Here is a 54,761-nt window from a genome sequence, read left to right on the forward strand (position 1 = left end):
ATGCCGGCATCCTGGCCGGGCAGGGTGACCTTGCTGGCCAGAACCGCCTCGCCCCGCTCGATGGTGCGCATCACAAACCGTTCCTCGCCGGTTTCGGGGAAGAGATCGGCGATCTCGGTGATCTTCATGCCGTCGCGGCGCGGGTGCACGCCGGGCTGAGGGTTTTCGCGCAGCCGGTCCTGGGTCTCTTCGTCGAGCTCGTCCCAGGGCTTGTGATAGGGCACGGCGCCACCGCGTTGCAGAAAGGTGCCTTCCGGCACCGAGGCACGGGGAAACTTGACCACGCGCACCGCGTCCTTGTCCAGCTTGTCGCCGTAGTTCATCCGCTTGGTCGCGACAAAGACCTCGACCGTGGCGATGCCTTCGGCGCCCTTGGCCTTGGCCAGCGCGACACGATAGGAATTCACATAGCCGTTTGCCAGATAAACCGCGAATCCGGCCAATGCGATGCCGAGAATCAGCACAAATCCGAATACCACCCGCATATCCTGCCCTCTCCTTTGAAGCGTCCCGGTCTTATGCCGGGAGAATGTGGTGAAACTAAGCCCGGCAGCGGGCGTCCTGGGGGCGCGCCGGCCTTTCCCGGCCGCGGCAGCCGGCGCAGATCACGCCCGGCACGTACATGCGAAAGCCGGCCCAGGGATCGGGCCGGCCGTCGAAACTTGGTCCTGCGTTCTGTCAGGTGTCAGAAATCGTTCTGGCCGCCGATCGCGCCGCCAATTGCGGTGGACAGGGTATTGGTGTTGCCCTCGATCGTCACATAGGCCACCGAGGCCAGCCCGACGATCGCGGCGGTCAGAATGACCCAATCCACGGTCACGGCACCTTCTTCGGATTTGTAAAATTGTTTGAGAAGCCTTTGCATAGCTCTCTCTCCTAACTCTTGATACCCCCGGGAGGCGCCGCCAGGGGTTGGCCTGACGTCCGCGCCGAGCTGAAACTGCCCCGAAACACCGGGGCGCAGCGGACCTGGCGCTTGCGCCCGGTCCGATCATCTGATCCGCCCTGTCCCGACATGCAACGGCCGCCACACGGGCGGCCGGCGCCATACGGCGAAGCGGATCCGACAGGTGCCCAAGCGTGAAATCGGGGCACCTGTCGATGTTCAGGCACTAAGCGATCAGAAGTCGTTCTGGCCGCCGATGGCGCCGGCAGTGGCGTTGAACAGCGTGGTGGCGTTGGTCTCGATCGCGCCATAAGCGGCGATGGCCAGGCCGACGATGGCTGCGGTCAGGACGACCCAGTCAACAGTCACGGCGCCGTCTTCGTCTTTGCGGAAGTTTTTGATGAACTTGATCATGGTTTTTCTCCGGGTAGGGCTCGCGGGCCCGATGTTTGTGGCGGGGTCTTGCCGCGGCAAGACCCTCATGTCAGATGCTCAGGCGGTCGATCAGAAGTCGTTCTGGCCGCCGATGGCGCCGGCAGTGGCGTTGAACAGCGTGGTGGCGTTGGTCTCGATCGCGCCATATGCGGCGATGGCCAGGCCGACGATGGCTGCGGTCAGGACGACCCAGTCAACAGTCACGGCGCCGTCTTCGTCTTTGCGGAAGTTTTTGATGAACTTGATCATGGTTTTGGTCTCCGTAGGTCGATTTGCGTTTCGTTAACCTTGCCGGGGTGCTCAGAACTGCCTCTCACCTCAGGTCTGTCCGACTTGGTATGACGCTAATAAGCCAGTGGATTGGGGCGGCAGTTGGGCAGCAATCGCGCGATTTCCGGGTCTCGGGCCACTTTTGTGATTTTATCGTGAAGTACTTGATTCTGCTGGGAAACAAGTTTTTAGGAAAGTTTTCCGCGCCGTCGGATCGGGAAAATTGCTGGCAAATATGGCGCGCGTGCCGCTTTTGCGGCCGACAAAACTGGCCCCGAGGCGGGTTTTTTGCGAGGGTCGAGACAATCACATAGCCCAACGAGGCAGAGCAGGTAGACCGATGAGACATCTCGCAAGAGGCCTTGTGCTGTGCGCCCTGATGGCGGCGGTGGGGCCGGCCCGGGCCGAGCCGCCGGCCTTTCCCGATTTCGAGGCCCGCCGGGTCAAGCCGCCGAAACCCGGCGCCAAGAAACGCATACTGGTGCAGATCACCGCGCCGGCGCCGCGCAAGCCCGTGGCCCCCGCGCCCGATCCCGCCGCCCGCGATGACGGCGACGGCGCGGCCTATGGCTGGTTCTGGAACCGGGTCTCGACCAGATACGAGGCCAGGAACCCCGGCCGGTTGGAAGAGGCGCTGGCGGCGCTGGACGCCGCTCCCGCCGGCCAGGCGGTGCGCGCGCCGCGCCTGTCGGAGTTGCAGGCGATCGCCACGGCGCAGGGGATCGAGATCCTCAAGGCCACGGTCGGCACCCGGGTCTCGCCCGCCTTTGCGCTGGCGGTGATGTCGGTCGAGAGCGGCGGGCGGGTCGATGCGGTGTCTTCGGCCGGGGCGCAGGGGCTGATGCAGCTGATGCCGGCCACCGCCGCCCGGTTCGGAGTGAGCAATGCCTCGGTTGCGGCTGACAATATCCGGGGCGGGGTGAAATTCCTCGATTTCCTGGTCGAGAAGTTCGAGGGCGACCCGATCCTTGTCCTGGCCGGCTACAACGCGGGCGAGAATTCCATCGGCCAGCACGGTGGCGTGCCGCCATTTGCCGAAACCCGCGATTATATTCCCAAGGTGCTGGCGGCCTGGAAGGTGGCGCAGGGCCTGTGCAAGACCCCGCCGATGTTCATCTCTGACGGCTGCGTCTTTGTCACGATGAACTGAGCCGCCTCAATATGGCATGGACGCCCCTCTGGGGCGGCCTGCTCAGCCCCTGCGGGGCCGGATGGGGGCTCAGCCGCCGGCCTGCGGCCTCCCCGCGGTATTTTCGAACAGAAGAGGGATCGGGGCAGCGCGGGGCTGCCCCGGTCGGGTGTCAGACGACGGTCGCCTCGGTGGCGGCGCGGATCTCGTCTTCGGTCACGCCGTCGGCGCATTCGACGATCTTCAGCCCGCCTTCGACCACGTCGAGCACGCCGAGATTGGTGATGATCCGGTCGACCACGCCGGTGCCGGTCAGCGGCAGGGTACATTGCTTGAGCAACTTGCTGTCGCCGTGCTTGTTCTGGTGGTCCATCACCACCACCACGCGGCCGACGCCGGCCACCAGATCCATCGCGCCGCCCATGCCCTTGACCAGCTTGCCGGGGATCATCCAGTTGGCCAGATCACCGTTCTCTGCCACTTCCATCGCGCCGAGGATCGCCGCCGCGATCTTGCCGCCACGGATCATGCCGAAGCTGGTTGCGCTGTCGAAATAGGAGGTGCGCGCCAGTTCGGTGATGGTCTGCTTGCCGGCGTTGATCAGGTCCGGATCCTCTTCACCTTCGATCGGGAAGGGGCCCATGCCGAGCATGCCGTTTTCCGATTGCAGGGTGATATCCTTGTCGCCGACGTAGTTCGCCACCAGCGTCGGGATGCCGATGCCGAGGTTGACATACATGCCGTCTTCGAGTTCCTGCGCGGCCCGTTCGGCCATCTGGTTGCGGTCCCAGGGCATCAGGCTTCCTCCCGCTTGCGCACGGTGCGCTGTTCGATGCGCTTCTCGTGCTGGCCTTGAATGATCCGGTGCACGTAGATGCCCGGAAGATGGATGTGATCGGGGTCGAGCGCGCCGCGTTCGACGATCTCTTCGACCTCGACGATGCAGACCTTGCCGCACATCGCCGCCGGCGGATTGAAGTTGCGCGCGGTCTTGCGGAACACCAGGTTGCCGGTGTCATCGGCCTTCCAGGCCTTGACGATGCTGATGTCGGCGAAGATGCCCTCTTCGAGGATGTAATCCTCGCCGCGGAACTGCTTCACTTCCTTGCCTTCGGCAATCTGGGTGCCGACGCCGGTCTTGGTGTAGAAACCCGGAATGCCGGCGCCGCCGGCGCGCATGCGCTCGGCCAGGGTGCCTTGGGGATTGAATTCGAGCTCGAGCTCGCCCGAGAGATACTGGCGCATGAATTCGGCGTTCTCGCCCACATAGGACGACATCATCTTCCTGATCTGACGGGTTTTGAGCAGCTTGCCCAGGCCGAAACCATCGACGCCGGCATTGTTCGACGCCACGGTCAGATCCTTGACGCCGCTTTCGACCAGCGCATCGATCAGCAGCTCGGGAATGCCGCAGAGACCGAAGCCCCCGGCGGCAATCAGCATGCCATCGTGCAACAGGCCATCCAGCGCCTCCGACGCCGAGCCATAGACCTTCTTCATCGAAAATCTCCCATGAAAGTGATGATTGGGCAGTTTGTGGGCGTTGGACGACGGAGAGTCAAATGGATTGCCGCAGTGCAGAGAGAGTTAGCGTTAGCAGCGGAATGCCCTTTCATTCATCCAAAGGGTTGACTGACGGGCGGCGAATCTGTTATTCAACCGTATGGCTAAGCGACCCGAGACTCATGATCTGAACGCAATTCTCAAGGCCGCCAGCGATCCCACGCGGCGGGATATCCTGACGCTTCTGGCGCAGGAGGGACCGCTGAAGGTGGGGGATATACACGCGCGGTTCGACATCAGCCTCAATGCCGTTTCCAAGCATATCAAGGTGTTGGAACGGGCCGGGCTGGTGCGGCGGCGCTGCGAATGGCGCGAGCATCTGATTGACGTCCAACTGGTGCCGCTGGCGGAGGTCGATCGCTGGTTCCGCGACTTGCGGTCGATCTGGGAAATGCGGCTGGACGCCCTGGACCGGGTGATAACGGAAGGAAAGAGAGATGACCGAACTGACGATGCAAGTTGAACGCTCGATTGCCGCCCCGCGCGAGGCGGTGTTCCGGGCCTGGCTCGATCCCGAGATGCTGCGCCGCTTCATGCTGCCGGGGCAGGACATGACGGTGCCGCGCGCCGATGTCGATGCCCGCGAGGGCGGGCGCTTCGAGATCGTGATGCGGGCGGGGGACAAGGACATGCCCCATGCCGGCACCTACCGCGAGATCTCGCCGCATGAGCGGATCGTCTTTACCTGGGAAAGCCCTTATTCCACCGAGACCGACAGCGAGGTGACGCTGGAATTTGCGCCCGAAGGCGACGGCACGCGGGTGACGCTGACCCATGTGCGGTTTCCCGATGCCGAGATGCGCGACAATCACAAGGCCGGCTGGAGCGCGATCCTGGCGGCGCTCGATACGGCGCTGGCCTGAGCGCCGGGCTGGCGGGACGGGCCGGGGCCGTCTGGCCCCCGCCCGCATCCTGCCTCAGATCAGGCGGACCTGGGTGCCGATCCGGGTGATCTCGAAAAGCTCGGCGACCTTTTCATTGTAGAGCCCGATGCAGCCATCCGAAGACCGGCGGCCGATCTTTCGGGTGTCATGGGTGCCATGGATCAGATAGGCCGGCCAGTCGAAATAGAGCGCATGGGTGCCCAGCGGATTGTCGGGCGCGCCGCCGGCCACCGGCCGCCAATCGGGAAAGCGCTTCATCTGGCTGGGGGTCGGCGTCCAGGAGGGGCCGACCTTCTTGCGCACGATCTTGGTATAGCCGCGCTTGGTCAGCTCGTCGGTCTGGGGCACCGAGGTCGGATAGACCCGGTAGTCGCTGCCATCGCCGGCCCAGAAATGCAGGGCGCGCGAGAGGGTGTCGCAGACAATGGCGCCCTGGCCCAGCTCGCTGAAATGGTCGCGCCAATCCTGTTGGGCAAAGCCCGAGACATTGTGTCGGACCGGCTCGGCGGCCCGCGCCACGGCGGGCAGAAGCAGCGTCGCGCCGGAGACGGCCAGCAGGCGGCGGCGACTGAAACTCTTGTGCATGTCAGGACCCTTCGATTGTCGTTCCGTGCAGCGCGACATGAACCCGAAAGCGCCGGACATGGCCACTCACGTATTCGCGAGCGCGAATGTGAGTGCGGAAAGGGCACAACGCGGGGCGCTGTAGAGAGCCGCGCGCGTCCCCGCGCCCCGGACTTGATCCGGGACCGCTCGCGTTTTGTGCGTGAGGGTTTTTGCGGCGGCGGGGTCCCGGCGCGGGGCCGGGACGGGTGGGGTGTGCGGAGGGGCTTGCGCGTCCCCGCGCCCCGGACTTGATCCGGGGCCGCTCGCGTTTTGTGCGCGAGGGTTTTCGCGGCGGCGGGGTCCCGGCGCGGGGGCCGGGACGGGTGGGGTGTGCGGAGGGCATGCGCGTCCTCGCGCCCCGGACTTGTTCCGGGGCCTCCGGCCGCTCTGCGCCGTTCTGGGCCTGCGTAAGCGGGCGTTATTCTTCCTTGGCGGCGGCCTTTTTCGGCGCGGCTTTCTTGGCGGGCGCCTTTTTTGCCGCGGGCTTCTTGGCGGCTTTCTTCGCCGGGGCCTTCTTCTTGCTCTTGCCGGCCTTTTCCTCGATCAGCTTGACCGCCATCTCCATGGTCACGTCCTTGGGCTCGGTGTCCTTGGGCAGGGTCGCATTGACCTTTTCCCATTTCACATACGGCCCGTAACGCCCCTCCATCACGTTGACCGGACCGCCGTCGGGGTGATCGCCCAGCTCTTTCAGCGGCTTGACGGCGGTGCGCCCGCGGCCGCGACCGGGGTTGGCGCGCTTGTGCTCGAGCAGTTCCACGGCGTGGTTCATGCCGATCTCGAAGACCTCGATCGGGTCTTTCAGATTGACGTAGACCGGTTTTTCCTCGTCCGGCTTCTGATGCATGACATAGGGCCCGAAACGGCCGAAGTTCGACTTGATCATGCCACCTTCGGAATGTTCGCCGATCTCGCGCGGCAGGCTGAGCAGGGTCACGGCCTTCTCCAGCGTCAGGTCATCGGGCCCCCAGCCGGGCACATATTGGCCTTTCTGCTTGGGCAGCGAGGCGCGCGGCGGCTTCTTGTTCTCGGGCGTCGGTTCGCCGCGCTGTACATAGGGGCCGAAGCGACCGGCTTTCAGCCAGATCTCGTCGCCCTGATCCTCGCCCAGCAGCTTTTCCTCGCCATCCGCGCCTTCGCCGGCAATCGGCCGTGTGTAGGTGCATTCGGGATAATTGCCGCAGCCGACAAATCCGCCGGTCTGCGAGGTCTTGAGGTGCAACTGACCGGTGCCGCATTTCGGACAGATCCGCGGATCGGTGCCATCCTCGCGCGGCGGGTAGAGCTGATCGGAAAGCGCCTCGTCGAGCACGTCGAGCACCTGGGCGATGCGCAGATCGGAGGTTTCGGCAATCGCGGCCGAGAAATCCTGCCAGAAGCGCTTGAGCAGTTCCTTGTAGTCGCCTTCGCCGGCCGAAACCTTGTCGAGATCCTCCTCGAGGTCGGCGGTGAATTCATACCCCACGTATTTGCGGAAGAAATTCAGCAAGAAGATGGTGACGATCCGGCCCTTGTCCTCGGGGATCAGCCGGTTCTTCTCCTTGAGCACATAGCCGCGCTCCTGGATCGTGGTGACGATGCTGGCATAGGTCGAGGGCCGGCCGATGCCGAGCTCTTCCATCTTTTTCACCAGCGTGGCCTCGGTATAACGCGGCGGCGGCTGGGTGTGGTGCTGCAAGGCCAGAACGGCGGTGTTTTCGCTGAGCAGCGCCTTGCCGTTGCGCTGGATGCCCGAGGTCTCGACCACCGCGGGGGCGCTGTCGCCGGCCTTGGTGTAGTCGCCCTCCAGCCCGGATTTGGCGAACTTTGCCGGTTCGCCCTCCATGATCTGCGGCAGGATACGGTCGTCATCGCTCTCGGCCACGTCGTCGCGGCCTTCCTCGTAGACCTTGAGAAAGCCTTCGAAGGCGATGCGCTGGCCATTGGCGCGCAGCCCGACCTGGCCGTCCTGGCTGGCGATTTCCACCACCGTGCGCTCGAGCCGGGCGCTTTCCATCTGGCAGGCCATGGTCCGCTTCCAGATCAGGTCATAGAGCCTGGCCTGGTCGCTCTCGCGCAGTTTCAGCGCCTCCATGTCCTTGGTCATGTCCGTGGGGCGGATGCATTCGTGGGCTTCCTGGGCGTTCTTGGCCTTGTTCTTGTAGATCCGCGCCTTGTCGGGCACGAACTCGGCGCCGTAGCGATCCTTGATCGCCGCGCGGGTGGCGTCGACCGCCTCGGGCGCCATGTCGATGCCATCGGTCCGCATATAGGTGATATGGCCGGCCTCGTAGAGCCGCTGCGCCGCGTTCATCGCCTGCCGCGCGCCCATGCCGAACTTGCGGCTGGCCTCCTGTTGCAGGGTCGAGGTCATGAAGGGCGGCGAGGGGTTGCGGGTGGCCGGCTTGGCCTCGACCGATTTCACGAAGAGATCACGCGAGGTGACAGCCTGCACCGCGAGCTCGGCGGCGGTCTCGTTTTCTAGGTCGTATTTGTCGAGCTTCTTGCCGGCATGCACCGTCAGCCGGGCCTCGTAGTCCTGGCCGCGCGGCGTGGTGAGCAGCGCCTTGACCGACCAGTATTCGCGCGGCCGGAACGCCTCGATCTCCATCTCGCGCTCGACGATCAGTCGCAGGCAGACCGATTGCACCCGGCCGGCGCTGCGCGCGCCGGGCAACTTGCGCCAGAGCACGGGGCTGAGATTGAAGCCCACCAGGTAATCCAGCGCCCGGCGGGCGAGGTAGGCCTCGACCAGCGGCGCATCGACCTGGCGGGGATTCTGCATCGCCTCGGTGACGGCGGTCTTGGTGATCGCGTTGAACACCACGCGGCTGACCGGCGTGTCCTTCTTGATCGCCCGGCGCTTGCGCAGCGCCTCTTCCAGATGCCAGGAAATCGCCTCGCCCTCGCGGTCGGGGTCGGTGGCGAGGATCAGCGCATTGTCGTCCTTGAGCGCGTCGGCGATCGCCTTGACGTGCTTGCGGCTGTCGGCGCCGATCTCCCATTTCATCTCGAAATCCGCCTCGGGATCGACCGATCCGTTCTTGGCGGGCAGGTCACGCACATGGCCATAAGACGCCAGAACGGTGTAATCCGAGCCGAGATATTTGTTGATTGTCTTGGCCTTGGCCGGAGATTCGACAACAACAACTGGCATGAAATTTCCTTTCGACTCAAACCGCCTGCTCTGGCGGCGGAACATGTGGGCGGAGTGGTACAAAAGTCAATGCAGGCAAATCAGAGTTGTGAAACGCCCGCGCCTGCCGCTAGTCTGCGGCATCCGGGGAGAGAGGTCATGCCGCGCCATCTGACATGTTGCGCCGTTCTGGTTCTGGGTTGCGGCCTCGGGGCCGGGGCGGCCCCGGCCCAGGAATGGTCCGAGCCGGCCCGCGGCAGCGCCACCCGCAGCGCCCTGATGGACGCGCTGCGGCCGCATGCCGAATGGGAGCTGGGCGCGCCGGTGGAATTCGTCGTCGGCGAGCTGCGCGTGGCGGGGGATCTGGCCTTTGCCGCGTTGGCCGCTCAGCGCGCCGGCGGCGCGGCGATCGATCTGCGGGACACGCCGGGCTTTCTGCGCGGCACGCTCGACCCGGGGATGATGGATGGCACCAACATTCAGGCGCTCTATCGCAAGAGTGGCGCGACCTGGGTGGCGGTGCATCACGCCATCGGCGCCACGGATGTCTGGTTCGCCTGGGATCCGCTCTGCGAGGAATACCGGCCGGTGATTTCGGATTATTGTTTCTGACGGGCCGGGCCCGGGGATTTGCGTGCCCGGCCGGGGGCGGCACCGCCGGCCTTATTGCGCGGCTGGCCGGGAGGCCCCGGATCAGGTCCGGGGCGGGGGGCAGCGCTTGCGTCTCAGGAGGCCAGCGAGATCAGGCCGCCGGGATGCCGCTTGATCCGCCCGCTGAGCTCCAGATCGGTCAATTGTGCCGCCACTTCGCGCGAGCGGCCGTCGAGGTCGCGGATCAGCTGATCCTCGGCCAGCGGCGAGGGGCCGAGCCGCGCCAGGATCTCGCCATGCAGCGCCGCGGTGTCGCGCAGGCTGCGTTTCTGCGGCGCGGCCTCGGGCACCAGCGGCAGCTCCGGTTGCGGCGCGGCGGCGGCGCAGATCGGGCCCAGCGCCTCGATCACGTCGCCGGCGTTGCGCACCAGGCGGGCGCCATCGCGGATCAGCAGATTGCAGCCGCTGGCGCGCGCGTCGAACGGATGGCCGGGCACCGCCAGCACGTCGCGGCCCTGGTCGAGCGCATTGCGCGCGGTGATCAGGCTGCCGGATTTCGCCGCCGCCTCGACGATCACCACGCCACGCGACAGGCCCGAAATGATCCGGTTGCGCTGGGGAAAGTGGCGGGCCTGCGGCGCCAGCCCCGGCCGCTGTTCCGAGAGCACCAGCCCGCGGGCCAGGATATCCTCGGCCAGCTTGGTGTTTTCCAACGGGTAGATCACGTCGACGCCGCCGCCAAAGACCGCAATGGTTCCACTGTCGAGCGCGGCGAGATGGGCGGCGGTATCGACGCCGCGGGCCAGGCCCGAGACCACGACAAATCCGGCCTCTCCCAGCTCGGCCGCCAGCGCCCGGGCCATCCGCGTGCCCAGCGACGAGGCATTGCGTGCGCCGACCAGGGCGATCAGCGGTTTGTCCAGAAGGTCGATCCGGCCGCGGGCCCAGAGAAACGGTGGCGCATCGGCCAGTTGCGCCAGCGCGGCGGGGTATTCCGCCTCGCCCCGGCAGATCAGCCGGGCGCCAACGGCCTTGCCGCGCCGGTATTCACCTTCGGCATCGGCTGTCGAACAGGGGGTGTATCTGTCGATCCCGGCGGCCCGCGCCACATCGGGCAGCGCGGCAAGCGCGGCTTCGGCCGTGCCATGTTCGGCCATCAGCCGGTAAAAGGTCGAGACACCGACACGATGAGAGCGCAAGAGGCGGAGCCAGCCCAGCCGGTCATCTTCCGAGGTGGGTGGGAGTAGGGGGTGAGAGGAAGAAGAAACTGTGTCGGCCATCCTGATCCCGCCTGCTTGCAGAATCATGTCTACAATGTGGCTGGTTAACGGACGGTAAACCGTAATCGCTTGACCGGGAGGGGAGGCCTCTTCGTCCCGGCGCCCCGGATCGGAGGTCTGCGGCCCGCCGGCAACATGCCGGCAGGCCGCCCCGTGTCACGTTGGCCGGCTCAGGCGGCCGCGCCGCCGACGGTCAGCCCGCCGATGCGCACCGTCGGCTGGCCGACGCCCACCGGCACCCATTGCCCGGCCTTGCCGCAATTGCCCATGCCGGGATCGAGCGCCATGTCGTTGCCCAGCGCCTGAATGCGCATCAGTGCCGAAGGCCCGTCGCCGATCAGCGTCGCGCCCTTGACCGGCGCGCCGACCTTGCCGTTCCTCACCCGGTAGGCCTCGGTGCACGAAAACACGAACTTGCCGTTGGTGATGTCCACCTGGCCGCCGCCGAAGCCCACCGCCCAGATGCCATCCTCCAGGCCCGCCACGATCTCTGACGGATCGGTGTCGCCGCCCAACATGTAGGTGTTGGTCATCCGCGGCATGGGAATGTGCTGAAAGCTCTCGCGCCGGCCGTTGCCGGTGGGCTCGACCCCCATCAAACGCGCGTTCTGACGGTCCTGCATGAAACCGGTCAGGATGCCGTCCTCGATCAGCACGTTGCGCCCCGAGGGCGTGCCCTCGTCATCGACCGAGAGCGAGCCGCGCCGGTCGGGCAGGGTGCCGTCATCCAGAACGGTCACGCCTTTCGCCGCGACCTGCCGGCCCATCAGCCCGGCAAAGGCCGAGCTGCCCTTGCGGTTGAAATCCCCCTCCAGCCCGTGGCCGATGGCCTCATGCAGGAGAATACCGGGCCAGCCGGGGCCAAGCACGATGTCCATTACGCCGGCCGGCGCCGGCTCGGCGTCGAGGTTGACCAGCGCGATGCGCAGCGCCTCGCGCGCCTTGGCCTGCCAGTCCGCGGGATCGAGCAGCCCGTCAAGGCCCAGCCGGCCGCCACCGCCGGCCACGCCGCTTTCGCGCCGGCCGTTCTGTTCGACGATCACCGAGACATTGACCCGCGTCATCGGCCGCACGTCGGTGACATGCAGCCCGTCAGGGCGCAGGATCTCGACCTCCTGATGCGAGGCCATGATCGTGGCCGAGACCTGCACCACCCGCGGATCGAGATCGCGCGCGAACGCATCGATCTCGCGCAGCGTCTCGATCTTGACCGGAAACTCCGCCCCGGCGATCGGGTCGGCATCGGTGTAGAGCCTGCGATTGGTGGGCTTGGGGCCGGGCGCCATGACGCCGCCGCCATCGCCCACCGCCAGCCGCGCGGTCTCGACCGCGCGTTTCAGCGCCGGTTCGGAGATCTCGGTGGCATGGGCATAGCCCGCCACCTCGTCCTTGACGGCGCGCAGGCCGAAGCCTTCCGAGGCATCGTAACTGGCTGTTTTCACGCGGCCATCGTCGAAATGCAGCACCTCGGAGCGGCGCCGCTCCAGAAACAGTTCGCCATCCTCGGCGCCGTCCGTGGCCGCGCGCACAAGCGCCAGCGCCCGGTCCGGGTCGAGCGATGTCTGAAAGGGGCGAAACGCGGTCTCTGCCATGGGATATGCCTCGGGAAGTTTGATCCAAATCAAAAAAGCGGCCCTTTGACGCGGGCGTGGTGCTTTATCTCGTATCAAGAATATGATTTTAAACGCCTGCGTTACAATGGGCGGCGCGGCAATGGATTCGTATGCGCGAATTTCCCGCGCCCGCCCCCCGAACAGACGAACAGCATGAACCGACCAGGGTGTATATGATGCAACTTAAATCTCTGCTCACCGGCCTTGCGGCCTCGCTCGCTGCGGCGCCTGCCCTTGCGCAGGATCTCGAGATCGTGGGCAAGCCGGTCCCGAACGGGGTCGGCTTTCAGCCCGCGGCCACCGAACTGGCGCGCGATCTGCAATGGCTCGACGGCATGCTGCTGGTGGTCATCACCATCATTTGCATCTTCGTCGCCGGCCTGATGGTGTATTGCTTTGCGCGCTTCAACCGCAAGGCCAACCCGACGCCCAAGGCCTTTACCCACAACACCCCGATCGAGGTCGCCTGGACTGTGGGGCCGATCGCCATCCTGGTGCTGATCGGCTCGTTCTCGCTGCCGGTGCTGTTCAAGCAGCAGGAAATTCCCGAAGGCGACATCGTGATCAAGGCCACCGGCTATCAGTGGTACTGGGGGTATGAATATGTCGATCCCGGCGTCGAGGGTGTCGAGCCCAGCGTCATTGCGTTCGACAGCTTCATGCTGGGCCGCGAAGGTCTGGCGGATGCCGGCTATTCCGACGATCTCTACCTGCTGGCCACCGACACCGCCGTTGTCGTGCCGGTCGGCAAGACCGTGGTGATGCAGGTCACCGGCGCCGACGTGATCCACTCCTGGACGATCCCGGCCTTTGGCGTGAAGCAGGACGGCGTGCCCGGGCGGATCGCCGAGCTGTGGTTCGAGGCCGAGCGCGAAGGCGTCTACTTCGGCCAGTGCTCCGAACTCTGCGGCAAGGACCACGCCTACATGCCGATCACCGTCAAGGTGGTGAGCGAAGAGGCCTACGAAGAATGGCTCGCCGGCGCGGTCGAGGAATATGCCGGCCTGCCGCTGCCCTACGATCTGGCTTCGGCCAAGTAAGTGACCGGGCCGGGCAGCCGCCCGGCCTACCCATCCGCCGTAGGCCGGGCGTCCGCCCGGCGCCCCGGAGACCAAGATGACCGACGCCAGCCTTCATAGTGCCAGCCGCGACAGCGAAGCCCAGTTCGGGGATTATTTCGCCCTGCTGAAACCGCGGGTGATGACGCTTGTCGTGTTCACCGCCTTTGTCGGCCTGCTGGCCGCGCCGGTTCCGGTGCATCCCTTCATCGCCTTCTGCGCGGTGCTGTTCATTGCGGTCGGCGGCGGGGCCTCCGGCGCGCTCAACATGTGGTGGGACGCCGATATCGACGCGGTGATGAAACGCACCGCCGGCCGGCCGATTCCCGCCGGCAAGGTCGCGCCCGAAGAGGCGCTGGCGCTCGGCATTGGCCTGTCCGGTTTCGCCGTGCTGCTGCTCGGGCTGGCGACAAACTGGGTGGCGGCGGGGCTGCTGGCCTTCACCATATTCTTCTACGTGGTGATCTATACCATGTGGCTCAAGCGCTGGACGCCGCAGAACATCGTCATCGGCGGCGCCGCCGGCGCCTTTCCCCCGATGATCGGCTGGGCCGCGGCAACTGGCGGCATCGCGGTCGAATCGGTGCTGATGTTCTGCCTGACCTTCATGTGGACACCGCCGCATTTCTGGGCGCTGGCGCTGTTCATGCGCGGCGACTATGACAACGCCGGCGTGCCGATGCTGACCGTGACCCACGGCCGCAAGGCGACACGGGCGCATATCCTCGTCTACACCCTGCTGCTGGCGGCGCTGGCCGTGGCCATCGCCTTTACCGGGGCGGGCGGGCCGGTCTACCTCGTGGTTGCGGTGGTGCTCAACGCGCTGTTCATCAAGGGCGCGCTCCGCATCTGGCGCCGCACCGAAGAGGATGCCGAGGCCGACAATTTCGCCGCCGAGCGCGGTTTCTTCAAGCTGTCGCTGCTCTATCTCTTTGCCCATTTCGGTGCGATCCTCGTCGAGGCCGGGCTGGACCGGGCCGGCGTGGCGCTGTCGCTTGGAGGCCTGCTGTGAACTTTCCCCCCGAACATGAGCTGCACCAGCGCCGCAAGGGCCGCAACCTTGGCGTCGGCCTGGTGCTGGCGGCGCTGATCGTGATCGTCTTTGGACTGACCTACGTCAAGGTCACCAGCCAGGGCTTCCGCGACTCCGCGACCAGTGAAGGAGCTGAATGATGGCATTGAGCGGACCTGCGAAAACCGTGGCCCAGACTGTATCGGTGGTTGTGCTGATGGGCGGGCTGGCCTGGGCCTCGGTGCCGTTTTACGACTGGTTCTGCCGGGTGACCGGCTTTGGCGGCGTGACCAATGTCTCCGAGACCGGCAGCGACGTGATCCTCGACAAGACCATCAAGATCCGCTTCGACGCCTCGCTCGAGCGTGAGATGTCGTGGGAGTTCAAGGCGCTGCAACCCGAGATGACAATCCGTCTCGGCGAGACCGGCCTGGCCTTCTACGAGGCCTACAACCCCACCGACCGGCCGATCGCCGGGCAGGCGAGCTACAATGTGGCGCCGTATGACGCCGGGGCCTTTTTCACCAAGATCGAATGTTTCTGCTTCACCGAACAGGTGCTGATGCCGGGCGAGCGGGTCGAGATGCCGGTGACCTTCTACGTCGATCCCGAGATTGTCGAAGACCGCGATGCGAAGTACACCAAGCATATCACGCTGTCCTATACCTTCTACGAAATCGACATGCCCGAGACTGCCGCGCTTGACGCGGCGACGGAAACAACACAAACGAACTGAGCCTTTTGCACGAGGGAAGACACGACAATGGCCCATGTAAAAAACCACGATTATCACATTCTGAACCCCTCGATCTGGCCGCTGCTCGGGTCGGTCTCGGGCTTCGTGATGCTGTTCGGCGCGGTGCTCTGGTTCCACGACAATGGTCCGTGGATGTTCCTGATCGGCTTTGTCGGCGTGCTGTATGTCATGTTCGGCTGGTGGTCCGAGGTGATCGCCGAGAGCCGGGTCGGAGACCACACGCCGGTGGTGCGGATCGGCCTGAAATACGGCTTCATCCTGTTCATCATGTCGGAAGTGATGTTCTTTGCCGCCTGGTTCTGGAGCTTCTTCAAGCATGCGCTCTATCCGATGGACCCGGGCGGCATGAGCCCGGCCGTCGATGGCGTCTGGCCGCCGGTGGGCATCGAGACCTTCGATCCCTTCCACCTGCCGCTGATCAACACGCTGATCCTGCTCTGCTCGGGCGCCGCTGCCACCTGGGCGCACCACGCGCTGGTGCACGAGAACAATCGCGAAGACATGAAATGGGGTCTGATCATCGCCATCGTCCTGGGTGTGATCTTCACCATCTTCCAGGCCTATGAATACAGCCACGCGGCCTTCGGCTTCTCCGGCAATATCTACGGCGCCAACTTCTTCATGGCGACCGGCTTCCACGGCGCGCATGTGATCATCGGCACGATCTTCCTCTTCGTCTGCCTGCTCAGGCTGCTGAAGGGGCATTTCACCCCCGAAAAGCACATCGGCTTCGAGGCCGCCGCCTGGTACTGGCACTTCGTCGATGTGGTCTGGCTCTTCCTCTTTGCCGCAGTCTACATCTGGGGCGGCTGAGCCGAGCCGGAATTGAATGTCTAGACGCCCGCCGCATCGGCGGGCGTTTTCCTTTCCAGGGGCTGGCCGTGACACACCCGGCCCAGAACAGGGTGAGGCCAGCGCCGGCCCGGCTCGCCGTCCGCCTTTGCGGTTGCATAACCTGCCGGAACCATGGAAAACACGGGGCGCGCCATTTCCGTGCGACACCGGGACGTCATGACACGCATTCTCTTTGCCCTGATCATCGGAGTGGCCGGCACCGCGCTGCTGGTCTGGCTGGGCACGTGGCAACTCCAGCGCCTCGCCTGGAAAGAAGACATCCTCGCCGCGATCGATGCCCGCATCGCCGCCGATCCGATCCGGCTGCCCGAGGTGCCCGACATTGCCGCCGATACCTATGCCCCGGTCGCCCTCAGCGGGCAGATCGGCAGCACCGAGCTTTTTGTGCTGGTCTCGCAAAAACACAAGGGCGCCGGCTACCGCGTCATCGCCCCGTTCCTGACCAACACCGGCCGCCACATCCTGATTGATCGCGGCTTTATCCCGGTTGCCGCCCGCGACGCCGCCCGGCGCACCGGCCCGACCGAGATCACCGGCAATATCCACTGGCCCGACGACCGCACCTCCGCGACCCCCGAGAACGACCGGCAAGGCAACATCTGGTATGCCCGCGACGTCGGCGACATGGCCAAGGCCCTGAAGACCGAGCCGCTGCTTGTCATCCTGCGCAGCGAGACGCCCCCGGCGCCGGGGATCGCGCCGTTGCCGGTCGACAGCTCGGCCATCCCGAACGATCACCTGCAATATGCCGTCACATGGTTCTCCCTCGCCGCGATCTGGCTCGGGATGACCGGCTATTACATCTTCCGCGCACGCCAGACCAAGGACGCTTGAGCGATGAAATACATCTCGACCAGGGGCCGCGCCCCGGAACTTTCCTTCGAAGAGGCAATGCTCAGCGGCCTCGCCCGTGACGGCGGCCTCTATGTGCCGGCCGAAATTCCGCAGATGTCACGCGCCGATATCGCGGCGCTGGCCGGTCTCAGCTACGAGGAAACCGCCTTTCGCGTGATGCGCCCCTTTGTCGGCGACAGCTTCACCGACGAAAGCTTCGGCGATATCATCGCCCGCGCCTATGCCGGATTTGGCCATGGCGCCCGCGCGCCGCTGGTGCAGCTGGCGCCCAACCACTTCCTGCTCGAGCTGTTCCACGGGCCGACGCTGGCGTTCAAGGATTTCGCCATGCAGCTGATCGGCCAGCTGTTCGAGGATGCGCTGAAACGCCGGGGCGAGCGGGTCACCATCGTCGGCGCCACCAGCGGTGACACCGGCTCGGCCGCGATCGAGGCCTTTCGCGGGCTCGATGCCGTCGATGTCTTCATCCTGTTCCCGCATGGTCGGGTTTCCGAGGTGCAGCGCCGGCAGATGACCACGCCCGCCGAGGCCAATGTCCACGCCCTCGCGGTGGATGGCAACTTCGACGATTGCCAGGCCCGGCTGAAGGACATGTTCAACCATTTCGACTTCCGCGACGAGGTCCGCCTCGCCGGGGTCAATTCGATCAACTGGGCGCGGGTGCTGGCGCAGGTGGTCTATTACTTCTCGTCCGCCGTCTCGCTTGGTGCGCCGGACCGCAAGGTCAGCTTCACCGTGCCCACCGGCAACTTCGGCGACATCTTTGCCGGCAACATCGCCAAGCGCATGGGGCTGCCGATCGACCGGCTGGTGATCGCGACCAACCAGAACGACATCCTGCACCGCTGCCTGTCGTCGGGCGATTACCGCAAGGGCGAGGTCCATGCCTCGATCTCGCCCTCGATGGATATCGAGGTCAGCTCGAATTTCGAACGTGCGCTGTTCGACGCCTATGACCGCGACGGCAATGCCATCGGCCAGTTGATGGACGAGCTGGGGCAGGGCGGTTTCAACGTCAGCCAGGGCGCGCTGCAACGCCTGCGCGAGCATTTTGACAGCGGCCGCGCCAGCGAAGCGGAAACCCTGGCCACCATCGCGGAGGCGCGCAAGACCATGGGCGAACTGCTCTGCCCGCATTCCGCCGTCGGCGTGAAGGTGGCCGAAGAGCACCGCGATCCGGCCACTCCGATGATCACCCTGGCCACGGCCCATCCGGCGAAATTCCCCGATGCGGTGGAAAAAGCATCGGGCCAGCGGCCGGGGCTTCCCCAACGCATGGCAGATCTGTATGAGCGTGCGGAACGGGTGACCCGAGTGCCAAACGACCTCGCCGCCCTCGAAACCCACATCCGGGAGAAGATCGCCTCTTGACGGTAGAATTGCACACGCTCGCCAACGGTTTCCGCATCGTCACCGAACATATGCCGGGGCTTGAATCGGCCTCGGTCGGCATCTGGGTCGGCGCCGGCGGCCGCGCCGAACGCGAAGACCAGAACGGTATCGCGCATTTCCTCGAGCATATGGCCTTCAAGGGCACCGAGACCCGGTCGGCGTTGCAGATCGCCGAGGCGATCGAGGACGTCGGCGGCTATATCAACGCCTATACCTCGCGTGAGGTGACCGCCTATTACGCCCGCGTGCTGAAAAACGACGTGCCGCTGGCGGTGGACGTGGTGGCCGACATCCTGCTCAACCCGGTGTTCGATCCGCGCGAAATCGAGGTCGAGCGCGGGGTGATCCTGCAAGAGATCGGCCAGGCCAACGATACGCCCGACGACGTGATCTTCGATTGGCTGCAAGAGGCCTCGTATCCCGATCAGGCGCTGGGCCGCACCATTCTCGGCCCGCCCGAGCGGGTTCAGGCATTCACCCGCGAAGACCTCGCGCGTTTTGTCACCGAGCATTACGGCCCCGATCAGATGATCCTCTCGGCGGCCGGCGCCGTCGATCACGCGGCGCTGGTGAAACAGGCCGAGGCGCTCTTTGGCCACCTCGCCCGGCGCCACGCCGAGCTCGACAGCCCGGCCCGCTTTGGCGGCGGCGAAAGCCGGACGGTGAAATCGCTGGAGCAGGCGCATTTCGCCCTGGCGCTGGAAAGCCCCGGCTACCGCGACGAAAGCATCTATACCGCGCAGATCCATTCCGTCGCGCTTGGCGGCGGCATGTCCTCACGGCTGTTTCAGGAGATCCGCGAGAACCGTGGCCTCTGCTACACGATCTTTGCCCAGGCCGGCGCCTATGCCGATACCGGCATGATGACGATCTATGCTGGCACCTCGGCCGAGCAGTTGCCCGATCTGGTCGGGCTCACCATCGACGAGCTGAAACGCGCCGCCGATGACATGACCGAGGCCGAGGTCGCCCGCGCCCGCGCGCAGATGAAGGCCGGCTTGCTGATGGGGCTGGAAAGCCCGTCGAGCCGGGCCGAACGGCTGGCCCGCATGGTGCAGATCTGGGGCCGGGTGCCGCCGCTCACCGAAACCATCGCGCGGATCGATGCGGTCACCGTTCAGGGCGTGCGCGACTTCGGCGGGCACCTTGCCGCCAGCGCGCCGGTGGCCATGGCGCTTTACGGCCCGGTCGAGGCCGCCCCGGATCTCGCGGGGCTGAACGCGCGGCGCGCCGCCTGATGCTTCTGGCCCGACGCAGGATACGGCTCGAGACCGACCGTCTCACCCTGCGCGCGCCCCTGCATTCGGACTACCGCGACTGGTCGTCCCTGCGCGACAGCTCGCGCGGGTTTCTCACTCGGTGGGAGCCGACCTGGTCGAACGACCACCTGAGCCGCAAGAGCTTTACCAACCGGGTCTACTGGTCGCAGCGCGCCATCACCAATGGCACCGCCATGCCGCTGTTCCTGGTGCGCCGCGAGGATCAGGCGCTCTTGGGCGCGATCACCCTCGACAACATCCGCCGGGGCCCGGCCCAGGCCGGCACGCTCGGCTATTGGGTCGGCGCGCCGCATGCCCGCCAGGGCTACATGCGCGAGGCCATCCTCGCGCTGGTGCATCACGCCTTTACCAAGATGGACCTGAGCCGCATCGAGGCCGCCTGCCTGCCGGAAAACCACGCCTCGCGCGGGCTCCTGGAAAGCGCCGGCTTCAAATATGAAGGCGTGGCCCAGAGCTATCTGCAAATCAACGGCCGCTGGCGTACCCATGTGCTCTATGCCGCGCTGCGCATCGACCGCCGGGGCAAAACCGACGCCGGTCTTTGAGGCACGAGGGGCGTCTGCCCGGGCAAATGGGGCCCGGCGCCATCAACAGCCCGTGACCGATCGGCGAATCACGCTATCCTCGCGCCAGAGAGGTATGCCCCATGTTCCGATTTCTTTTGACGTTTCTGGTCTTCGCCACCGCCGCCACCGTCACTTCGGCCCAGCAGGACCGCCGGCCCTCGCATTGCATCGCCATCGCCGATGCCGCACCGGGGATCAGCTTTGTCCACAAGGCCGCCTGGACCGATCCGCTGCCCGATTACACGGTCGGCATTCAGTACATTCAGCATGCCTCCTTTTTGATCCGCACCCGCGGCGGGCTCAATGCCGTGACCGATTTCACCGGCTTCATCGGCACCACCACGATGATCCCCGATGTGGTCACCATGAACCACGCCCATTCCTCGCATTTCACCCGCGCGCCCGATCCGGCGATCCCGCATGCCCTGCGCGGGTGGGGCGAGCCGTTCGGCAGCGGCATCGAACATTATCTCGATCTCGGCGAAATGGTGGTGCGCAATGTCTCGACCGACATCCGCTCGGGCGCCGGCATCGAGCCGAAGGGCAATTCGATCTTCGTCTTCGAGGTCGAAGGGCTCTGCATCGGCCATCTCGGCCACCTGCACCATGAACCCGACGACCTGCAATATGCCGCGCTGGGCCGGCTGGATGTGGTGATGGCGCCGGTCGACGGCGGCATGACCCTCGCGCTGCCGGTGATGATCCGCGTCCTCAAACGGCTGAAATCCTCGATCGTCCTGCCGATGCACTGGTTCTCCGATTACGGCGTCGAACGCTTTGTCGCCGGCATGGCCGACGAATTCGACATCCAGCGGCCCGGCACTTCGGAAATCGAGGTCAGCCTCGCCACCCTGCCGGATCGCCCCACCGTGGTGATCCTGCGCCCCTCCTGGCTGCGCGACGAATAGCCATTGCCGCGCCGACGCGCTAGAACGCGGCCAAGGAGACCCCGATGACCGATCTATTGCCGGCCGATGCCGGATTCGCCGACCGTCTTGCGGCCGCGCTGCCCGAGGGCACGCTCCGCCCCGCCGAGCCGCGCTATCTCGAGGAACCGCGCGGCCGCTGGCAGGGGCAGGCGGGCCTCGTGGCGCTGCCGCGCACGGCCGCGCAGGTGGCGCAGATCGTTGCCGCCTGCCATGCCGCCCGCGTCGGCGTGCTGCCGTATGGCGGCGGCACCGGGCTGGTGGGCGGGCAAATCCAGCCCGAAGGTCCGCCGGCGCTGATCCTCTCGCTCGAACGGATGACCGCCATCCGCGCGCTGTATCCCGAGGAAAACGTGCTGGTGGCCGAGGCCGGCGCCATCCTCGCCGATATCCAGACCGCCGCAGCCGAGGCCGGCCGGCTGTTCCCTCTGTCGCTCGCCTCCGAAGGCAGCGCCCGGATCGGCGGCTGCCTGTCGACCAATGCCGGCGGCGTCAACGTGCTGCGCTATGGCAATGCCCGCGCGCTCTGTCTCGGGCTCGAGGCCGTGCTGCCCGACGGCAGCCTGTGGAACGGGCTGCGGCGGCTGCACAAGGACAACACCGGCTATGATCTCAAGCACCTGCTAATGGGCGCCGAGGGCACGCTGGGCGTGATCACCGCCGCCAGCCTCAAGCTCTCGCCGCGCCCCGCCGCCACCGGCACCGCGATGATCGTCGTCGAAAGCCCGGCCGCCGCCCTGCGCCTGCTGGCCCTGGCCCGCGACATCGCCGGCGAAGGCGTTTCGGCCTTCGAACTGATCCACCGCACCGGGCTCGATTTCCTCGCCGAGATGCTGCCGCAGGTGCGCCAGCCCTTTGCCGAACGGCCCGAATGGACGGTGCTGATCGAGCTTGGCCTGAGCGCCGGACAGGCGCCTGAAGCTGCGCTCGAGACGATCTTTGCCGAAGCGCTGGAGCAGGGGCTGGCCAGCGATGGCGTCATCGCCCAGAGCGAGGGCCAGCGCGCCGGGCTCTGGGCGGTGCGCGAGGAGATCCCCACCGCCAACCGGATGATCGGTGCCATTGCCTCGCATGACATCGCCCTGCCGCTGAGCCTGGTGCCCGACTTCATCGCCAGGGCGCCGGAGGCGCTGGCGGAATTTGCCGATATTCGCGTCAACTGCTTTGGTCACCTGGGCGACGGCAACCTGCATTACAACGTCTTTCCGGCCCCGGGCCGCAGCAAATCCGACTATGCGGCGCAGCGTGACGCCATCAGCCGGGCGGTGCATGATCTCTGCGTCGAGATGGGCGGCTCGTTCAGCGCCGAACACGGGCTTGGCCGGCTCAAGGTGGCGGATCTCGAACGCTATGGCGATCCGGCCAAGCTGGCGACGATGCGCGCGATCAAGGCGGCGCTCGATCCCCACGGCATCATGAACCCGGGCGCGGTGCTGCGCGGCTGAGACCGTTGCGCTTTTGCCGAAGCTGCACTAGATCACCGGCATGAAACGGCCCATTCTCATCCACCCCGACCCGCGGCTCAAGAAGCTCTGCACGCCTGTCGCCGATCTCTCGGACGATCTGCGCGCGCTGGCCGACGACATGCTCGAAACCATGTATGCCGCGCCCGGCATCGGCCTCGCCGCGCCGCAGGTGGGCGTGATGGACCGGCTGATCGTGATGGATTGCGAAAAGGACGAGACCCAGCCGCCGAAACCGATGGTGATGTTCAACCCCGAGATCATCGATACCTCCGAAGACCTCAATGTCTATGAGGAAGGCTGCCTGTCGATCCCCGACCAATACGCCGAGGTCACCCGCCCGGCCGAGGTCCGCGTGCGCTGGCTCGACCGCGACGGCAAGGTGCAGGAACAGGACATGGACGGGCTCTGGGCGACCTGTGTGCAGCACGAGATCGACCACCTCGACGGCAAGCTCTTTATCGACTACCTCAAACCGCTCAAGCGCCAGATGATCACTCGCAAGATGGTCAAGCTCAAGCGCGAGATGGCGCGGACGGGGTGAGACCGTCGGGCCGGGTCGGGATACGCCGATCCATTGACGGATCGGCGGAGATTTGTTGACAAATCGCCTTGCCCGGCGCCCAACGCTGGCTTACCCCGGCGTGCATGACCCGCAAAGTGATCCCCTGGCCCGACAAGCGCCTGCGCAGCCCCGCCGAACCGGTGAGTGACCTCACCGAGGCTCACCGCATCCTCTGGGAGCAGATGATCGAGGTGATGGAGGCGATGCCCGGCGTCGGCCTCGCCGCGCCGCAGCTGGGCGAGATGGTTCGGCTGGCGGTGGTCGATGCATCGGAGACGCGCGGCCAGGTGGTGCGCATGGCCAACCCCGAGGTGCTGCATGCCTCGGTGCAGCTGCGCGAACACGAGGAGGCCAGCCCCAACCTTCCCGGCGTCTCGGCCAAGGTCAAACGCCCGCGCGCGGTGACCGTGCGCTTCCTGAACGAACATGGCGAGATCGAAGAACGTGATTTCGTCAGCCTCTGGGCGACCTCGGTGCAGCACCAGATCGATCACCTCAATGGTCGGATGTATTTCGACCAGCTGAGCAAGGTCAAACGCGACATGCTGATCCGCAAGGCGAGGAAACTGGCATGAGAGTGGTTTTCATGGGCACGCCGGATTTCTCGGTGCCGGTGCTCGACGCGCTGGTCGCCGCCGGCCACGAGATCGCCGCCGTCTACTGCCAGCCGCCACGCCCGGCCGGCCGTGGCAAGAAGGACCGGCCGACGCCGGTCCATGCCCGCGCCGTGGCGCTGGGCCTCGCGGTGCGCCATCCGGTGTCGCTGAAGGGCGCGGAGGAACAGGCGGAGTTTGCCGCTTTGAACGCCGATGTCGCGGTGGTGGTGGCCTATGGGCTGATCCTGCCGCAAGCGGTGCTCGATGCGCCGCGCCGGGGCTGCCTGAATATCCACGCCTCGCTCTTGCCGCGCTGGCGCGGGGCGGCGCCGATCCACCGCGCGATCATGGCCGGCGACGCCGAGACCGGAGTCTGCATCATGCAGATGGAGGCGGGGCTCGACACCGGCCCGGTGCTGCTGCGCGAGGCCACCGACATCACCCCGCAGGACACCACCGCACGGCTGCACGACCGGCTGAGCGCCATGGGCGCGCGACTGATCGTGCAGGCGCTGGACCGGCTCGACACCCTGACGCCGGAGCCGCAGCCCGACGCCGGCGTGACCTATGCCGGCAAGATCGACAAAGCCGAGGCCGCCATCGACTGGACCCGCCCGGCGCAAGAGATCGACCGCCAGATCCGCGGCCTTTCGCCCTTTCCCGGCGCCTGGACCACGGTGGGAGACACCCGCATCAAGCTTCTGATGTCGGAGCTGACGGGGGGGCAGGGCGCCCCCGGCACGCTGCTCGACGACGACATCACCGTCGCCTGCGGAACCGGCGCGCTGCGGCTGCATACCCTGCAACGGGCGGGCAAGGCGGCGCAGGACGCCGAAACCTTTCTGCGCGGCATGGCACTGCCGCGCGGGACCGTCCTGGGGGAAAGCTGATGTTTCCGGTTCTGATCGGCACCGTGGTGATTGCAGGGATCGTGGGCTATGTTTCTGAAAAGTCGGGGTTTACCCACAACGGCTATCTTCAGAGCATCATCATCTGCGTCGGTGGCGCCTTTCTGTTCTATTTCGTCCGTATCATGTTCGGCCTGGGCTTTGCCTCGCCCGGGCTCAACGCCATCGCTTCGTCGATCGGCGCGCTGATCATCGTGCCGACGCATTGGCGCCGCTAGAATCTTACCGGGCGTTCAGGGAAAATTAACTTATTATTCATACACTTATCCGCGGATAAGCTTGGGGCGGATCAGCTCAGCGCCGTGACCGCCTTTGCCACCAGTGCGATGCCTTCGGCAATCCGCGCCACCGGGATCGAGGAATAGCCCAGCCGGTAAAAATTGCGTGGCACCGAGGGGCCGGCAAAGAAATTGTGCCCCGGCTCGATCAGCACCGATTGTTCCTGCAAACGCTCGAACAGGCGGATGGTGTCCATCCGCTCGGGCGCGCGCAGCCAGAAGGACGAGCCGCCGACCCCCGGCAGCCCGGCCACCTCCAGCCCCTGGGCGGTGATCGCCGCCTCCATCGCCTCGCGCCGCTGGTGCAGGGCGCGGGCCTGGCGCCGCATCAACGCGTCGTAATGACCCAGCGCCAGGAAATGCGCGGTGGTGCGCTGCACATGGCCCGGCGGATGGCGCAACACGCTGGCGCGCAGGCTGCGGACCTCGCGGATAAAGGTCTCGTCGCCCACCAGATAGCCCAGCCGCAGGCCGGGAAAGAGCGATTTCGAAAACGAGCCGACGTAGATCACCCGGCCGTCGCGGTCGAGCGATTTCAGCGCCGGTTGCGGGGCCGTCGGATAGGCCATCTCGAATTCGTAGTCGTCCTCGACGATCAGCGCATCAAGCGCCCGGGCCCTTTCGAGCAGCGCCCGCCGCCGGGCCATCGGCATGGTGGCCGAGGTCGGCGCCTGATGGCTGGGGGTGACAAAGATCACGTCGGTCTCTTCGGGCAGCGCCGCGGGCGGCAGCCCGTCGGCATCGACCTCGACCGGCGCCAGCCGGCAGCGTGCCTGAAGCAACATGTCGCGCAGCGCCGGATAGCCGGGGTTTTCCATCGCCGCCACCCGGTCGCGGGTCAGCAGTACCTGGGTCGCCAGCCAGAGCGCGTTCTGCGCGCCCAGGGTGACGAGGATCTCCTGCGGCCGGGCCTGGATGCCGCGCCGGGGCAGGGTGTGGCGGGCGATGAAGGCGATCAGTTCGGGATCGTCCTGATCGTAATAATCCGAGGTCAGCGCATGGAAATCCGCCCCGCCAAGCGCGCGCAGGGCGCAGAGCCGCCAGTTGGCGTGATCGAACAGCCCCGGATCGGCCTGCCCGTAGACAAAGGGATATTTGTAGTGGTTCCAGTCGAGCGGCTTGGTCACCTCGGAGGTCTGGGCAAAGCGCTGGCCCAGCGCACGCGCCCAATCGACCCGATCGGCGCTGGGCGCGGGACCGGCAAAGGCGGGCGGCGGTGTGGGGGCGTTTTCCGAGACGAAATAGCCCGACCGGCCGCGCGCCGCGAGGTAGTCATTGGCGACCAGCTCGGTATAGGCCAGCGTCACGGTGATCCGGCTGACCCCAAGGTGCTGGGCCAGCTTGCGGGTCGAGGGCAGCTTTTCGCCGTGTCTGATCCGGCCCGACAGGATGCCCTGGGCGATCATCTGCTGGATGCGCACCTGAAGCGTGCCCTGGGCATGCGGATCGAGAAAGAAGGCTTCGACTGGGACGGCCATGTCCCAGGGTAGACTGGCTTTATGGTGGGTGCAATCTGGACTGATGACGACCTGCGACCTTGGGGTTTGACAAGGCGGGCTTGGCCCGCAGTTTTTTGGGGAGGGGGGCTTTGCCCGCAGTTTTTTTGAGGAGGGGGGCTTTGCCCCCCGGGCCTGCGGCCTCCCCCCAGGAATATTTACGGGCCAAGAGAAGCCAGGACGGGGATCGTGCCGAACCGTCCCGGCCGGGGAGCAGGAGACCGGAGAGGGACTTCCCCGGGGCGCCGGATCAGCCGGCGAAGACGCGGGTCAGGGCCTGGTCGACGGCGCTGACGATCTCGTCGATGTTGTCCTTGCTGGCGATCAGCGCGGGGCTGAAACACAGGGTGTTGTTGTAGCCCGGCACCGACCGGTTGGTGGCGCCGATGATCACGCCCTGACGGCCGCAATCGGCCACCACGGCCCCGACCTGCGCCTCCGGCACCGGCTGCCGGCTGTCGCGGTCGGCGACCAGTTCGGCGCCGAGGAACAGCCCCTTGCCGCGGACCTGGCCGATCACCGGGTGACGGTCGGCAAGCTCGCTCAGCGCCTCGAACATATGCATGCCCATGGCGGTGGTATTGGCCAGCAGGCCTTCCTCTTCGATGATCGCCATGTTTTCCAGCGCCGCCGCCGGCCCGGCGGTGCAGCCGCCAAAGGTCGAGATATCGCGGAAATAGTCGAGCGGATCGGCGGCGTTCGACTTGAAGAGGGAAAAGACATCCTCGGTGGTGACAAGGCAGGCGATGGCGGCATAGCCCGAGGCCACGCCCTTGGCCATGGTGACCATGTCGGGCTGGATGCCGTAGTGCTGATAGCCGAACCATTCGCCGGTCCGGCCCAGGCCGCAGACCACCTCGTCGATGTGCAGCAGGATGTCGTATTTGCGGCAGATTTCCTGAACCTTCTGCCAGTAGCCCTCGGGCGGGGTGATGACGCCGCCACCGGCGGTCACCGGCTCGAGGCAGAGGCCGCCGACGGTATCGGGGCCTTCGCGCAGGATCACCTGTTCGATCTGGTCGGCGGCCCATTCGCCATAGTTCTCGACCGGCGCGCCGTCCTGTTCGTGGCGGCGATATTCGAGGCAATGCGGCACCCGGACAAAGCCGGGGGTATAAGGCCCGTATTGCGCGCCACGCTCGTCCTGGCCACCGGCCGACAGGCAGGAGATCGTGGTGCCGTGATAATCGCGGTCGCGATAGAGGATTTTGTGCTTCTTGCCGCCGTGGCGCTTGTGGGCGATCTGGCGGATCATCTTGAAGGCCTTTTCATTGGCCTCGGAGCCGGAGTTGCAGTAATAGACCCGGCTCATGCCCGGCATCTTGTCGAGCAGCGCCTCGGCGAAGTGCGAGCCCGGCACGGACCCGGCGGAGCCGGCGAAATAGTTCAGCTTGACCAGCTGGTCGCGCACCGCATTGGCAATGCGCTCGCGGCCGTAGCCGACGTTGACCGTCCAGACGCCGCCCGAAACCGCGTCAAGCAGGCGGGTGCCGTGCTGATCCCAGACGTGGATGCCCTTGCCCTCGATGATGATCCGCGGATCGGAGGTCTCGAAGGGTTTGTGCTGGGTCAGGTGATGCCAGATGTGGGCCTTGTCGGCCTCGACAACACGGCTGATATCATTTGCGCTCAGAGTGCCATCCATGGCGTCACCTTTTGTTTTCGAGGTCAAGAAACAACGGCCGACGGGCCCGGTGAAGCCGGGCCGTCGTCCCTGTCAAGGAAGCCGCGAAAGACGGCGAATGATAGGGCCACATCCGGCCAGTCCTTGAGTCCAATGGAAAGTTCGCCAACGGCTGAATTCAGAGCCAATCCGGCAAGACGCTGAATTCGCGCCAGAAATTTTTCAGGCCGGTTTTCGCAAGCCCTTTGGCACCTTTCGGCGCGCAAAGTTTTTCGTTGATCGCTGACAGGATTTCCGCTCGGATTGTGCCCACGTCCGGGCCACCCGCGACGTGGCCGGGCCAACCGGCAGATCACATGCCCGCAAAAGGGCAGGACCAACACGGGAGCTGAAGACATGACAATCACACGACGGGTTATGGGGACAGTCGCCGCCGCGGCGCTGATGGCCTCGGCGCAGGCCGGTTTTGCCGGCAGCCACAGCGAGGGCATCACGGTCGGCTATTTCCTCGAATGGCCGATGCCGTTCCAATACGCCAAGCAGGAAGGCATGTATGACGAGGCGCTGGGCATGCCGGTCAACTGGGTGAGCTTCGACACCGGCACCGCGATGTCGGCGGCGATGGCCTCGGGCGATGTGCAGATGTCGGTCAGCCAGGGCGTGCCGCCCTTCGTGGTGGCAACCTCGGCCGGGCAGGATCTTCAGATCCTCGACGTGGCGGTGAGCTATTCCGAGAACGACAACTGCGTGGTGCGCGAAGACCTTGAAATCGACAAGATGAGCGCGGCGGAACTCGAGGGCAAGAAGGTCGCAGTGCCGCTGGGCACCGCGGCGCATTACGGTTTCCTCAAGCAGATGAGCCATTTCGGCGTCGACGTCGGCTCGCTCGATGTGGTCGACATGGCGCCGCCGGATGGCGCCGCGGCAATCGCCCAGGGCTCGGTCGACATGGCGTGCGGCTGGGGCGGATCGCTGCGCCGCATGCTCGAGCACGGAAATTCCCTGCTCACCGGGGCGGAAAAGGAAGAGCTCGGCATCCTGGTCTTCGACGTGACTTCGGGCCCGGCCTCCTGGGTGGCCGAGAACTCCGACACCGTGGCGGCCTTTCTTCAGGTGACGGCCGAGGCCAATGCGATGTGGGCCGACGAGGCCAACCGCGACAAGATGCTGCCGGTGATCGCCAAGGATGCCGGTATGGACGAGGAGGCGACGATGTCGACGATCTCGACCTTCATCTTCCCGCCGGTCGACGAACAGCTCGGCGAGAAATGGTTGGGCGGCGGCGCGCAGGAGTTCATGAAAGGCGTGGCGGATGTCTTTGTCGAGGCCGGCTCGATCGACAGCGCGCTCGACAGTTATGAAGATGCGGTGAACACCGGACCGCTGCAATCCGCCAGCGGCATGTAAGCCTGACGGCAACGAGACCGGGCCGCTCCGCGTGCCCCTGCGGCTTGCTTCGAAAGAGGCCCGCAGGGCGCCGGGAGCGGCCCCACCAATAAGGGGCAGTAGGGCCGGCCATGTCGGGACTGATGATCGAAAAACTGTCGATGCGCTTCGACCTGCCGAACGGCAGTCACGTGCAGGCGCTCAAGGACGTGTCGCTGGACCTGGCCGAAGGCGAGCTGATGTCGGTGCTGGGGCCTTCGGGCTGTGGCAAGACGACGTTGCTCAACATCGTCGCGGGCTTTCTGGCGCCGACCTCGGGCGAGATACAACTCAACGGCCATGACGTCACCGGCCCCGATGCCGAACGGGGCATGGTGTTCCAGCAGGGCGCGCTCTTCGAATGGATGTCGGTGCGCGAAAACGTGAGCTTCGGGCCGCGGATGAAAGGCCAGGGCGAAAAGGAATACGGCGCCGAGGTTGATCACCTGCTGGATATCGTCGGGCTTCAGGATTTCAAGGAAAAGGCGATCTACGAGCTGTCGGGCGGCATGCAGCAGCGGGTGGCGCTGGCGCGCTGCCTGGCCAATGACCCGGATGTCATCCTGATGGACGAGCCGCTGGGGGCGCTGGATGCGCTGACCCGCGAAAAGATGCAATCGCTGGTGCTCAAGCTCTGGAAGGAGACCGGCAAGACCATCATCCTGATCACCCATTCGGTCGAAGAGGCGCTGTTGCTGGGCGAGCGCCTGCTTGTCATGGCGCCGCGCCCGGGCCGTATCCACCGCGAATACCGGTTGCCTTTCGCCGATCTCGGCGTCGGCCAGGATCTGCGCGAGGTGAAGAAACACCCTGAATTCGCCGAAAGACGCGAGGAGATCCTTGGCATGATCTGGGACATGGAAGAGGAAATCATGGGCCGGTCGGAGGACGAGAAATGATCATCTTCCTGATCTATATCGCGATTTTCGTGGGCTCCTTCTTTCTGGTGCGGCTGATCGTCGATCAGACCGCCAAGGGCTACAGCGCCCGCAAGACGGTGACCTTCGGCGACGAAAGCGCCGTGACCTCGAACCGGACCGCCAGCGTGGTCTCGATCCTGACGATCTTTCTGCTCTGGGGCGCCTTCACCGGCTCGTCGCTGCTGCCCCGGTTCCTGCATGCGCCGGGGCCGTTCGAAGGCGTGGCGACGATGACCTATACCGCCGAGGCCGACGACGGCAGCCGCGACGAGGCCACGATCACCGTGCTGGTGCATCCGGTGGGCGAAGACGCCGAGGTGCCCGAGGTCGATCCGGGCGACGGCTGGGCCAAGAACGACGCCTATACCATCGGCGCCTGGCGGTCCGGGCTGATGCGGGTCGACCGAAACGATGAAAAGGGCCGTGACCAAGGCCATCAGGTGGTGGCGGTCAATGGCGAGCCCATCGTGCCCGGCGGCGAGGTGCTGACCGAGTTCGGCCGGGTCGGCATGTCGCAGAAAGGCACGCTGAATTTCGAACCTGCCAAGGGCTGGCAGATGGAGCCGATCTGGCTGCCGCCGCCCGAGGCGGTGGTGCAGCGCCTGGGCGAAATCGCCAGCGACGGCTACCGCGACAGCACGCTCTGGGAACATCTGGGCTATTCGCTGTTCCGCGTGGTGGTGGGCTTTGTCGCCGGCGCGCTGGTCGGCATCCCGCTGGGCTATGCCATGGGGCTTTCGGCCTGGTTCCGCGGCTGGTTCGACCCGATCGTCGAATTCATGCGGCCGGTGCCGCCGCTGGCGCTGATCCCGCTGGTGATCATCTGGGCCGGCATCGGCGAGACCGGCAAGATCATCCTGCTGTTCCTCGCCGCGCTCTGGATCATGGCCATCGCGGCGCGGTCGGGGGTCTCTGGCGTGAACATCACCAAGGTGCATGCCGCCTATTCGCTGGGCGCTTCGAAATGGCAGATCATGCGACATGTGATCGTGCCCAACTCGCTGCCCGAGATCTTCACCGGCGCGCGGGTGGCGATGGGGGTCTGCTGGGGGACGGTAGTCGCCGCCGAGCTGGTCGCCGCCGAACAGGGCGCCGGCATGATGATCATGGTGGCCTCGAAGTTCCAGCTCACCGACATCGTGCTGATGGGGATCATCCTGATCGGGGTGATCGGCTTCGGCATCGACATGCTGATGCGCAAGGCCGAGCGGGTGCTGGTGCCCTGGAAGGGGCGGTCGTGACCGCCTGATCCCGGGGCCGCCGGCCCCCTGCTTCTTCTGGCCGGAAATATCCCGGGGGGTCTGGGGGGCTGGCCCCCCAGGTCGGGCCGGGCGCCCGGCCTCAGCCAAGCTCCTTGTAGCTGATTTCGCGCGCATCGGCGCCGGGGCCGAGCTTTTCACGCCGCACCAGAAGCCGGTTCAGGGCCTGCACATAGGCCTTGACCGAGGCCACCACCGTATCGGTATCGGCCGACTGGCCGGTGGCGATCATGCCATCCTCTTCCAGCCGGACCGAAACCGTGGCCTGGGCATCGGTGCCCTCGGTCACCGCATGCACCTGGTAAAGCTGAAGCCGCGCGGTGTTGGGGTGCAGGTCGCGCACCGCCTTGAAGGCGGCATCGACCGGGCCGTCGCCCTGGCAGGTCGCGGAGTGTTCCGTGCCGCCGATTTCCATCTCGATCGTCGCTTCCGCCGGGCCGCCGGTGCCGCAGACGACCTTGAGGTTGACCAGTTGCAACTGATCGGCATTGCCTTCGGTGGTGGCCGAGACCAGTGCCAGGATATCGTCGTCAAAGACCTCTTTCTTGCGGTCGGCGAGCTCCTTGAACCGCACGAAGATGTCCTTGAGCTGGTTGTCGCCCACGTCGACGCCCAGCTCCTTGAGCTTGGCGCGCAAGGCGGCGCGGCCCGAGTGCTTGCCAAGCGGCAGCGAGGTGCCCGAAAGGCCCACATCCTCGGGGCGCATGATCTCGAAGGTCTCGGCGTTCTTGAGCATGCCGTCCTGGTGGATGCCGCTCTCATGGGCAAAGGCGTTCTTGCCGACGATGGCCTTGTTGAACTGGACGTTGAAGCCCGAGACGGTGGCGACACGGCGCGAGATATGCATGATCTTGCGGCTGTCGATGCCGGTCTGGAACGGCATGATGTCATTCCTGACCTTCATCGCCATGACAACTTCTTCCAGCGCGGTATTGCCGGCGCGTTCGCCCAGCCCGTTGATCGTGCATTCGATCTGACGCGCCCCGGCCTCGACCGCGGCCAGCGAATTGGCCGTCGCCATGCCAAGATCGTTGTGGCAATGCGTGGCAAAGACCACCTCGTCGGCGCCGGGCACCGTCTCGATCAGCCGGCGGATCAGCTCGGCGCTTTCGCGCGGCGCGGTATAGCCCACGGTGTCGGGGATGTTGATCGTGGTGGCGCCGGCCTTGATGGCGATCTCGATCACCCGGCAGAGGTAATCCCACTCGGTGCGCGTCGCATCCATCGGCGACCACTGCACATTGTCGGTCAGGTTGCGGGCATGGCTCACCGTCTGCTCGATGCGCTCGGCCATTTCATCCATCGACAGGTTGGGAATGGCGCGGTGCAGCGGCGAGGTGCCGATAAAGGTGTGGATACGCGGCCGGGCGGCCTGTTTCACCGCTTCGAAACAGCGGTCGATGTCGGGCAGCTGCGCCCGGGCGAGGCCGCAGATCACCGCGTTTTTCGAGCGCTGGGCGATCTCCGAAACAGCGGCGAAATCGCCTTCGGAGGCGATCGGAAAGCCGGCCTCGATGATGTCGACGCCCATATCGTCGAGCAGTTCGGCTATCTCGAGCTTTTCCGAATGGGTCATCGTCGCGCCGGGGCTCTGCTCGCCATCGCGAAGGGTCGTGTCGAAGATCAACACGCGGTTTCTGTCTGTCTGGGTCATGGTCACGTCTCTTGAAAAATCTTCTCCGGGGTTCGGGCGCGAACGGGCCTCCTCTGAGCGGTCGCGCCTGACGGCACGCTCAGAGGCGGATTAGGAGAAGCAGGCCGCGCGACAGCGCCGCGCCGGGGGCGCGGGACAGGGTCGGGATATGGCCTCGGGTCAACATGAGGCGACTATACGCGGGTGTTTCCGAATGAAAAGTGTCTTTTTGCCGGGTTTGGCCGGCCGGGCGGCCTATTTTGCCCGCCGAGGACGGACAAAATGCGCTCATGCGCGCCGTTGATCGGCGCGACCGCGGGAATTGGCGGCGCTCCGGGGTTCGAGCGGACGGCCCCGGAGGCGCGGCAGATCACTCCGCGGCGGGCGCGTCCGGTGTGTCCTCGGCGCTCTCTTCTGCCGCAGGCTCCGGCTCGTCCGCCTGCATCAAGGCGCCGTTCTTCCATTCGCCGCTGGCCTCCTGACCGGCGGCATACCGCATGGTGCCCTCGCCCTGGCGCTTGCCGGCCACGAAGGTGCCCTCGTAGACATCGCCATTGGCATAGGTCGCCACGCCCTCGCCGGAGATCTCGCCGTTCTTCCAGTCGCCGATGTATTTGAAGCCGTCGGGCATCGAGATCTCGCCTTCACCGTGGCGCTGGCCGTCTTCGAACTGGCCGATATAGACCGTGCCGTCGGGATAGGTGGCGGTGCCCTTGCCATGCCGCCGGCCGCGTTCCCATTCGCCTTCGTAGCGGTAGCCGTCGGCATAGGTCATCACGCCGTAGCCATGGTTGCGCGCGTTCTGGAAGCCGCCTTCATAGACCAGGCCGTTGGGATAGGTGGCCCGGCCCTCGCCCTCGATCACGCCATCGACCCACTGGCCCTCGTAGGTGGAACCGTCGGGATAGGTGATATTGCCCTGGCCATGCGCCAGATCGTTGCGGAACTGGCCGACATAGATCGAGCCGTCGGGATAGGTCACGGTGCCCACGCCCTGGATCTTGCCGTCCTGCCAGTCGCCTTCGTAGCGATAGCCGTCCTCACCGGTGAACACGCCCTTGCCGTTGCGCTGGTCGTCGCGGAAGCTGCCTTCGTAGACGTCGCCATTGGCATAGGTCACCCGGCCCTGGCCCTCGCGGCGGCCGGCCACCAGCTCGCCTTCGTAGATATCGCCGTTGGGCTGGATTAGCTTGCCTTCGCCCGAGATCTGGCCTTCGCGCCAGAGCCCCTCGTAGATCAGACCGTCGATCATCACCAGCTTGCCCTGGCCGTCGCGCTGCCCGTCCGAGACCCGGCCCTCGTAGGTCGAGCCGTCGGGATAGGAGATCGTGGCATTGCCTTCCTTGACGCCATTGACCCAGTCGCCGTCGTAGACATAGCCGCCGGGGCTGGTCATCACGCCGCGCCCGTGGTGCATGGCGTTGCGGAAACTGCCCTCGTAGCGCACGCCATTGGCATAGATCGCCACGCCCTGGCCGGTGATCTCGCCATCGGCCCATGTGCCTTCATAGGTGCCGCCGTCGGTAAAGGTGATCTTGCCCACCCCATGCGGCTTGCCCTTGGCAAACTCACCTTCATAGATCGACCCGTTGGGAAAGCGCGCCACGCCTTTGCCCTTGATCTCGCCCGCCACCCATTCGCCACGGTATTCATAGCCGTTGGGCAGCCGGTAGCTGCCTTCGCCATGCTGAAGCCCGTCGCGGAAGGTGCCTTCGTAGACGCCGCCGTCGTCATATTGCTTGGTCAGCACCTCGCCATCCTGTGACAGGGCCGGCAAGGCGGCCAGAAGTGCCAGTGTCACGCCTGCGATGCGGATGGATTGCTTCATGTGGCCCCACTTGCCCCCGGTCTGTCCTTTCCGAGGACGGTAATGGAGCAGGCCAGTGCAGACAATGCCTTTTGATCGCAGGCGGTTGATCTGACGGGTTTGTTCACGAAGTGGTGGCCGGCGTGCCAGCGGGCCGCCACCACGGCGGCGCCGCGCCGGGCAGGGCGGGCCGGCCGGGCAGGGGGGGGCGGCGCCCGAAGTTTGCGCGTTCGCGCCGGTGGCAGAGCGCTGCGGGCGGTTTTGCCGGGGTCCGGCGGTGGCAGGTCTTTTCCCTGCCGGTCGATCTGGTAAGGGAAGGCATGACACCGAAGGGGCAGGACATGGCCGACACATTCCGCATCACGCTGGCACAGCTCAACCCGACCGTGGGCGATATCGCGGGCAATGCCGCGCTGGCGCGCGATGCCTGGGCGGCGGGCAAATCCGCGGGCGCCGATCTGGTGGCCTTCCCCGAGATGTTCATCACCGGCTACAATGCGCAGGATCTGGTGATGAAGCCGGCCTTTCACACCGCCGCCATCGAGGCCGTGCGGGCGCTGGCGCGGGATTGCGCCGATGGGCCGGCCATCGCCATGGGCGCGCCCTGGGTCGAGGGCGCCGAGCTCTTCAACGCCTATCTGATCTGCAAGGGCGGCGAGATCGTCGCAACCCAGCTCAAGCATCATCTGCCCAATGAGACGGTGTTCGACGAAAAGCGGATCTTTGACACCGGGCCCATGGGCGGGCCTTATGCGCTGGGGCCGATCCGCATCGGCAGCCCGATCTGCGAGGACGCCTGGTATCCGGATGTGGCCGAGACCCATGCCGAGACCGGTGCCGAGTTTCTGCTGGTGCCCAATGGCTCGCCCTATTACCGCGGCAAATTCGACGTGCGGCTGAGCCATGCGGTGGGCCGGGTGGTCGAGACCGGGCTGCCGCTGATCTATCTCAACTGTGTCGGCGGACAGGACGATCAGGTCTTCGACGGTGGCACCTTCGGGATCAACCCGCATGGCGAGATTGCGTTTCAGATGCCGGTATTCGAGGCCGGTCTGGCACATGTCGATCTTGCGCGTGGGGCGGACGGCTGGCGCATCGTGCCGGCCGAGGTGGCGCAGCATCCGGGCGAATGGGAGCAGGATTACTATTGCATGGTGCTGGCGCTGCGCGACTATCTGCGCAAGACCGGCTTCAAGAAGGTGCTGCTGGGGCTGTCGGGCGGCATCGACTCGGCGCTGGTGGCGACCATCGCGGCGGATGCCCTGGGGCCGGAGAACGTGCGCTGCGTGATGCTGCCGTCGGAATATACGTCGCAGGGCTCGCTCGACGATGCCAAGGCGCTGGCCGAACGGCTGGGCTGCCGCTACGATTTCGTGCCGATCACCGAGGGGCGGACGGCGATCACCAACACGCTGGCGCCGCTCTTCGAAGGCACGGAAGCGGGGCTGACCGAGGAAAACATCCAGTCGCGGCTGCGCGGGCTGCTGCTGATGGCCCTTTCGAACAAGTTCGGCGAGATGCTGCTGACGACCGGCAACAAATCCGAGGTCGCGGTGGGCTATGCCACGATCTATGGCGACATGGCGGGCGGCTACAACCCGATCAAGGATCTCTACAAGACCCGGGTGTTCGAGCAATGCCGCTGGCGCAACGCCAACCACCGCGACTGGATGAAGGGGCCCGGGGCCGCGGTTATCCCGGTGTCGATCATCGACAAGCCGCCCTCGGCCGAGCTGCGCGCGGACCAGAAGGACAGCGATTCGCTGCCCGATTACCCCGAGCTCGACGCGCTGCTGACGATCCTTGTCGATCAGGACGGTTCGATCGAGGATTGCGTCGCGGCGGGGTTTGACCGGGCCACGGCCAAGAAGGTGGAGCACCTGCTCTATATCAGTGAATACAAGCGGTTCCAGGCGGCGCCGGGCACGCGGCTGAGCAAACGTGCCTTCTGGCTCGATCGGCGCTATCCGGTGGTCAACGGCTGGCGCGACCCGTCGTAATCCCGCTCGGGCGCGGCCTCAGCGGGCCAGCGCCCGGGCGATCAGCCCGGCGATGCGCGCGCCGCCTCTGGGTGTCGGATGCACCAGATCACGCGAATACAGAGACAGATCGCGCGGGTCATAGACATCGCCGGCGTCGACAAAGGTCACCCAGGGCCGCCGCCCGGCGGCGCGGGACAGCCGCGTCTGATATTCCGCCAGTTCGTCGGTACAGGCGGCAAACGGCCCGCCGCGCACCGATCCGGGGTAATAATCCATCCACACCACGCGCTGTGCCCGCGACCGCAGCCGGTCGAGAAAGGCCGGCACCTCGCCGCGCGCCCCGTCGGCGCTGACCATGCGGTCGAGCGTCGTGGCGCATCGGGTGCAGTCGCATTCCCGCGCCAGATCATTGGCCCCGCCATTGAGCAGGATCACATCCCATTGGCCACGTGGCAATTGCGCCCGGATCTCGCGCTGGAGCATGCTGCGCAGGTTGCCGGAATGCGAAAAGGCCGCCCCCGGAAAGGCGCGGCTGGTCACCTGATACTGCGGCATCCGGTCGAGGATCTGCGGGATGGAATTGCCGTTGAGCCGGTTCCAGGCGAGGATGGAATCGCCGATCACCAGCATCCGCTCCTGGGCCTGCGCCACGACCGGCAGCAGCAGAAACATCATAAAAACCAGCACGCGCGTCATCCTTCACCTCACGATCTTTCGGAAGTGCCGCTCACTCCCACCACCTGTCAATTAAGGCGATATCGTCGTCTGACCAGCCGAAATGATGTGCGAGCTCGTGCACCAGAACGTGACGCACCAGATCGCCAAGCTCCTCGTTGCCCCGGTCACGCCATTCGGCGAGGATCGGTTCGCGGAACAGCCAGATCATGTCGGGTGTCAGCGGCTGGTCGAAGCTCGACTTCTCGGTGAGCGGGATGCCCTCGTAAAGCCCGGTCAGCTCGAGCGGGTCGTGCATGCCCATGGCGCGCAGCATCTCGTCGGGGGGCCAGTCGACGACCTGCACGATGACCGCCTGCGCCGCCCTGTCGAAAGGCGCCGGCAGGGCGTCGATCGCCTCTGCCGCCAGCCGCTCAAAGGTTTCTGCGTCAGGGCTCACAGCCGGGTCAGCACCGCGTCCGGCAGAAGCGCGTCGACGGTGGCCTTTTCACAGAGCCGCGTGCCCAGCGTCGTGCAGGCCGCCCCGGCCGCCACGACGCCGACCTTGAGGCAATCGGCTACCGGCTCGCCCCGCGCCAGCGCCAGCGCGAAGGCGCCGACAAAGCTGTCGCCGGCGCCGACCTTGCTCACCACTTCGATCCTGGGGCCCACCGCGTGCCAGGCGCCGTCGGCGCTGGACAGCACCGAGCCATCGGCGCCGCGCGCCACGATGACGTTCTTGGCCACGCCGCGCTCGACCAGGGTGCGGGCGAATTCGGCGCTGTCTTCCCGGGTCGGCAGCGAACGGCCGGCCAATTCCTCGGCCTCCGGCCCGTCCATGCGCAGGGCAAAGATCGTCTCATGCGGTTCGCGCGCGAGCTGAAATAGCGCCGGGCCCGAGGTGTCGACGATGATCTGCGCATTGCGGCCCTTGATATGGGCGGCGAGGATCGAGGGGAATTCCTTGGCCACGCCGGGCGGCTGCGAGCCCGACAGCACAACCAGCGTATTGTCCGCCGCCGCCTGGTCGATGCTGCGAAGGCCCCGCGCGACGTCTTCCTCGCCCCAGGGGTCGCCGGGCAGGACAAAGCGGTATTGCTGGTTGTCCGCTTGGTCGGTGACCGAAAAGCTCAGCCGTGTCTCGCCCGGGCCCTGAAAGGCCACGGTCGGCACGCCCTCGAGCGCCAGCAGTTGCAGGAGCTGCGCGCCGGTGGCGCCGCCAATGGCGATCAGCGCGGTGGCATGGCCACCCAGCATCTGCACCGCGCGGGCGACGTTGATGCCGCCGCCGCCGGGATCGATGCTGGGATCGGTGCAGCGCAGCTTGTGCTCGGGATAGACCCGCGGCGCCGAGGTGGCGAAATCGACGGCGGGGTTGAGGGTGATGGTGAGGATATTGGTCTGCATCTCGGTTCCGAAGGGCGCGCGGCATGCCGCAGTTAGCGCTCACAGTCTCATTCTCCGGCGGCGTTTTCCAGCCCTTGGCGGGCAAATTTCTGTCGTTTTCCGCCCGCCGCGTCGCAATTTGCGGCGCAGGCCGGGAAAATTCCGGGCAAGGCGACCGCTGATCCGTAAACGGAAGGCCGACATGATCGCAGTCCATCAGGTGGCGGGCGCCTTTTCGCCCGCCGAATGCAATGAAATCGTGGCCCTCGCGGCTTCGGCCGACGCGCGCGATGCGCGGCTCGTGGGGCAGACCCGCGATCACAATCTGCGGCGCGCCGATCTGGTCTGGCTCGACGAGGTGGCGGGCGCCGAATGGGTGATGGACCGCATCATCGATGTGGTGCGCAGCGCCAACCGCGATGTCTTTGGCTTCGATCTCCAGGATTTCGCCGAAAGCGCACAGGTGGCGCGATATGGCGCCGAGCGCGAAGGTCATTTCGACTGGCATGCGGATATCGGCGACGGCCCGGTCGCGGCGCGGCGCAAGCTGACCATGGTGGTGCAATTGGCCGGGGCCGAGGCCTACGACGGCGGTACGCTCGAGGTGATGCCATCGGCCAATGTAGTGGCGGCCAACCGGACCTGCGGGACAGCGACGCTGTTTCCCGCCTTCCTGCTGCACCGGGTAACGCCGGTGACCCGCGGCGCGCGGCAGTCGCTGACCATCTGGGCGCACGGGCCGGCCTTTCGCTAGGCGGGCCCAAGGCAATGCAGGCCGGCCTTTCGTCAGGCCGGCCCATGACGTCGCAAGGCAGGCTCAGAGCATCAGCTGATAGCTCATCGGCGTGTAGTGATAGCCGCTGTCGCGCATGTCGACATAGCCGATGGCCGGGAAGGGCATGTGGTAGCCGATGAAGGGCAGCTTGTCGGCGGCCATCATCCCGAGCAGCTCCTTGCGGGACGCGGCGGCGGCGGATTTGTCCATGTCGAAACGCACTTCCCAGTCGGGATAGGCCAGCGACCAGACGTAGTGGTTGGCGAAATCGGCGGCGACAATCAGGCTCTGCCCGCCGCTTTCCAGCCGATAGACCATATGGCCGGGGGTATGGCCGAAGGCCTCGATCGCCTCGATGCCGGAGGCCACGCTGTCGCCGCCCGAGATCATCTCCATCTGCTCGGCCAGCGGCCGCACCTTGGCCTCGAAACCCTCGTTGCCGGCATTCGACCAATGGTCGAATTCGGTGGCGCCGGTGACGTAACGCGCATTGCCAAAGGTGGCGGTCCCGCTGTCATCGGCCAGCCCGCCGATGTGGTCGCCATGCATGTGGGTGATGACAACCACGTCGACGTCCCCGGGCGCATGGCCGGCGGCCTCGAGCGCGGCGGTGATGCCGGCGGGGTTCAGCCCGGTGTCGAAGAGCACCAGTTCGCTGCCGGTGTTGACCAGCGTCGGGGTAAAGAAGAACTGCGCCTGATCTGTGGGGATATGGGCGGCCTCGGAGGCGGCGGCAAACTCCTCTTCGCTGGCGTTTAGGCCAAAGATGGTCTGCGGATCGGGGACGGCGCGGGTGCCTGCAAGCAGCGTCGTCACCTCGAAATCGCCCAGCTTCACGCGGCGAAAATCAACCGTGTTGATGCCCTGCTGCGCGGTCTGCGCCCGGGCACCTGTGGCGGCAAGCCCGGCCAGAGGGGTCGCGGCGGCCGAAGCCAGCAGGCCGCGTCGGGTCAGTTTCGGTGTCATGCAATATCTCCCTGTAATATGCGGACAGATGTAACACGTTGTGCAAAACTTATTTCGTCGCTCACGGCTTCGTGACGGGAAGGGAGGCGGAATGGCCAAGGCCGAGAACAAGACGCAACCGACCGGCGCCTCGGTGCGCGAATTTCTGGCAAAGGTGCACCCGGAGCGCCGGCGCGCCGATGCCCGGGCGCTGGATGCGCTGTTTCGCGAGGTGACCGGTTTTCAGCCGCAGATGTGGGGCGCGAGCATCATCGGCTATGGCCGCTACCACTATGTCTACGACAGCGGCCGCGCGGGCGATTTCCTGGCCACCGGCTTTGCCCCGCGCAAGACCGCCCTGTCGATCTACATCATGCCGGGTTATGCCGATTTCGGCGACATCCTGGCGCGGCTGGGCAAGCACAGGACCGGGGTTTCCTGCCTCTATGTCAACAAGCTGGCGGATATCGACTTGGCGGTCCTGGGCGAACTGATCGGCGCCGGGCTGCGGGATCTACAGGGGCATTGGCCGGTGGAGCCGAGCTGAGACAACCTGAGGCGGGATGGCTGCGCGGCTGACCTGTTCCTCCCGGGGGCGGTGTGGCGCGGGCGGGAAAGCTGGACAAGCGCGGCGGATCATGGGAAAGGCTCAGCCAACAGGAGACCCCCATGACCACCACCCGTTTCGCCCCGTCGCCCACCGGCTATATCCACATCGGCAACCTGCGCACCGCGCTGTTCAACTGGCTGATCGCGCGCAAGGCTGGCGGCACCTTCATCCTGCGCATCGACGACACCGATCCCGAGCGCTCGAAAGAGGAATATGTCGACGCCATCAAGCAGGATCTGGAATGGCTGGGCCTGACCTGGGACCGGGTGGAACGGCAATCCGAACGGCTTGACCGCTACGAGGCCGCCGCCGAGACGCTGCGCCAGAAAGGCCGGTTCTACGAGGCGTTCGAGACGCCCACCGAACTCGACCTCAAGCGCAAGAAACAGCTCAACATGGGCAAGCCGCCGGTCTATGACCGCGCGGCGCTGGCGCTGTCGGAGACCGACAGGGACCGGCTGAGGGAAGAGCGCGGCCAGGGGGTCTGGCGCTTCAAGCTCGATCAGGAACGGATCGAATGGACCGACGGCATTCTCGGGCCGATCTCGATCGATGCCGCCTCGGTCTCGGACCCGGTGCTGATCCGGCAGGACGGGCAGATGCTCTATACCCTGGCGTCGGTGGTGGATGACACCGAGATGGGGGTGACCCATGTGGTGCGCGGTTCGGACCATGTGACCAATACCGCGACGCAGATCCAGATCATCGAGGCGCTGGGCGGCACGCCGCCGGAGTTCGCCCACCATTCGCTTCTGACCGGGCCGCAGGGCGAGGCGCTGTCGAAACGTCTCGGCACGCTGAGCCTGCGTGACCTGCGCGCGCGCGGGGTGGAGCCGATGGCGCTGCTGTCGCTGATGGCGCGGCTGGGCTCCTCCGACCCGGTGGAGCTTCGCACCGAGATGGCCGAGCTGATCGAGGGCTTCGACCTGTCGAAATTCGGCTCGGCGCCGACCAAGTTCGACGAGCAGGACCTCTATCCGCTGACCGGCCGGTTCCTTCAGACGCTGGCCTATGCCGATGTCGCCGAAGACATCCGGGCGCTGGGCGTGCCCGATGCCCTGGCCGAGCGCTTCTGGACGGTGACGCGGGAGAATATCTCGACCAAGGGCGAGCTGAAAGCCTGGTGGGAGATGTTCCGCGACGGCGCCGAGCCGGTGATCGCCGAGGAAGACGCGGCCTTTGTGGCCGAGGCCATGGCGCTGCTGCCCGAGGGCCCGTTCGACGGCGAGACCTGGGGCGACTGGACCGGCGCGGTGAAAGCCGCCACCGGGCGCAAGGGCCGGGGGCTCTTCATGCCGCTCCGCAAGGCGCTGACCGGCATGGAGCGCGGGCCGGACATGTCGGACGTGATGCCGCTGTTGCAGGTGGTCAAGGCGCGCTGAGACGCCGCCCTACGCTGCTTCCCGCCCCGGACCTGATCCGGGGCCTCATCCCTCATCCGCCTTCCGGGCCGCCGCCGTGAGGCCCCGGCGCCAAGGCCGGGGCGGTGGCGCCTCTGAGCTCAGTGCATCCGCTGGCCGTTGGCGACCGGTTGGTCGGGGGCGAGCAGGATGATGCCGCCGGTGTCGTCGCTGAGACCGAGGGTCAGCACCTCGGACATGAAAGGCCCGATCTGGCGCGGCGGGAAGTTGACCACCGCCATGACCTGCCGCCCGACGAGGGCGTCCGGCGCGTAATGATCGGTGATCTGCGCCGAGGTCTTCTTTTCGCCGATCTCGGGGCCGAAATCGATCCAGAGCTTGAACGCCGGCTTGCGCGCCTCGGGAAAGGGTTCGGCGCGCAGCACGGTGCCGGCGCGGATGTCGACCTTGAGGAAATCGTCGAAACTGATTTCAGCCATCGCTCAACTCCTTCGAACGGGTGGTTGCTGCCGCGACGGCGCGCGCGAGCAAGGGCGGAAAACCGGTCTCTGCGTCCATCAGCACCTCGAGCGCGGCCTGGGTGGTACCATTGGGCGAGGTCACGTTCTTGCGCAGCTGTGCCGGGCTTTCCTCGGCCGCTTCGGCCAGCACGCCGGCACCGCCGACCGTGGCGCGCGCCAGTTTCATCGCCAGCTCGGCCGGCAGGCCCTGGGCCTCGCCGGCGGCGGCCAGAGTCTCGATCAGGTGAAAGACATAGGCCGGACCGGAGCCGGAGACGCCGGTCACCGCGTCCATCTGGCCTTCGTCGTCGAGCCGCACGGTCTGACCCACCGCCTGCAACAGGCTTTCGGCCAGGACCATCTGCGCTTCGGAGACCTTGCGGTTGCCGATCAGCGCGGTGATGCCGCGACCGACGGCGGCAGGGGTGTTGGGCATGGCGCGGATGATCGGATTGTCGGCGCCCAGCATCTCTTCATAGGTCGCCAGGGTGACGCCTGCGGCGACCGAGACAAACAGCGTCTTGCCGGTGGCCATGGCCTTGATCGCGGGCAGGGCGTCGCCCATCATCTGCGGCTTGACGGCGATCAGCACGATGGCGGGTGCGGCGGGCAGCTCGGCGTTGATATGGACGCCCTGGGCCTGCAACCAGTCGGACGGATAGGGATCGATCACATGCACCGACGTGGCGGGCAGGCCATCGGTCAGCCACCCTTGCAGCATCGCCGATCCCATCTTGCCGCAGCCCAACAACACCAAGCCGCGTTCGGCCAGATCCTCTGAGGTCATTGCCCCCTCCTGTCCTTGCATTCGGGGGCGAGTGTTACGCGCGGCCGTAGGCCTCTGCAATGGCAACCTGAAGCGCCTCTTTCGGGCTGCGATCACCCCAGACCACCAGTTGCAGGGCCGGGTAATAGCGCTCGGCGCTCATCACCGCGGCGCTGATCATCGTGTCGATCTGTTCCGGGCTGGCGACCTGTCCGCCGGCCAGTACCAAGCCGTAGCGATAGACCATCAGCTGGTTCTCGCCCCACCAGGTGAAGGCGCCGGCCCAGCATTGGTCGTTGATCGCGTTGATCGCCTCGCAAAGCTGCGGGGTCTTGTCCTCGGGCGGCTCCATCTCGAAGCTGCAAATCAGCCGCAGCGTCTCGTCATAGGCCGACCAGGCCAGGGTGATGGAATAGGTCCGCCACTGGCCTTCGACCGCCATGGCGATCTGGTCATCGTGGATGCGGTCGAAATCCCAATCGTTGTGGTCGGCGATATGTTCGACGATGTCGATCGGGTGGAGATCGTCCTCCAGGTATTGCTCGGAAAGTGCCATGCGCCACCTCTTTGTTTTGGTAGCGCGAGGGGGTGGCAGCGCCCCAAGCGCTAGGTGCCTGCTCTAGGGGCGGTGGGCTTTTCCGCTGCCCCTACTTGATATGGTGACGGGAGGCCTGTCTCAAGTAAAGCGATATTTCGGTGACACCCGCAATAAGTTGTGGATGGAATGCCATTGGGTACTAAAAGAATGCACAGACTGACCTGTCGGTGTTGATAACCCCGGCCTGCGCGGTGTGTCGCGGATTTCGACGCGGAAACAAGAACGCCCCCGCAGGTTCCTGCGGGGGCGCATCGGCCCCGGTCACGCCGGGGCTTGCAACAGGCGGCGATCAGCCGCGCGGTTCGGCTCTCAGGCCCTTGATGATGGCCACGCAGATCAGCAGCAGGATCACCGTGAAGGGCAACCCGGTCGAGATCACCATCGCCTGAAGCGCGCCGAGCCCGCCGCCGATCAGCAGCGCAATCGCCACCAGCCCTTCGAAGGTGCACCAGAACACCCGTTGCGGCATCGGCGCATCGACCTTGCCGCCGGCGGTGATCGTATCGATCACCAGCGAGCCGCTGTCGGACGAGGTGACGAAGAAGACGATCACCAGAATGATGCCGATGGTCGAGGTAATGGCGGCAAAGGGCAGGCCTTCGAGCATCGCAAACAGCGACAGGGGCGGGTTGTAGCTGTCGATCACCTGCGCCTTGACGGCGCTGCCCGCGGGGTCGGCGATGACCTGTTCGATGGCCGCGCCGCCGAACACCGCCATCCACAGAAGGCAGACGAAAGACGGGATGATCAGCACACAGGTGACGAATTCGCGCACCGTGCGGCCACGGCTGACCCGGGCGATGAACATGCCGACGAAGGGGGACCAGGAAATCCACCAGGCCCAGTAGAAGGCGGTCCAGCCCTGCATGTAGCCGGTGTCTTCACGGCCATGCGGGTTGGACAGCGGAATGACCTCCTGGAAATAGGCGAGGATGCCACGGCCGAATTCCGACAGGATGGTGCCGGCGCCGGCTGCGACAAGCACAAAGACCAGCAGCAGCAGGGCAATCACCATGTTGATCTCGGAGAGCACCTTGACGCCGCCGTCAAGCCCGCGCAGCACCGAGATCAGCGCCACCGCGGTGATCGCGATGATCAGGATCACCTGCACGGTGATGCTGTTGGGCAGGCCGTAGACATATTCCAGCCCGGCGTTCGCCTGCTGCGCGCCAAAGCCCAGCGAGGTGGCGAGGCCGAAGAGCGTGGCAAAGACGGCCAGGGTGTCGATGATATGGCCGGTCCAGCCCCAGACCCGTTCGCCAAAGATCGGGTAGAAGGCCGAGCGGATGGTGAGCGGCAGGCCCTTGTTGTAGGTAAAGAGCGCCAGGGCCAGCGCCACCACGGCATAGATTGCCCAGGGGTGCAGTGCCCAGTGATAGGAGGTGGCGGCCAGGGCCATGCGGCGCGCTTCGGCGACGTTTTCCTCGATCAGGGCGCCGTCCTCGGTAAAGGGCCGCACCACGCCCAGCGGCTCGTCGCCCCAGGGGGTGCCGAAGTAATAGACCGGCTCGAGCACGCCAAAGAACATCAGGCCGATGCCCATGCCGGCGGCAAAGAGCATGGCGAACCATCCCGGATAGCCATAATCGGGCGTGGCGTCCCGGCCGCCAAGCCGCACCGAGCCCCAGGGCGAGACGATCAGGAACAGGCAGAAAAGCACGAAGATATTGGCCGACCAGAGGAAGAACCAGTCGAAGTTGGAGGTCAGCGCCGGGCGCAGCCAGCCAAAGAACTCACCGGCCTGACCCGGCGCCACCAGGGCGTAGGCCACAAAGGCGACGATGGAGAGGCCCGAGATCAGAAAGACAGGATTGTGGATATCGAGGCCGATCGGGCCCATTTTGGTCTCGATATTGTCCTGCCCGATCTCGTAATCGGTTTCGATGATATCCGCCGCGCCCTCTGGCGCGGGGATACCCTGATCGGTGTTTATGTCTGTCATTGGACAGTCCCCTTGTAGTGTCGGTTCCGGGCCGGGGCCGGGCTGAGCGGATCAGCCGCGCACCAGCAGGACCGAGCATTTCGCGTGTTCGGCGACCTTGCCGCCGTTCGAAGGCCAGACGTATTCCATCAGTCCGGGCACATGGCTTTGCATCACGATGAGGTCGGCGCCGATCTCTTCGGCGGCCTCGAGCAGCGCGTCGTCGATCTCGGTCGCCGGGTCATGCGCCATTTTTGTGTGTGCCTCGGAAGAGATCCCAAGCGATGCCGCCTTGTCTTTGGCAAAGTCGGCGAGTTTTTCTTGGTATTCCGCCGGGTTGTGCGCCACCGAGGACGGTACGCCGGAGGTTACTCCGACATAAACCAGGCTGGCCTCGTAGAGCTTGGCGAGATCGGCCGCACATTGAAGCGAATGCGTCAGCTTTTCGCGGTGCGTCAGGTCGACGGGCACCATGATTTTCTTGAACATTTTCTTCCCTCCGTGTTGCGCGGTGTTTGTCTTGGATCACCGGGAACCTGGTTGGCGCCTTCGGCCAGCACGGGCCAAGTGGCCCTGCGCTGCGCCGCAGAGCCTATTTGTTGTGCAGCCGTGATGCAAACAGACAGCCGGCTCTGTTCGATAGCTAGCGCGCCGGTTGCAAAGAAAAAGGCCGGGCGATTGGCCCGGCCTCCGCACTTCGATTGTCTGACAGGACGTCGTCAGCCGTCCTTGCGCTCGAGCTTGTCGAGCCGCGCCTTGAGCAGCTCGTTTTCCTCGCGGGCCTTCTGGGCCATGCCGCGCACCGCATCGAACTCTTCGCGGGTCACAAAATCGCGATCCGCCAGCCAGCGGTCCATCATCGATTTCATCGCGGTTTCCGCCTCGGTCCTGGCGCCCTGAGCCACGCCCATTGCGTTAGTCATCAGTTGCGACAGGTCGTCGAATACCTTGTTCCGGCTCTGCATGGGGTCTCTCCGTTACATTTGGTTACTATATGGCGGCCCCGGAGGCGGGCGACAAGGTTGACCTCGGCAAAAGCGAAAGGCAAAGGAGCGTCATGTCATCGGTCATCCCATTCCCCCCGCTCAGCCCCGAGATCTTCTCGGTCGATCTCTTTGGCATGAGCTTTGCTCTGCGCTGGTATGCGCTGGCCTATATCGCCGGGATCGTGCTTGGCTGGGTGCTGGCTGTGCGGCTGCTGAAACGCCCGACGCTGTGGCGCAACGACAGCCCGCCGATGACGCCGGCGCAGCTCGAGGACCTGATGACCTGGATCATCCTCGGCATCATCCTGGGCGGGCGGCTGGGCTTTGTGCTGTTCTATCAGCCGGGCTACTACCTCGCCAATCCGGGCGAGATCCTGATGATCTGGCAGGGCGGCATGTCCTTCCATGGCGGGCTTCTCGGGGTCATCCTCGCGGCCTGGATCTGGAGCGCCCGCAACAATGTTGAACGCCTGCCGATGGCCGACATGATGGCGCTGGGCACCTGGCCGGGGCTGCTCTTCGGCCGGTTGGCGAATTTCGTGAACGCCGAGCTTTGGGGCCGTCCGACCGATCTGCCCTGGGCGGTGGCCTTCCCCGGCACGGCGGCGCAGGATTGCGGCCAGCCGGCGGGCGAACTGTGCGGCCGGCACCCGAGCCAGCTTTATGAAGCCGGGCTCGAGGGCGTGCTGCTTGGCGTGCTGCTGCTCTGGCTGGCGCTGGCGCGCGGCTGGCTCAAGACGCCGGGGCGGATTGCCGCGATGTTCTTTGCCGGTTACGGCGCGGCGCGTTTCTTTGTCGAATTCTTTCGCCAGCCGGATGAACAATTCGTCAGCCCGGGCAACCCGCTGGGGCTGGCCTGGCACGTCGGCGGCTGGGGGCTGACCATGGGGCAGCTTCTGTCGCTGCCGATGATCGTCGTGGGGCTCTGGTTGGTGCTGCGGAAACGCCCGGCATGAGTGCACTTGCGCCGATCCTTCTGGAGCGCATCGCGGCCGAGGGGCCGATTTCACTGGCCGACTACATGGCCACCTGCCTGATGCACCCCGATCACGGGGTCTATACCGCGCGCGATCCGCTGGGGGCGGCGGGCGATTTCACCACCGCGCCCGAGATCAGCCAGATGTTCGGCGAACTCATCGGCCTGGCGCTGGCGCAGGCCTGGATCGATCAGGGGCGGCCGGCGTTCACCCTGGCCGAGCTGGGGCCGGGGCGGGGCACGTTGATGGCGGATATCCTGCGGGCCGGACGCCGCGTGCCGGGCTTTCTCGAGGCCGCGCAGGTCATGCTGGTCGAGGCATCGCCGCTGCTGCGCGACCGGCAGAAGGCGGCGTTGCAAGGCCATGCGGTGGCCTGGGCCGACCATGTCGATGCGCTACCGCAGGCACCGCTCTGGCTGGTCGCGAACGAATTCTTCGACGCGCTGCCGGTGCGGCAGTTCGAACGCCAAGGTGCGGGCTGGTGCGAGCGTCGGGTCGGCGCCCGCGACGGCGCGCTGGTGCTGGGGCGGACCGAACCGACGGCGGTTCCGGCGCTGGCCCATCGGCTGGCAGATACCGGCGAGGGCGATGTCGTCGAGCTGGCGCCGGGTCTGCCGGTGATCGCGCAGGCCATCGGCCAGCGGATCGCCGATCACGGCGGTGCGGCGCTGATCGTGGATTACGGCGATTGGCGGTCGCTGGGTGATACCTTGCAGGCGCTGAAGGCGCACCGGCGCGTCGATCCGCTGGCCAGCCCGGGCGAGGCCGATCTCACCACCCATGTGGATTTCGAGGCCATCGCCGCCGCCGCCGGCTGTGCCCATACCCGCCTGACCCCGCAGGGGGTGTTTCTCGAACGGCTGGGCATCACGCCGCGCGCGCAGCAATTGGCCGGTGCCCTGCAAGGTGCCGCGCTCGAGAGCCATGTCGCCGCACATCGGCGGTTGACGCACCCCGAGGAAATGGGGACGCTCTTCAAAATTCTGGGGCTGCTGCCCGAAGGCGCCCCGCCGATACCCGGATTGGACCTATGACGCTGGAAATCCTCACATCCGATCTTTTGGCCCCGGTCAGGCACGGGTTCTTTACCCGCCGCGGTGGCGCCTCTTCGGGTGTGTTTCACGGGCTGAACTGCGGCCAGGGCTCCTCGGATCAATCCGAGATCGTGGCGATCAATCGCAGCCGGGTCGCCGCCAGCCTCGGACTGGCGGCGCAAAGCCTGGTGACAGTGCATCAGGTGCATTCCGCCACCGCCGTGCCGGTCGATACGCCGTTTGACACGCCGCCGCGCGCCGATGCGATGGTGACGGCGACGCCGGGCCTGGCGCTGGGCGTGCTGAGCGCGGATTGCCAGCCGGTGCTGTTTGCCGATGTCCGGGCCGGCGTGATCGGCGCCGCCCATGCCGGCTGGCGCGGTGCGCTCGACGGCGTGCTCGAGGCGACGCTGGACGCGATGGAGGCCCTGGGCGCCGCGCGCGAGGACGTGCATGCGGTGATCGGGCCCACGATCTCGCAAAGCGCCTATGAGGTCGGGCCCGAGTTCGTCGAGGATTTCATGGCCGAAGACCCGCAAAGCGCACGCTTTTTCGGCCAGGGCAAGGGCGACCGCTATCTGTTCGATCTGCCGGGGTTCGGCCTTTATCGGCTGCGCATGGCCGGGGTGGGCGAGGCCGAATGGCTGCGCCACTGCACCTATGGCGATGCCGACCGGTTCTATTCCTACCGCCGCTCGGTGCATGCCGGCGAGGCCGATTACGGCCGGCTGATTTCGGCGATCCGACTGTGATTGCGGCACGGGCGGGGCAGGGGGCTGCCTTGTCCTTGCCACATTGCCCGGGTGCGGGATGCGGAAGTTCCGTTTAAGTTTATGAAAAATTTGTATAAAATGCAGTTTGACGCGCCGCCGATTTTCCAGCCTGCGGCCGGGCGGAATTAACCAGAAATCATTCATCCTGCCGCACGCCTGCCGAAAACCGCGTGCATACTGTCGGGGACAGCGCGGCTCTTTCTGCCGCGGATCAGATCGAGGAATGCAATATGAAAACCCGGTTTATCCAATCCGCCGTTCAGCGTGCGCAACAGTCCAAGGCCGAGCTGCCCTTTGCCCGCGGCACCCGCCGCGCCGCGGCGATCGCGCGCCGCAAGCAAGCGGCCCCGCTGCGCAAGAGCGCCTGACAGCCACGCCAAGTCCCCCACGTGACAAGCCGTGCCCCTTGCCGAGGGCGCGGCTTTTGGCTGATGTCCGCTCCGATTCGCCAGCGTGCAGAATTGTGGCAGGCCGGTTTTCGCAGCCACGACAATCCAGCCGCATTCGCCGGGATTGGCCTGCCAGGGCCGCCCAATCGATGCAAGATTTTGACGGATCGACGGAATTCTGCTTCTTTGATCTCGTTGACTAGACGCAATCAGTCCGTCTGTCGTTGTCGGTGGGGGCCGGCGCGGATGTGACCCACACTCTGGGAGCATATCATGACGAGTCCCCTTTTGCCGCATCAGCGGCGCCTCTCCGCCACAGAGCGCATGCCGGTTACGGCAGTCCAACGCTTTGCCCGCGCCGGTGACCGGCCCCGACGCGACCTGCCGATGATGCGGCGCATGGAAGTGGCCGCGCTCAACGCCGATTTCTCCATCCAGGAACAGAGCTTTGCCGTGCCGCAGACCGAAGTCTTCGAGCGCGCGGTGTCGGGTTTTGCCCGCGGCACCGTGCTGGCCACGCCGAACGGGCCGGTGGCGATCGAGGATCTGCTGCCCGGCGACATGGTGCAGTCTTCCCAGGGGCCACAGCGGGTGCGCTGGATCGGTTCGGCGGCGATCATGCCCGGTCAGGCGCTGCCGGGCAGCATGCTTGACGGGTTGATCCGCGTCACCGCCGAGGCCTTTGGCGTCGGCCGGCCCGGCAGCGACGTCGTGCTGGGGCCGGGTGCCGCGATCCTGCACAACCCGCCGCAGTTCCGTGCCGCCACCGGCGAGGGCCATGTGCTGACGCCGGTGCAGGATTTCATCGACGGGGTGAGCGTCTTCAAGGTGACGCCGCCAAGCGCGGTCAAGATCTATCACCTGATGCTCGACCGGCATGCGGCGGTCCAGGCCGGGGGGCTCGAGGTCGAGAGCTATCACCCCGGCAGCGGCGCCGTGGGACGCATGGGCGAGAATGCGCAGCGGCTTTTCATGTCGCTCTTTCCCTTCCTGACGCATCCGCGCGACTTCGGAGCCCTCGGGTTTCCGCGGGTGGAACTGGAGATGCTCGAAGGCCTCCGGGTCGGTTAACGCAGGGTGAGCGTGGTGGCGCGGGTTTCCAGCGGGTCCGCGCCGCGCCGCAGCGTCACCGTCAGCCGGTAGTCGCCGGCCGGCCAGCCGCCGGCCTGCGCCTTGCGACCGGCGGCGCGAAACAGCGTCGCCTGCGGCTTCTCGATTGGCGCGTCATGGGCGATCACCCGGCCTTCGGGCCCGTCGATGACGATCCGCAGGACATCGCCGGCGCGCGCCCCGAAGGCATGGCCATAGCCCACCAGCGCGGTGTCGCGGCGTGGCGGTGTGTCATCGGCGCTGCCCTCGGTCACCGCCGCCAGATCGGGCACCTGCGCCGCAAAGCCGAGCGACAGGAGGCCGCCGGGGCGATAGGCGGGCGGGTCCAGCCAGAGCGTGGCGCCGCTGCCGCAACTGTCGGCGTTCTCGGGTGCAAAGGGATCGATCACCGTGCCGTTCCGGCGCAGGGTCATGTGCAGATGCGGAAACTGGGTGCGGCCGCTGAGCCCGATCTCGCCCAGCACCGTGCCGGCCGCGACCTCTTGGCCCTGGGTGACCGCGACGGTGCCCTGGCGCATGTGGCAATATTGGGTTTCCCAGCCATCGGCATGCCGGATGGCAACCCCGTTGCCGCAGTCCTTGCCCGCCAGATCACGGCCGTCGTGCAGCCGGTCGGCCACCCCGTCGCGGCGTGCGCGCACCACGCCCGGGGCGGCGGCGCGCACGCGCACGCCCTGGGCCATGGCCGCAAGCGTGGGCAGGGCGATGTCGGTGCCCTTGTGGCCGTCGTAACTCAGCCCCTGACAGGTGAAATCCCGCGCGCCGGGGCCGGGATAGTGATCGACATATTGCTGGATGTAGCAGGTCTCGCCCAGGGTGCAGTCCACCGGGAAGTCCAAAGAAAAGGGCTCAGCCGCCGCGAGGGAGGCCGAGCCCAGAAGGCAGGCGCAGAGCCTGCGGATCATTCCGCCGTCAGAAGCGGCGGTTTTTTCCCGGCGAGGCGCGGATTGTCCGGCCCGCTCATTTGCAGGTCGATCTTGCCGTCCTTGATCGCCACGCGGACGACGCCGCCCTTGGCCAGCTTGCCGAACAGAAGCTCTTCGGCCAGCGGCTTCTTGATGTGTTCCTGGATGACGCGGGCCAGCGGGCGGGCACCCATCTTGTCGTCATAGCCTTTCTCACCCAGCCATTCGGCCGCCGGTTTGGTCAGCTCGATGGTGACATTGCGGTCCATCAGCTGCGCTTCGAGTTGCAGCACGAACTTCTCGACCACCTGCGCGATCACCGATTTCGGCAGCGGCTTGAAGCTGATGACAGCGTCGAGCCGGTTGCGGAACTCGGGCGTGAAGGTGCGCTCGATGGCGGCGGTATCCTCGCCCTCGCGGCGGTCGCGGCCAAAGCCGATGGCGGCCTTTGCCTGTTCCTGGGCACCGGCGTTCGAGGTCATGATCAGGATCACGTTGCGGAAATCCACTGTCCGGCCGTTGTGGTCGGTCAATGTGCCGTGGTCCATCACCTGGAGCAGGATGTTGTAGACATCCGGGTGCGCCTTTTCCATCTCGTCCAGCAGCAGCACGCAATGCGGGTGCTGATCGACGCCATCGGTCAACTGGCCGCCCTGGTCAAAGCCGACATAGCCCGGAGGCGCGCCGATCAGACGCGAGACCGCGTGTTTCTCCATGTATTCCGACATGTCGAAACGCAGCAGTTCGACGCCCAGCGTATCGGCGAGCTGTTTGGCCACCTCGGTCTTGCCGACGCCGGTGGGGCCCGCAAACAGGTAGTTGCCGATCGGCTTCTCCGGTTCGCGCAGGCCGGCGCGGGCCAGCTTGATCGCCGAAGAGAGCGCCACGATGGCATCATCCTGACCAAAGACCACGCGCTTCAGGCTGGTTTCCAGATCCTTGAGCACCTCGGCATCGTCCTTGGAGACGTTTTTCGGCGGGATGCGCGCGATCTTGGCGACGACATCCTCGATCTCCTTGGTACCGATGGTCTTGCGACGGCGGCTCTCGACGATCAGATGCTGCGCCGCGCCGGCCTCGTCGATAACGTCGATGGCCTTGTCGGGCAGTTTCCGGTCGGTGATGTAGCGCGCCGAGAGCTCCACCGCGGTCTTGATTGCGTCAGCGGTGTACTTGATGTGGTGGTGGTCCTCGAAATAGGGCTTCAACCCCTTGAGGATCTTGACCGAATCCTCGACCGAAGGCTCCACCACGTCGATCTTCTGGAACCGGCGGGCCAGCGCGCGGTCTTTCTCGAAGTGCTGGCGGAACTCCTTGTAGGTGGTCGAGCCCATGGTGCGCAGCTTGCCGCCCTGAAGCGCGGGCTTCAGCAGGTTGGAGGCATCCATCGCCCCGCCGGAGGTGGCGCCGGCGCCGATCACGGTGTGGATCTCGTCGATGAAGAGCACCGCGTTGGGATGTTCCTCAAGCTCGTTGACCACCGCCTTGAGCCGTTCCTCGAAATCGCCGCGATAGCGGGTGCCGGCCAGGAGCGCGCCCATGTCGAGCGAATAGATCGTGGTGCCGGCAAGCACCTCGGGGGTTTCGCCGGCCTCGATCTTGCGCGCCAGACCTTCCGCGATGGCGGTCTTGCCGACGCCCGGATCGCCCACCAGAAGCGGGTTGTTCTTGCGCCGGCGGCAGAGCACCTGGATGCAGCGCTCGACCTCGCTCTCGCGGCCGATCAGCGGATCGACATCGCCAAGGCGGGCCTTTTCGTTCAGGTCGACGCAGTATTTGCCAAGCGCGCTTTCCTTCTGGTCGGCCTCGGGAGTGCTGTCGGTGGTTTGCTGGTCGTCGTCCATGTCCTGGGCGCCGGTCACCGGCCGGGCCTCGCCGTAGGCGGGATCCTTGGCGACACCATGGGCGATGAAATTCACCGCGTCATAGCGCGTCATGTCCTGCTCTTGCAGGAAATAGGCGGCGTTGGACTCGCGCTCTGCAAAGATTGCCACCAGCACGTTGGCGCCGGTCACCTCGGTGCGGCCCGAGCTCTGGACATG

57 protein-coding genes (2 of these 57 only partly in view) are annotated in these 54,761 nt (G+C 65.9%); 31 read left to right on the top strand and 26 right to left on the bottom strand.

What is annotated here, in order from left to right; translation table 11 throughout:
- The 4 genes from cpaB to AC0J5K_RS02720 all read right to left on the bottom strand — a co-directional run.
- Positions 1-485, bottom strand: the start of a protein-coding gene (cpaB, locus tag AC0J5K_RS02705; RefSeq protein ID WP_048529725.1) for a Flp pilus assembly protein CpaB. The gene continues 502 nt to the left of window position 1, outside the view; the window shows 485 of its 987 coding nt (coding positions 1-485); the start codon lies at positions 483-485; its stop codon lies off the left edge, out of view.
- A 200-nt stretch (positions 486-685) separates the two neighbouring features.
- Entirely contained in the window at positions 686-865 is a 180-nt protein-coding gene (locus AC0J5K_RS02710) for a hypothetical protein (protein WP_420398621.1), read from the bottom strand.
- A gap of 255 nt (positions 866-1,120) precedes the next feature.
- Complete coding sequence (locus AC0J5K_RS02715; protein ID WP_048529728.1) at positions 1,121-1,300, bottom strand: Flp family type IVb pilin; 180 nt, start codon at positions 1,298-1,300, stop codon at positions 1,121-1,123.
- A gap of 90 nt (positions 1,301-1,390) precedes the next feature.
- A complete protein-coding gene (locus tag AC0J5K_RS02720) occupies positions 1,391-1,570 on the bottom strand; it encodes a Flp family type IVb pilin (RefSeq protein WP_048529728.1) in 180 nt (59 codons plus the stop codon).
- Positions 1,571-1,931: 361 nt separating this feature from the next.
- Between AC0J5K_RS02720 and AC0J5K_RS02725 the strand changes: the two genes are divergently transcribed.
- On the top strand, positions 1,932-2,741 hold the full coding sequence (locus tag AC0J5K_RS02725; RefSeq protein WP_274565700.1) for a lytic transglycosylase domain-containing protein: 810 nt from the start codon (positions 1,932-1,934) through the stop codon (positions 2,739-2,741).
- 151 nt (positions 2,742-2,892) lie between these two features.
- Here the strand turns inward: AC0J5K_RS02725 and AC0J5K_RS02730 are convergent, their stop codons facing one another.
- The gene (locus AC0J5K_RS02730) at positions 2,893-3,516 is read right to left on the bottom strand and encodes a 3-oxoacid CoA-transferase subunit B (RefSeq protein WP_048529732.1); all 624 of its coding nucleotides are present in this window, start codon (positions 3,514-3,516) and stop codon (positions 2,893-2,895) included.
- The gene (locus tag AC0J5K_RS02735; RefSeq protein WP_274565699.1) at positions 3,516-4,220 is read right to left on the bottom strand and encodes a CoA transferase subunit A; all 705 of its coding nucleotides are present in this window, start codon (positions 4,218-4,220) and stop codon (positions 3,516-3,518) included. Before AC0J5K_RS02735 ends, AC0J5K_RS02730 begins: the two co-directional genes overlap by 1 nt.
- Before the next feature lie 163 nt (positions 4,221-4,383).
- Here AC0J5K_RS02735 and AC0J5K_RS02740 point away from each other — a divergent pair, with 163 nt between their 5' ends.
- Both AC0J5K_RS02740 and AC0J5K_RS02745 read left to right on the top strand, forming a co-directional pair.
- Positions 4,384-4,746 (top strand): ArsR/SmtB family transcription factor, encoded by a 363-nt coding sequence (locus tag AC0J5K_RS02740; RefSeq protein ID WP_048529737.1) that lies wholly within the window; start codon positions 4,384-4,386, stop codon positions 4,744-4,746.
- Positions 4,721-5,146 carry an SRPBCC family protein gene (locus AC0J5K_RS02745; protein WP_048529739.1) on the top strand — a complete coding sequence of 142 codons (426 nt, stop codon included), beginning with the start codon at positions 4,721-4,723 and terminating at the stop codon, positions 5,144-5,146. Before AC0J5K_RS02740 ends, AC0J5K_RS02745 begins: the two co-directional genes overlap by 26 nt.
- A 54-nt stretch (positions 5,147-5,200) precedes the next feature.
- Here the strand turns inward: AC0J5K_RS02745 and AC0J5K_RS02750 are convergent, their stop codons facing one another.
- Positions 5,201-5,752 (bottom strand): L,D-transpeptidase, encoded by a 552-nt coding sequence (locus AC0J5K_RS02750; protein WP_274565698.1) that lies wholly within the window; start codon positions 5,750-5,752, stop codon positions 5,201-5,203.
- A gap of 439 nt (positions 5,753-6,191) precedes the next feature.
- Positions 6,192-8,909: a type I DNA topoisomerase gene (topA, locus tag AC0J5K_RS02755; RefSeq protein ID WP_074834290.1), complete on the bottom strand. Its 2,718-nt coding sequence runs from the start codon at positions 8,907-8,909 to the stop codon at positions 6,192-6,194.
- Positions 8,910-9,047: 138 nt separating this feature from the next.
- On the opposite strand from topA, the gene AC0J5K_RS02760 reads away from it, so the two are divergent.
- Positions 9,048-9,500, top strand: coding sequence for a hypothetical protein (locus tag AC0J5K_RS02760; RefSeq protein ID WP_274565697.1), 453 nt, complete (start codon positions 9,048-9,050; stop codon positions 9,498-9,500).
- A 113-nt stretch (positions 9,501-9,613) separates the two neighbouring features.
- Here AC0J5K_RS02760 and dprA read toward each other — a convergent pair whose 3' ends face one another.
- Positions 9,614-10,759, bottom strand: coding sequence for a DNA-processing protein DprA (dprA, locus tag AC0J5K_RS02765; protein ID WP_274565696.1), 1,146 nt, complete (start codon positions 10,757-10,759; stop codon positions 9,614-9,616).
- Positions 10,760-10,929: 170 nt separating this feature from the next.
- Positions 10,930-12,351 carry a metalloprotease TldD gene (gene tldD / locus AC0J5K_RS02770; protein ID WP_274565695.1) on the bottom strand — a complete coding sequence of 474 codons (1,422 nt, stop codon included), beginning with the start codon at positions 12,349-12,351 and terminating at the stop codon, positions 10,930-10,932.
- Positions 12,352-12,548: 197 nt separating this feature from the next.
- Here tldD and coxB point away from each other — a divergent pair, with 197 nt between their 5' ends.
- The 15 genes from coxB (at position 12,549) to AC0J5K_RS02845 (ending at position 24,823) form a co-directional block, all read left to right on the top strand.
- A complete protein-coding gene (gene coxB, locus AC0J5K_RS02775) occupies positions 12,549-13,412 on the top strand; it encodes a cytochrome c oxidase subunit II (protein WP_048533666.1) in 864 nt (287 codons plus the stop codon).
- Between the two features lie 76 nt (positions 13,413-13,488).
- Positions 13,489-14,442: a heme o synthase gene (gene cyoE, locus AC0J5K_RS02780; RefSeq protein ID WP_074834293.1), complete on the top strand. Its 954-nt coding sequence runs from the start codon at positions 13,489-13,491 to the stop codon at positions 14,440-14,442.
- The gene (locus AC0J5K_RS02785; protein ID WP_048529747.1) at positions 14,439-14,603 is read left to right on the top strand and encodes a cytochrome c oxidase assembly protein; all 165 of its coding nucleotides are present in this window, start codon (positions 14,439-14,441) and stop codon (positions 14,601-14,603) included. The genes cyoE and AC0J5K_RS02785 overlap by 4 nt, the downstream gene beginning before the upstream one ends.
- Complete coding sequence (locus tag AC0J5K_RS02790) at positions 14,603-15,178, top strand: cytochrome c oxidase assembly protein (protein ID WP_048529749.1); 576 nt, start codon at positions 14,603-14,605, stop codon at positions 15,176-15,178. The genes AC0J5K_RS02785 and AC0J5K_RS02790 overlap by 1 nt, the downstream gene beginning before the upstream one ends.
- A gap of 27 nt (positions 15,179-15,205) precedes the next feature.
- On the top strand, positions 15,206-16,012 hold the full coding sequence (locus AC0J5K_RS02795; RefSeq protein WP_048529751.1) for a cytochrome c oxidase subunit 3: 807 nt from the start codon (positions 15,206-15,208) through the stop codon (positions 16,010-16,012).
- A gap of 198 nt (positions 16,013-16,210) precedes the next feature.
- Positions 16,211-16,888, top strand: a complete 678-nt coding sequence (locus tag AC0J5K_RS02800) for an SURF1 family protein (RefSeq protein ID WP_274565694.1) — start codon at positions 16,211-16,213, stop codon at positions 16,886-16,888.
- A gap of 3 nt (positions 16,889-16,891) precedes the next feature.
- Positions 16,892-18,280: a threonine synthase gene (gene thrC / locus AC0J5K_RS02805; protein WP_274565693.1), complete on the top strand. Its 1,389-nt coding sequence runs from the start codon at positions 16,892-16,894 to the stop codon at positions 18,278-18,280.
- Positions 18,277-19,539 (top strand): M16 family metallopeptidase, encoded by a 1,263-nt coding sequence (locus AC0J5K_RS02810; protein ID WP_274565692.1) that lies wholly within the window; start codon positions 18,277-18,279, stop codon positions 19,537-19,539. Before thrC ends, AC0J5K_RS02810 begins: the two co-directional genes overlap by 4 nt.
- The gene (locus AC0J5K_RS02815; protein ID WP_048529758.1) at positions 19,539-20,126 is read left to right on the top strand and encodes a GNAT family N-acetyltransferase; all 588 of its coding nucleotides are present in this window, start codon (positions 19,539-19,541) and stop codon (positions 20,124-20,126) included. Before AC0J5K_RS02810 ends, AC0J5K_RS02815 begins: the two co-directional genes overlap by 1 nt.
- A 101-nt stretch (positions 20,127-20,227) precedes the next feature.
- On the top strand, positions 20,228-21,055 hold the full coding sequence (locus tag AC0J5K_RS02820; protein WP_074834298.1) for an MBL fold metallo-hydrolase: 828 nt from the start codon (positions 20,228-20,230) through the stop codon (positions 21,053-21,055).
- Positions 21,056-21,099: 44 nt separating this feature from the next.
- Positions 21,100-22,518 carry an FAD-binding oxidoreductase gene (locus AC0J5K_RS02825; RefSeq protein WP_074834300.1) on the top strand — a complete coding sequence of 473 codons (1,419 nt, stop codon included), beginning with the start codon at positions 21,100-21,102 and terminating at the stop codon, positions 22,516-22,518.
- Positions 22,519-22,558: 40 nt separating this feature from the next.
- Positions 22,559-23,080, top strand: coding sequence for a peptide deformylase (def, locus tag AC0J5K_RS02830; protein ID WP_048529763.1), 522 nt, complete (start codon positions 22,559-22,561; stop codon positions 23,078-23,080).
- A 104-nt stretch (positions 23,081-23,184) separates the two neighbouring features.
- Complete coding sequence (gene def, locus AC0J5K_RS02835) at positions 23,185-23,676, top strand: peptide deformylase (RefSeq protein ID WP_274565691.1); 492 nt, start codon at positions 23,185-23,187, stop codon at positions 23,674-23,676.
- Positions 23,673-24,587, top strand: a complete 915-nt coding sequence (gene fmt, locus AC0J5K_RS02840; protein ID WP_274565690.1) for a methionyl-tRNA formyltransferase — start codon at positions 23,673-23,675, stop codon at positions 24,585-24,587. Before def (AC0J5K_RS02835) ends, fmt begins: the two co-directional genes overlap by 4 nt.
- Positions 24,587-24,823, top strand: a complete 237-nt coding sequence (locus tag AC0J5K_RS02845; RefSeq protein WP_048529770.1) for a hypothetical protein — start codon at positions 24,587-24,589, stop codon at positions 24,821-24,823. Before fmt ends, AC0J5K_RS02845 begins: the two co-directional genes overlap by 1 nt.
- A 71-nt stretch (positions 24,824-24,894) precedes the next feature.
- Here AC0J5K_RS02845 and pdxR read toward each other — a convergent pair whose 3' ends face one another.
- Together pdxR and AC0J5K_RS02855 are read right to left on the bottom strand one after the other, a co-directional pair.
- Complete coding sequence (pdxR, locus tag AC0J5K_RS02850) at positions 24,895-26,361, bottom strand: MocR-like pyridoxine biosynthesis transcription factor PdxR (RefSeq protein ID WP_048529772.1); 1,467 nt, start codon at positions 26,359-26,361, stop codon at positions 24,895-24,897.
- Positions 26,362-26,629: 268 nt separating this feature from the next.
- Positions 26,630-28,024: an aminotransferase family protein gene (locus tag AC0J5K_RS02855; RefSeq protein WP_274565689.1), complete on the bottom strand. Its 1,395-nt coding sequence runs from the start codon at positions 28,022-28,024 to the stop codon at positions 26,630-26,632.
- Between the two features lie 375 nt (positions 28,025-28,399).
- Between AC0J5K_RS02855 and AC0J5K_RS02860 the strand changes: the two genes are divergently transcribed.
- The 3 genes from AC0J5K_RS02860 to AC0J5K_RS02870 all read left to right on the top strand — a co-directional run bounded on the left by AC0J5K_RS02860 (position 28,400) and on the right by AC0J5K_RS02870 (position 31,589).
- Positions 28,400-29,410, top strand: a complete 1,011-nt coding sequence (locus tag AC0J5K_RS02860) for a taurine ABC transporter substrate-binding protein (protein ID WP_074834306.1) — start codon at positions 28,400-28,402, stop codon at positions 29,408-29,410.
- Positions 29,411-29,520: 110 nt separating this feature from the next.
- Positions 29,521-30,327: a taurine ABC transporter ATP-binding protein gene (locus AC0J5K_RS02865; protein ID WP_048529778.1), complete on the top strand. Its 807-nt coding sequence runs from the start codon at positions 29,521-29,523 to the stop codon at positions 30,325-30,327.
- Positions 30,324-31,589 carry an ABC transporter permease gene (locus AC0J5K_RS02870; protein WP_074834308.1) on the top strand — a complete coding sequence of 422 codons (1,266 nt, stop codon included), beginning with the start codon at positions 30,324-30,326 and terminating at the stop codon, positions 31,587-31,589. The genes AC0J5K_RS02865 and AC0J5K_RS02870 overlap by 4 nt, the downstream gene beginning before the upstream one ends.
- A 100-nt stretch (positions 31,590-31,689) precedes the next feature.
- Here AC0J5K_RS02870 and AC0J5K_RS02875 read toward each other — a convergent pair whose 3' ends face one another.
- Together AC0J5K_RS02875 and AC0J5K_RS02880 are read right to left on the bottom strand one after the other, a co-directional pair.
- A complete protein-coding gene (locus AC0J5K_RS02875) occupies positions 31,690-33,261 on the bottom strand; it encodes a 2-isopropylmalate synthase (RefSeq protein WP_048529783.1) in 1,572 nt (523 codons plus the stop codon).
- A 349-nt stretch (positions 33,262-33,610) separates the two neighbouring features.
- Positions 33,611-35,068 carry an MORN repeat-containing protein gene (locus tag AC0J5K_RS02880; protein ID WP_274565688.1) on the bottom strand — a complete coding sequence of 486 codons (1,458 nt, stop codon included), beginning with the start codon at positions 35,066-35,068 and terminating at the stop codon, positions 33,611-33,613.
- Positions 35,069-35,388: 320 nt separating this feature from the next.
- Between AC0J5K_RS02880 and AC0J5K_RS02885 the strand changes: the two genes are divergently transcribed.
- Positions 35,389-37,047, top strand: coding sequence for an NAD+ synthase (locus tag AC0J5K_RS02885; protein ID WP_274565687.1), 1,659 nt, complete (start codon positions 35,389-35,391; stop codon positions 37,045-37,047).
- 18 nt (positions 37,048-37,065) lie between these two features.
- Here AC0J5K_RS02885 and AC0J5K_RS02890 read toward each other — a convergent pair whose 3' ends face one another.
- Genes AC0J5K_RS02890 through AC0J5K_RS02900 form a run of 3 tightly spaced genes read right to left on the bottom strand, consistent with a single transcriptional unit; the run spans position 37,066 to position 39,090 of the window.
- Complete coding sequence (locus tag AC0J5K_RS02890; protein WP_274565686.1) at positions 37,066-37,716, bottom strand: SGNH/GDSL hydrolase family protein; 651 nt, start codon at positions 37,714-37,716, stop codon at positions 37,066-37,068.
- A gap of 40 nt (positions 37,717-37,756) precedes the next feature.
- Positions 37,757-38,143: a metallopeptidase family protein gene (locus AC0J5K_RS02895; protein ID WP_274565685.1), complete on the bottom strand. Its 387-nt coding sequence runs from the start codon at positions 38,141-38,143 to the stop codon at positions 37,757-37,759.
- A complete protein-coding gene (locus AC0J5K_RS02900; protein WP_048529790.1) occupies positions 38,140-39,090 on the bottom strand; it encodes a 1-phosphofructokinase family hexose kinase in 951 nt (316 codons plus the stop codon). Before AC0J5K_RS02900 ends, AC0J5K_RS02895 begins: the two co-directional genes overlap by 4 nt.
- A gap of 181 nt (positions 39,091-39,271) precedes the next feature.
- On the opposite strand from AC0J5K_RS02900, the gene AC0J5K_RS02905 reads away from it, so the two are divergent.
- Positions 39,272-39,823, top strand: a complete 552-nt coding sequence (locus AC0J5K_RS02905) for a 2OG-Fe(II) oxygenase (protein WP_274565684.1) — start codon at positions 39,272-39,274, stop codon at positions 39,821-39,823.
- Positions 39,824-39,886: 63 nt separating this feature from the next.
- Here AC0J5K_RS02905 and AC0J5K_RS02910 read toward each other — a convergent pair whose 3' ends face one another.
- Positions 39,887-40,810, bottom strand: coding sequence for an MBL fold metallo-hydrolase (locus tag AC0J5K_RS02910; RefSeq protein WP_274565683.1), 924 nt, complete (start codon positions 40,808-40,810; stop codon positions 39,887-39,889).
- 91 nt (positions 40,811-40,901) lie between these two features.
- Here AC0J5K_RS02910 and AC0J5K_RS02915 point away from each other — a divergent pair, with 91 nt between their 5' ends.
- Together AC0J5K_RS02915 and gltX are read left to right on the top strand one after the other, a co-directional pair.
- A complete protein-coding gene (locus AC0J5K_RS02915; RefSeq protein ID WP_274565682.1) occupies positions 40,902-41,336 on the top strand; it encodes a DUF1801 domain-containing protein in 435 nt (144 codons plus the stop codon).
- 122 nt (positions 41,337-41,458) lie between these two features.
- On the top strand, positions 41,459-42,781 hold the full coding sequence (gene gltX, locus AC0J5K_RS02920) for a glutamate--tRNA ligase (protein WP_074834321.1): 1,323 nt from the start codon (positions 41,459-41,461) through the stop codon (positions 42,779-42,781).
- 119 nt (positions 42,782-42,900) lie between these two features.
- Here the strand turns inward: gltX and AC0J5K_RS02925 are convergent, their stop codons facing one another.
- From AC0J5K_RS02925 to AC0J5K_RS02950, 6 genes are all read right to left on the bottom strand, one after another.
- Positions 42,901-43,239, bottom strand: a complete 339-nt coding sequence (locus AC0J5K_RS02925; RefSeq protein WP_048529799.1) for a tRNA-binding protein — start codon at positions 43,237-43,239, stop codon at positions 42,901-42,903.
- Positions 43,232-44,047 (bottom strand): pyrroline-5-carboxylate reductase, encoded by an 816-nt coding sequence (gene proC, locus AC0J5K_RS02930; RefSeq protein WP_274565681.1) that lies wholly within the window; start codon positions 44,045-44,047, stop codon positions 43,232-43,234. Before proC ends, AC0J5K_RS02925 begins: the two co-directional genes overlap by 8 nt.
- Positions 44,048-44,081: 34 nt before the next feature.
- Complete coding sequence (locus AC0J5K_RS02935) at positions 44,082-44,582, bottom strand: type III secretion system chaperone family protein (RefSeq protein WP_048529801.1); 501 nt, start codon at positions 44,580-44,582, stop codon at positions 44,082-44,084.
- A 331-nt stretch (positions 44,583-44,913) separates the two neighbouring features.
- On the bottom strand, positions 44,914-46,566 hold the full coding sequence (locus tag AC0J5K_RS02940) for a BCCT family transporter (RefSeq protein WP_048529802.1): 1,653 nt from the start codon (positions 46,564-46,566) through the stop codon (positions 44,914-44,916).
- Positions 46,567-46,617: 51 nt separating this feature from the next.
- Entirely contained in the window at positions 46,618-47,034 is a 417-nt protein-coding gene (locus AC0J5K_RS02945) for a universal stress protein (RefSeq protein WP_074834326.1), read from the bottom strand.
- 230 nt (positions 47,035-47,264) lie between these two features.
- Positions 47,265-47,510 carry an accessory factor UbiK family protein gene (locus AC0J5K_RS02950; RefSeq protein ID WP_048529805.1) on the bottom strand — a complete coding sequence of 82 codons (246 nt, stop codon included), beginning with the start codon at positions 47,508-47,510 and terminating at the stop codon, positions 47,265-47,267.
- A 92-nt stretch (positions 47,511-47,602) separates the two neighbouring features.
- Here AC0J5K_RS02950 and lgt point away from each other — a divergent pair, with 92 nt between their 5' ends.
- The 5 genes from lgt (at position 47,603) to AC0J5K_RS02975 (ending at position 51,775) form a co-directional block, all read left to right on the top strand.
- The gene (lgt, locus tag AC0J5K_RS02955; protein ID WP_274565680.1) at positions 47,603-48,487 is read left to right on the top strand and encodes a prolipoprotein diacylglyceryl transferase; all 885 of its coding nucleotides are present in this window, start codon (positions 47,603-47,605) and stop codon (positions 48,485-48,487) included.
- Positions 48,484-49,542, top strand: a complete 1,059-nt coding sequence (locus AC0J5K_RS02960; protein ID WP_274565679.1) for a class I SAM-dependent methyltransferase — start codon at positions 48,484-48,486, stop codon at positions 49,540-49,542. The genes lgt and AC0J5K_RS02960 overlap by 4 nt, the downstream gene beginning before the upstream one ends.
- On the top strand, positions 49,539-50,294 hold the full coding sequence (gene pgeF, locus AC0J5K_RS02965) for a peptidoglycan editing factor PgeF (RefSeq protein WP_274565678.1): 756 nt from the start codon (positions 49,539-49,541) through the stop codon (positions 50,292-50,294). Before AC0J5K_RS02960 ends, pgeF begins: the two co-directional genes overlap by 4 nt.
- Positions 50,295-50,545: 251 nt before the next feature.
- Entirely contained in the window at positions 50,546-50,683 is a 138-nt protein-coding gene (locus AC0J5K_RS02970) for a hypothetical protein (protein ID WP_158499006.1), read from the top strand.
- 294 nt (positions 50,684-50,977) lie between these two features.
- Positions 50,978-51,775, top strand: coding sequence for a Hint domain-containing protein (locus AC0J5K_RS02975; protein ID WP_274565677.1), 798 nt, complete (start codon positions 50,978-50,980; stop codon positions 51,773-51,775).
- Here AC0J5K_RS02975 and AC0J5K_RS02980 read toward each other — a convergent pair.
- Positions 51,772-52,719: a M23 family metallopeptidase gene (locus AC0J5K_RS02980; RefSeq protein WP_274565676.1), complete on the bottom strand. Its 948-nt coding sequence runs from the start codon at positions 52,717-52,719 to the stop codon at positions 51,772-51,774. The two genes, AC0J5K_RS02975 and AC0J5K_RS02980, sit on opposite strands and share 4 nt — an antisense overlap.
- Positions 52,716-54,761, bottom strand: partial view of an ATP-dependent Clp protease ATP-binding subunit ClpA gene (clpA, locus tag AC0J5K_RS02985; protein ID WP_274565675.1) — the 3' portion only. 285 nt of this gene lie beyond the right edge of the window; the window shows 2,046 of its 2,331 coding nt (coding positions 286-2,331); its start codon lies off the right edge, out of view — the gene reads right to left on this strand; the stop codon is at positions 52,716-52,718. The genes AC0J5K_RS02980 and clpA overlap by 4 nt, the downstream gene beginning before the upstream one ends.

The sequence above is a fragment of the Marinovum sp. E3 genome (assembly GCF_055755275.1).

Bases quoted from the DNA above. Each gene is read 5' to 3' on its own strand.
- pdxR (WP_048529772.1), bottom strand. From the start codon at position 26,361: ATGGCCGTCCCAGTCGAAGCCTTCTTTCTCGATCCGCATGCCCAGGGC.
- AC0J5K_RS02905 (WP_274565684.1), top strand. From the start codon at position 39,272: ATGATCGCAGTCCATCAGGTGGCGGGCGCCTTTTCGCCCGCCGAATGC.
- lgt (WP_274565680.1), top strand. From the start codon at position 47,603: ATGTCATCGGTCATCCCATTCCCCCCGCTCAGCCCCGAGATCTTCTCG.
- AC0J5K_RS02940 (WP_048529802.1), bottom strand. From the start codon at position 46,566: ATGACAGACATAAACACCGATCAGGGTATCCCCGCGCCAGAGGGCGCG.
- thrC (WP_274565693.1), top strand. From the start codon at position 16,892: ATGAAATACATCTCGACCAGGGGCCGCGCCCCGGAACTTTCCTTCGAA.
- AC0J5K_RS02790 (WP_048529749.1), top strand. From the start codon at position 14,603: ATGGCATTGAGCGGACCTGCGAAAACCGTGGCCCAGACTGTATCGGTG.
- AC0J5K_RS02865 (WP_048529778.1), top strand. From the start codon at position 29,521: ATGTCGGGACTGATGATCGAAAAACTGTCGATGCGCTTCGACCTGCCG.
- AC0J5K_RS02725 (WP_274565700.1), top strand. From the start codon at position 1,932: ATGAGACATCTCGCAAGAGGCCTTGTGCTGTGCGCCCTGATGGCGGCG.
- AC0J5K_RS02910 (WP_274565683.1), bottom strand. From the start codon at position 40,810: ATGACACCGAAACTGACCCGACGCGGCCTGCTGGCTTCGGCCGCCGCG.
- AC0J5K_RS02715 (WP_048529728.1), bottom strand. From the start codon at position 1,300: ATGATCAAGTTCATCAAAAACTTCCGCAAAGACGAAGACGGCGCCGTG.
- AC0J5K_RS02880 (WP_274565688.1), bottom strand. From the start codon at position 35,068: ATGAAGCAATCCATCCGCATCGCAGGCGTGACACTGGCACTTCTGGCC.
- AC0J5K_RS02820 (WP_074834298.1), top strand. From the start codon at position 20,228: ATGTTCCGATTTCTTTTGACGTTTCTGGTCTTCGCCACCGCCGCCACC.
- AC0J5K_RS02815 (WP_048529758.1), top strand. From the start codon at position 19,539: ATGCTTCTGGCCCGACGCAGGATACGGCTCGAGACCGACCGTCTCACC.
- AC0J5K_RS02745 (WP_048529739.1), top strand. From the start codon at position 4,721: ATGACCGAACTGACGATGCAAGTTGAACGCTCGATTGCCGCCCCGCGC.
- AC0J5K_RS02825 (WP_074834300.1), top strand. From the start codon at position 21,100: ATGACCGATCTATTGCCGGCCGATGCCGGATTCGCCGACCGTCTTGCG.
- AC0J5K_RS02875 (WP_048529783.1), bottom strand. From the start codon at position 33,261: ATGACCCAGACAGACAGAAACCGCGTGTTGATCTTCGACACGACCCTT.
- AC0J5K_RS02735 (WP_274565699.1), bottom strand. From the start codon at position 4,220: ATGAAGAAGGTCTATGGCTCGGCGTCGGAGGCGCTGGATGGCCTGTTG.
- AC0J5K_RS02845 (WP_048529770.1), top strand. From the start codon at position 24,587: ATGTTTCCGGTTCTGATCGGCACCGTGGTGATTGCAGGGATCGTGGGC.
- AC0J5K_RS02730 (WP_048529732.1), bottom strand. From the start codon at position 3,516: ATGCCCTGGGACCGCAACCAGATGGCCGAACGGGCCGCGCAGGAACTC.
- def (WP_274565691.1), top strand. From the start codon at position 23,185: ATGACCCGCAAAGTGATCCCCTGGCCCGACAAGCGCCTGCGCAGCCCC.
- topA (WP_074834290.1), bottom strand. From the start codon at position 8,909: ATGCCAGTTGTTGTTGTCGAATCTCCGGCCAAGGCCAAGACAATCAAC.
- AC0J5K_RS02795 (WP_048529751.1), top strand. From the start codon at position 15,206: ATGGCCCATGTAAAAAACCACGATTATCACATTCTGAACCCCTCGATC.
- AC0J5K_RS02935 (WP_048529801.1), bottom strand. From the start codon at position 44,582: ATGGCACTTTCCGAGCAATACCTGGAGGACGATCTCCACCCGATCGAC.
- pgeF (WP_274565678.1), top strand. From the start codon at position 49,539: ATGACGCTGGAAATCCTCACATCCGATCTTTTGGCCCCGGTCAGGCAC.
- AC0J5K_RS02975 (WP_274565677.1), top strand. From the start codon at position 50,978: ATGACGAGTCCCCTTTTGCCGCATCAGCGGCGCCTCTCCGCCACAGAG.
- cyoE (WP_074834293.1), top strand. From the start codon at position 13,489: ATGACCGACGCCAGCCTTCATAGTGCCAGCCGCGACAGCGAAGCCCAG.
- AC0J5K_RS02900 (WP_048529790.1), bottom strand. From the start codon at position 39,090: ATGCAGACCAATATCCTCACCATCACCCTCAACCCCGCCGTCGATTTC.
- AC0J5K_RS02915 (WP_274565682.1), top strand. From the start codon at position 40,902: ATGGCCAAGGCCGAGAACAAGACGCAACCGACCGGCGCCTCGGTGCGC.
- AC0J5K_RS02960 (WP_274565679.1), top strand. From the start codon at position 48,484: ATGAGTGCACTTGCGCCGATCCTTCTGGAGCGCATCGCGGCCGAGGGG.
- AC0J5K_RS02860 (WP_074834306.1), top strand. From the start codon at position 28,400: ATGACAATCACACGACGGGTTATGGGGACAGTCGCCGCCGCGGCGCTG.
- proC (WP_274565681.1), bottom strand. From the start codon at position 44,047: ATGACCTCAGAGGATCTGGCCGAACGCGGCTTGGTGTTGTTGGGCTGC.
- AC0J5K_RS02855 (WP_274565689.1), bottom strand. From the start codon at position 28,024: ATGGATGGCACTCTGAGCGCAAATGATATCAGCCGTGTTGTCGAGGCC.
- AC0J5K_RS02970 (WP_158499006.1), top strand. From the start codon at position 50,546: ATGAAAACCCGGTTTATCCAATCCGCCGTTCAGCGTGCGCAACAGTCC.
- AC0J5K_RS02740 (WP_048529737.1), top strand. From the start codon at position 4,384: ATGGCTAAGCGACCCGAGACTCATGATCTGAACGCAATTCTCAAGGCC.
- gltX (WP_074834321.1), top strand. From the start codon at position 41,459: ATGACCACCACCCGTTTCGCCCCGTCGCCCACCGGCTATATCCACATC.
- AC0J5K_RS02710 (WP_420398621.1), bottom strand. From the start codon at position 865: ATGCAAAGGCTTCTCAAACAATTTTACAAATCCGAAGAAGGTGCCGTG.
- AC0J5K_RS02885 (WP_274565687.1), top strand. From the start codon at position 35,389: ATGGCCGACACATTCCGCATCACGCTGGCACAGCTCAACCCGACCGTG.
- AC0J5K_RS02870 (WP_074834308.1), top strand. From the start codon at position 30,324: ATGATCATCTTCCTGATCTATATCGCGATTTTCGTGGGCTCCTTCTTT.
- fmt (WP_274565690.1), top strand. From the start codon at position 23,673: ATGAGAGTGGTTTTCATGGGCACGCCGGATTTCTCGGTGCCGGTGCTC.
- def (WP_048529763.1), top strand. From the start codon at position 22,559: ATGAAACGGCCCATTCTCATCCACCCCGACCCGCGGCTCAAGAAGCTC.
- AC0J5K_RS02945 (WP_074834326.1), bottom strand. From the start codon at position 47,034: ATGTTCAAGAAAATCATGGTGCCCGTCGACCTGACGCACCGCGAAAAG.
- AC0J5K_RS02980 (WP_274565676.1), bottom strand. From the start codon at position 52,719: ATGATCCGCAGGCTCTGCGCCTGCCTTCTGGGCTCGGCCTCCCTCGCG.
- AC0J5K_RS02925 (WP_048529799.1), bottom strand. From the start codon at position 43,239: ATGGCTGAAATCAGTTTCGACGATTTCCTCAAGGTCGACATCCGCGCC.
- AC0J5K_RS02760 (WP_274565697.1), top strand. From the start codon at position 9,048: ATGCCGCGCCATCTGACATGTTGCGCCGTTCTGGTTCTGGGTTGCGGC.
- tldD (WP_274565695.1), bottom strand. From the start codon at position 12,351: ATGGCAGAGACCGCGTTTCGCCCCTTTCAGACATCGCTCGACCCGGAC.
- AC0J5K_RS02720 (WP_048529728.1), bottom strand. From the start codon at position 1,570: ATGATCAAGTTCATCAAAAACTTCCGCAAAGACGAAGACGGCGCCGTG.
- AC0J5K_RS02750 (WP_274565698.1), bottom strand. From the start codon at position 5,752: ATGCACAAGAGTTTCAGTCGCCGCCGCCTGCTGGCCGTCTCCGGCGCG.
- dprA (WP_274565696.1), bottom strand. From the start codon at position 10,759: ATGGCCGACACAGTTTCTTCTTCCTCTCACCCCCTACTCCCACCCACC.
- AC0J5K_RS02950 (WP_048529805.1), bottom strand. From the start codon at position 47,510: ATGCAGAGCCGGAACAAGGTATTCGACGACCTGTCGCAACTGATGACT.
- coxB (WP_048533666.1), top strand. From the start codon at position 12,549: ATGCAACTTAAATCTCTGCTCACCGGCCTTGCGGCCTCGCTCGCTGCG.
- AC0J5K_RS02800 (WP_274565694.1), top strand. From the start codon at position 16,211: ATGACACGCATTCTCTTTGCCCTGATCATCGGAGTGGCCGGCACCGCG.